The following is a 56,314-nucleotide window of genomic DNA, read 5'->3' as shown; positions in this document are numbered from 1 at the left end:
ATGATGCCGTTCGAGATGTGCATCGCCAGGGTTTCCACGGGACCTCCAGTCGGCCGGCGGGACCAGACTATTTCCCGGCGCGGGTTGTTGCCAAGACACGGCAACAAGGCATGGCGTTGTTCACCGCCGCGCCACCGCCACTCCCCCCACCGGCTGCCGTACCGCACGCTGCGGGAACGCCGGGACGGGCGCGCACCGCACGGGCAGGACGGTGCGGCGGGGAACGTCCCGGGTGTCCCGGCGGGGATCGGCCGGGACGGCGCAGCCCGGCGGTAGGGTCGTCGCCATGACCGCGCCCGACCGGCTCACCCCCGGCGACCCCGCACCCGACTTCACCCTCCCCACCGACACCGGGGAGACGCTCTCCCTCGCCGCGCTGCGCGGCCGCCGGGTCATCCTGTACGCCTACCCGGCCGCGATGACCCCCGGCTGCACCAAGCAGGCCTGCGACTTCCGCGACTCGCTCGCCTCGCTGCAGGCCGCCGGTTACGAGGTGGTCGGCATCTCCCCCGACCAGCCCGCCAAGCTGGCGAAGTTCCGCGAGCGCGACGCCATCACCTTCCCGCTGGTCGCCGACGTCGACAAGGCGGTGCTCACCGCGTACGGCGCCTTCGGCGAGAAGCAGTCCTACGGCCGTACGGTGACCGGGGTGATCCGGTCCACCTTCGTCATCGACCCGGACGGGAAGATCGAGCACGCGTTCTACAACGTCAAGGCCACCGGCCACGTCGCCAAGCTGCGCCGCGACCTCGGCCTCGACTGAACGCGTCACACCCTGCCACTACTCTGCGCGCATGGCCCGATACAAGTACACGCCGGAGATGCTCGCCCAGGCGGCAGCGGAGTCCCGCAGCATCGCCGACGTCCTGCGCATTCTCGGGGTCCGGTTCAGCGGTGGTTCACACGCGCACATCAGTCGTCAGCTCAAGCGGTTGGGCATCGAAACGTCACACTTCACCCGCCGGCCGGGCGGGGGCGGCAGACCGTCCGGGCGGCGCATCCCGTCGGTCCAGGTTCTGCGTCCGCTGCCGGCGGGTTCCCGACGGGTGCCGGGAGCCCGCCTGAAGGCCGCGCTGCGTGACATCGGCGTCCCCGACGGGTGCGAGGGGTGCGGCACCGGCCCGTTCTGGCAGGGGCGACCGCTGACCCTGCACGTCGACCACCTCAGCGGCGACTTCCTCGACAACCGGCCGCCGAACCTGCGGCTGCTCTGCCCGAACTGCCACAGCCAGACCCCGACCTACGCCGGCCGTCACCGGTCCGGTGTCGGGGCCCGCCCGTCCGGCGCGGTGCCCGGCGTCGCCGTCCCGCCGCCGGCCGCGTCCCGTCCGCCGACCCCGGCACCTGTCGACGCGGAGCGGGTCGCGGAGGTGATCCGAGAGGTCGAGGCGGGTGCCATCGGGCCGGGCGAGGCGGCCCGGCGGATCGGCTGCCACCGCAACCACGTCGCCCGGCTCCGCCGACGGCTCGCCACCACCGGCACCGCAGCCGTCCCGCCCCGACCGCGCAGCGGCTCACCGCACCAGGAAACCGTCCTCCGGTGCGCACTGGACCGTCCCGATCTGGGGCCACGGAAACTCGCCGCGTTCATCCGCGAGGCGACCGGCGACGCCTGCGTCGTCAGTCACGGGACGGTATCGAACATCCTGCGTCGGGCCGGGCTCTCCACCGTGTCCGCGCGACGCTCTAAACTCTGACGCGAGCGGGAGTGGCGGAATGGCAGACGCGGTAGGTTTAGGTCCTATTGTCCGAAAGGACGTGGGGGTTCAAGTCCCCCCTCCCGCACCACACGGCCCTGTAGGGAGGGTCACGATCGCGGGCGCACGCGGCGTCGGCGCAGCAGGATCGGCAGGGTGAGCCTGCGTTTCGTCCTCGACCCCGACCTCACCCCCGCACTGCGCGAGCAGATCGTCGACCTCTGGGTCGAGGTCACCAACGCCGGTGGCGCGGTCGGCTTCGTCGCCCCGGTCAGCACCGCCGACGTACGTCCCGTCGCCGAGGCGACCTTCGCCGCCGTCACCGACGGTCCGGACCGGATGCTGGTCGGCTACGAGGCTGACCGACCGGTCGCGGTGCTGTTCCTCACCGACAACCGGTTCGCGTTGAAGGCGCACTGGGGCATCCTCAAGCGGGTGATGGTGCACCCGGCCACCCAGGGGCGCGGCCACGGGCAGGCCCTGATGCGGGAGGCCGCCCGGCGCGCGCCCGAGTTGGGTTGGCGGGCGCTGCACGTGACGGTGCGCGGTGGGCTGGGCCTGGAGAGGTTCTACGACCGGCTCGGTTACCGCGAGGTGGGCCGGCTGCCGGGCGCGCTGCGGGTGGCAGCCGACGACGACCGCGACGAGATCCTCATGTGGCGGGCCCTCGACACCCCGGACTGACCAACCGACGGACCGCGCTCGACCGACACCCGGTCGACCCTGCGGCGTCCGGCCGGTCATCGCACCCGCCGAGCCGACGGTCAGGCGGCACCTGCGGCGGACCCTCCCGCGCGGGCCGGGTCGAGGCAGGCAGCGCCTGTGGAAGACCGGTGAGGTCAGCCCCGCGAGGTGCAGTCGACCGGCCGGCCGGCGCCCGGCTCCGCCTTCGACGCGGCGAGCGCGGGTGGGTCGCTGACCTGCGGTGCACCGGGCGAACTGGCGGAGGTGACCGCCGACGGGCTGGCGGCGGCCCGGCTCGGGCTGGCGCTGGCGCTGGGACTCGGGGAGGACGGCCGGCTGGTCGGGTTCTTCCGAACGGCGGGGGCGCTGCCGCCGTACATCTTCACGGTGCTGCGCTGGACCCGGCCGGGGGTCATGGTGATACCGCTGGCGGTGACGCGGTGGCCGTACACGTCGGTGACCCGGACGGCGTACGGGCCGGGACCGGCTCCGGAGTCGATCTGCCAGTAGTTGTAGTCCTGCCGGGCGGCGGTACGCCAGGCGCCTGCGCCCTGCCGTACCTCGACGGCGCGCAGCGGGTTGCCGTGCCCGGCGACCAGGACGGCGAACCAGTACTGCGACGCGCCCTCCTTGATCCGGAAGGTGAGTGGGCCGGACAGTGGCGGGTCGACCGCCGCACGGTACCTGACGTCGACGATGCCCTGCACGGGGTCGGCGATCCGGGCGAACGCCTCGCGGGAGAGGTCGACGTGCCCGGGGGCGCACTCCGGGCACTGGTCCATGATCAGGACCCGGACGGTGCCCCGGGGGCCGGTGACGTCGAGGTGGCCGCCGCAGGCCGCACCGGCGCTGTACTCGGTGGGGCCGAGCGCCACGTACATCCGGTCGGCCGGGGCGGACGAGTAGGAGCAGTTCCCGCCGGCCCCCTTGGAGTCGTAGAAGGTGGCTTTTCCCTTGTGGACCGTACTCCCGGTGGGTGGGGCCGCCAGCGGCAGCCGCCCGGCGGCGACCGGCCCGGCACCGGCCAGCCCGGCCGGCGGGGCGGCGCAGGCGGGGGCGGCTCCGGAGCGCAGCGCGAGGCTCAGCCCGAGCACGGTGGCGAGCGCGGCGACGCCACCGGCGGCCAGCCAGCGGCGACGTCCGCCACCCCGGGCGCGGCGACGCCCCGGCCCGGGACGCCCGGCGGGGGCGCGGCCGTCCGGCCCGTGGTCGGGTTCCTGGGACAGGCTGCCGTCGGTCACGCCGACCGATGCTGCCGCAGTGGACGACCCGGGGACAAGCGGGCTAAGCGAAAGCTAAGCCGGTCAGCCGATCCGGTCGCGGTGGAGCCCCGACGCGATCACGGTGAGCGACCGTAGTGGCTCGGCGATCTCCGGCCGGGTGCGCAGCAGGTCCTCCAGCCGGACCCGCCAGCGGCCGGCTTCGACGGCGGCGGCCTCGGGCGTCGTGCGGGCCCAGGGGCGCAGCCGCCGTCGGGTGTCCTGGAGGTACCGCTCGTGCTCGGGGCCGAGCAGCGCGCCGACTTCGGTGCACAGCCAGTCGAAGAGTCGGTCGTCGGGGACGGCCGAGACGATCAGGCGGGCCATGTCCCAGGCCACGCGGGGGTGGTGGATAACCTGCATGCCGGCTCCTCCGTCGAGGGTGGTGGTTCGGCAATCATCGATCCGCGACGGGCCCGCAGGCAACACCCGGCCGGCGGAGTACGGCTCGACCGGCCGGCGCCGCTGTCGTGGCGGGTTCCGGCCGGGACCGGGTCACCACCGGTCGGGCCTCACCAGGCGACGCCGATGCCGTCGCCGGGGTACCAGTGGTCGAGCGGGGTTTCCCGGTAGGCGAGGAACCGCCGACCGGTGCGTTCGGCGTGTTCGGCGAGCACCCCGGTGGTGGTGACGTTGTCGGTCAGCAGGATCGCGCCGGGGGCCAGCTTCGGCTCGACGGCGTCGAACTCGCGGCGTTCGTGGTCGTGGCTGTGGTCGCTGTCGTGCAGGAACAGGTCGACCGGCCGGTCCAGCGCGGCGATCGCCGCCACCGAGTCGCCGACCACCAGGTCGGTCACGTCGGCCCAGGGCGCGCTGCGAGCCAGGTAGCCGGCCTCGGGGTTGACGTCCAGCGAGGTGAGTCGGCCGGGATGCCCCTCGGCGGCGTTGCGCAGCAGGGCGGCGGCGAGGACGCAGCTACCCAGCCCCTTGTCGGTGCCGGTTTCGACGACGTGGGCGGGTCGGGTGGCCCGGACGATCGCGTACCAGCCGACCCGGCGCGCGTAGCGGACCCGGCGGTCGGCCAGGCCGCGTCGGGCGGACCGGGCGGTGGCCTGTTCGATGTGCAGGCGCAGCGCCGCGTCGCCGGTGATCTCGGCGAGGTGACCCCGGACCCGGGCCACCGGGACGTCGCAGACCACGCTGACGAACCAGGTGAGGTGTTCCCGGCTGAGCCGGGTCAGTTCGTAGGTGTAGTTGTGGTGTTCCCGGGAGGTGGCCAGCCACCGGGCCGAGGTGCGCAGCACCTTCGCGTCGTACCGGGCGACCCGGGCGAGCCGCCCGGGGAAGGCGGCCACCGGTGCCAGCGGGGTGCGGGCGATGGCCCGGCGCAGTCTCGTCGCGTCCACTGCGCGGTTCTACCAGCCGCAGGTGACGGGCGGCTGAACGTCCAGCGTACGGCGGCTTTTCGGGTCCCGGGCCGTCGGGCGAACGCGGGCTGCCGTACTGGGTGACGGCTCAGTAACATGCGGCCGTGCCAGCAAGTGAGAAGGTCTCGGAATCCGCTCCGACCCCGTCCGTCGACACCTCGGGGCCGGCACCGAGGCGTCGGCGGGGCTGGCGGATCGCGCTGATCGCGCTGCTGGCGCTGGCCCTGCTGGGAGCGGGTGGCGTCGGCGCGGGCGCGCTCTATCTGCGCTCGGTCGACAAGGACGTCGAGCGGGTGGACGCCTTCACCGGCGTGCCGCCGCAGGACCGGCCGCCGGTGGTGGCCCGGGACGCCATGAACATCATGATCCTGGGCAGCGACTCGCGGGACCCGGAGCGGACCGAGGGGTCCCGCACCGACACCATCATCCTGGCCCACCTGCCGAAGGACCGGAAGAGCGCCCAGCTCGTCTCGATCCCCCGGGACACCTGGGTCCGTGTACCCCGGTCGGCGGACGGCCGGCACGGCGGCCGGACCGCGAAGATCAACGCGGCGTACGCCTGGGGTGGGATTCCGCTGATGGTGCAGACCGTCGAGCAGTTCACCCGGGTCCACGTCGACCACGTGGCGGTGGTCGACTTCGCCGGTTTCCAGGAGATCATCGACGCCCTGGGCGGGGTGGACATCACCGTCGACCACCGGTTCACCTCGATCCACCCGCCGCTGCGCACCTTCCCCGCCGGCCGGCAGACGATGGACGGCGCGACGGCGCTCGACTACTCCCGCCAGCGCAAGCAGTTCCCGGACGGCGACTTCGCCCGGATCCGGCACCAGCAGCAGGTGATCCGGGCGATCCTCGACAAGGCCGCCACCGGTGGCATCCTCACCAGCCCGGGGAAGCTCAACGACTTCGTCCGGGCCGCCTCGTCGTCGGTCTCCGTCGACCGGGAGATGTCGCTGCTGGATCTGGCGACCGAGCTGCGCGGCCTGCGCGGCGGCAACCTCACCTTCGTCACCAGCCCGTCGCGGGGCACCGGCCGGGTCGGCACCGAGAGCGTGGTCTTCGCCGACGAGCGGAAATCCGAGGCGTTCTACGACGCGGTCCGCCGGGACGCCACCGCCGAGATCGTCCGCGCCGCCCGCTGAGCCCGGCGTCGTCGCCGGGCGGGAAGCCGTGCTTGCCCCCGGACGGGGAGGCCGTGCTTGCCTCTGAAATTTTTCATGCATAGAGTCGCGGCATGAATGAAGGAGCCGTCGCCGCGCCGCCGGACCGGCTACTCGACCTGTTCCACGGGGTCCGGCTCACCCCCACCCAGCGGCGCATCGCACACTGCCTGGTGCAGCACGCCGCCACCGTGGCCTACCTGTCGGCGGCCGAGGTGGCGGAGCTGGCCGGGGTCAGCCAGCCGTCGGTGACCCGGTTCGCCGTGGCGCTCGGTCACGACGGCTACCCGGCGCTGCGCCGCCGGCTGCGCGAGCTGACCACCGGCCCCGACGGCCGCGCCGACGACGGCAACGAACTGCAACTCGCGGTACGCGCCGAGATGGCGAACCTGGACCGGCTGGCCGGCGAACTGGCCGACCGCGACCGGATCGCCACCGCCGGCCGGCTGCTCGCGGCGAGCCGTCCGCTGCCGGTGCTCGGGCTACGGGCCGCCGCGCCGCTGGCCGCCTACTTCGCCTACTTCGCCGCCAAGGTGCTGCCCGACGTCCGGGTCCTCGACGACGGCGGCAGCCTGCTCACCGACCGGCTCGAACAGGCCGCCTCGGCCGGGGCGGACGCGCTGCTCGCCTTCGTGCTGCCCCGCTACCCCCGGGAGACCCTCGACGCGCTGCGCGCGGCCCGCGACGCCGGCCTCACCGTCGTCGCGATCACCGACTCCCCCGTCAGCCCCGCCACCGAGTACGCCGAACTGGTGCTCCCCGCCGCCGTCGGCACCGACCTCGTCTTCGACCTGCACACCGCCCCGATGACCCTGGCCATGGTGGTGCTCCAGGCGATCTGTGACGCCGCCCCGATCCAGACCCAGCGCCGCCTGGAGGCGTTCGAGTCGTCCGCCGCCCGTCGTCAGTTGTTCCTCGGCTGAGAGGAGTACGCCATGCACCAGCCCGTCCGTGCCGCCCGTGGCACCACCCGTACCGCGCAGGGGTGGCCGCAGGAGGCCGCCCTGCGGATGCTGATGAACAACCTCGACCCGGAGGTGGCCGAACGCCCCGACGACCTGGTGGTCTACGGCGGCACCGGGAAGGCGGCCCGGGACTGGCCGTCGTACCACGCGTTGGTGCGCACCCTCACCGGGCTGCGCGACGACGAGACGATGCTGGTGCAGTCGGGCCGACCGGTCGGGGTCATGCGAACCCACGAGTGGGCCCCCCGGGTGCTGCTGGCCAACTCCAACCTGGTCGGCGACTGGGCCACCTGGCCCGAGTTCCGTCGCCTGGAATCCCTCGGCCTGACCATGTACGGGCAGATGACCGCCGGCTCGTGGATCTACATCGGCACCCAGGGCATCCTGCAGGGCACCTACGAGACGTTCGCCGCCGTCGCCGCGAAGTGCTTCGGCGGCAGCCTCGCCGGGACGCTGACCCTCACCGCCGGCTGCGGCGGGATGGGCGGGGCGCAGCCCCTCGCGGTCACCATGAACGACGGCGTCTGCCTGATCGTGGACGTCGACCGGACCCGGCTCGACCGGCGGGTGCACGACCGCTACCTCGACGAGGTCGCCGACTCGCTCGACGACGCCGTCGCCCGGGTGCTGGCGGCGAAGCGGGACCGGCGGGCGCTGAGCGTCGGCGTGGTCGGCAACGCCGCCACCGTCTTCCCCGAGTTGAGACGCCGTGGCGTCGCCGTCGACGTGGTCACCGACCAGACCAGCGCGCACGACCCGCTGTCGTACCTGCCGGAGGGGGTGGAGCTGGCCGACGCCCGGGACTACGCGGCGGCCAAGCCGGCCGAGTTCACCGACCGGGCGCGGGCGTCGATGGCGAAGCACGTCGAGGCGATGGTCGGCTTCCTCGACGCCGGCGCGGAGGTGTTCGACTACGGCAACTCGATCCGGGGCGAGGCGCAGCTCGGCGGGTACGCGCGGGCGTTCGACTTCCCCGGTTTCGTGCCGGCGTACATCAGGCCGCTGTTCTGCGAGGGCAAGGGGCCGTTCCGCTGGGCGGCGCTCTCCGGCGACCCGGCCGACATCGCCGCCACCGACCGGGCCATCCTCGACCTGTTCCCCGAGAACGAGTCGCTGGCCCGGTGGATGCGGCTGGCCGGCGAACGGGTCGCCTTCCAGGGGCTGCCGGCCCGGATCTGCTGGCTGGGCTACGGCGAGCGGGACGTCGCCGGGGTGCGGTTCAACGACATGGTCGCCGCCGGTGAGCTGTCCGCGCCGGTCGTGATCGGCCGGGACCACCTGGACTGCGGCAGCGTCGCAAGCCCCTACCGGGAAACCGAGGCGATGGCCGACGGCTCCGACGCGATCGCCGACTGGCCGCTGCTCAACGCGCTGGTCAACACGGCGAGCGGGGCGTCCTGGGTGTCGATCCACCACGGCGGTGGGGTGGGCATCGGCCGGTCGCTGCACGCCGGTCAGGTCTGCGTGGCCGACGGCACCGCGCTGGCCGGGCAGAAGATCGAACGGGTGCTCACCAACGATCCGGCGATGGGTGTCATCCGGCACGTCGACGCCGGCTACGACACCGCCCGCGACGTCGCCGAGCGCACCGACGTCCGCATCCCCATGGCGGAGGGGACCGCGTGAGTGCGAGGAGCGCAGCGGAGCACCACGGTCACGAACAACGGGGGCACGCCGTGACCGGGCGGTTCCGGGAGTCGTGGGACGGGATCGCGCCGATCGGCCGGGACGCCGGCAGTGGCGGCTATCTGCGGTACGCGCTGACCGCGCCGGAGCTGCGGTTGCGGGAGTGGTTCCGGACGCAGGCCGACCTGCGGGGCATGCCGGTCAGCGAGGACGGCAACGGCAACCTGTTCGCCTGGTGGGGTGACCCGGACGCGGGCGGACCGTCCACCGGCGGGCCGGCCACCGCAGGGCCGAACACCGACGCCCAGACCACCGGCGATCGGGCCGGCACCGGGGCGGTGCTGACCGGCAGCCACTTCGACTCGGTGCCGCACGGCGGGGCGTACGACGGGCCGCTCGGCATCGTCAGCGCGTTCCTCGCGGTGGACGAACTGCGGGCCGCGGGCGTCACCCCGGTCCGGCCGGTGGTGGTGGCCGCGTTCGTCGAGGAGGAGGGGGCCCGGTTCGGCGTACCGTGCCTGGGGTCGAGGCTGCTCACCGGCGAGATCGACGCCGACCGCGCGGCCGGGCTGCGCGACGCGGCCGGGGTGAGCTTCGCCGAGGCGCTGGGCCACCGGCCGGCGGGGGCCGACCCGGCGCTGCTCGGCCGGTTCGCCGCGTTCGTGGAGCTGCACGTCGAGCAGGGACGGGCGCTGGTCGACGCCGACGCGCCGGTCGCGGTGGGCAGCGCCATCTGGCCGCACGGGCGGTGGCGCTTCGAGCTGCGCGGCGAGGGCAACCACGCCGGTACGACCCGGATGGCCGACCGCCGCGACCCGATGCTCACCTTCGCGTTCACCGTGCTCGCCGCGAACAAGGAGGCCCGGCTGCGCGACGCGCACGCCACCGTCGGCCGGGTGGCGGTGGAACCCAACGCCACGAACGCGGTCCCGTCGCGGGTGACCGGCTGGCTGGACGCCCGCGCCGCCGCGCCGGAGACCCTGGACGGCCTGGTCGAGGCGGTCCGGGCCAAGGCCGCCGAGCGGGCCCGCCGCGACGGCACCGAGCTGACCGTGACCCGGGAGTCGGCCACCCCGCTGGTCACCTTCGACGGCGGGCTGGCCGACCGGCTGGCGGGGCTGCTGGCCGCGCCGGTGCTGCCCACCGGGGCCGGTCACGACGCCGGGGTGCTCGCCGCGCACCTGCCCACCGCGATGCTGTTCGTGCGCAACCCGACCGGGGTGTCGCACTCCCCCGCCGAGTCGGCCACCGACGCCGACTGTGCGGCCGGGGTGGTCGCGCTGGCCCGGGTGCTGGAGGAGCTGGCATGCCACTGACCCGTTGGCTGGCCGAGCAGGCGTGGCTGCCCGACCACGCCGCGCCGACGCCGGACGTGTTGATCGAGGCCGAGGACGGCCGGTTCACCGCCGTCACCCCGCTGGCCTCCGGCGACGCGCCGCACACCGGGGTGGAGGTGCTCGCCGAGGCGGTACGGCTACCCGGCCTCACCCTGCCCGGCCTGGCCAACGCCCACTCGCACGCCTTCCACCGGGCGCTGCGCGGGCGTACCCACGGCGGGCGGGGTGACTTCTGGAGCTGGCGGGAGGAGATGTACGACGTCGCCGGCCGGCTCGACCCCGACGCGTACCTGGCACTGGCCCGCGCCGCGTACGCGGAGATGGCGCTGGCCGGGGTGACCTGCGTGGGCGAGTTCCACTACCTGCACCACGGCCCCGACGGCCGACCGTACGACGACCCGAACGCGATGGGCGCGGCGCTGGTCGAGGCGGCGGCGCAGGCCGGCATCCGGATCACCCTGCTGGACGCCTGCTACCTGACCGCCTCGGTGGCCGGGGAGCCGTTGGCCGGGGTGCAGCGGCGCTTCGGCGACGGGGACGCGCGCCGCTGGGCGGACCGGGTCGACGGCTTCCACCCGGCCGGGCCGCACGCGCTGCGCGGGGCGGCGATCCACTCGGTACGCGCGGTGCCGGCGGAACAGCTCGCCACCGTCGCCGGCTGGGCCTACCGGCAGGGTGCCCCGCTGCACGTGCACCTGTCGGAGCAGCCGGCCGAGAACGACGCCTGCCGGGCGGTGCACGGGCGTACCCCGACCGGGCTGCTCGCCGAACGCGGCGTGCTCGGCCCGGACGTCACCGCCGTGCACGCCACCCACCCGACCAGCGCCGACCTGGCCCTGCTGGCCGAGCACCGGACCGGGGTGTGCCTGTGCCCCACCACCGAACGGGACCTGGCCGACGGGATCGGGCCGGCCCGGCTGATGGCCGACGCCGGCATCCCGCTGAGCCTGGGCAGCGACAGTCACGCCGTGGTCGACCTGTTCGAGGAGGCCCGCGCGGTGGAGCTGGACGAGCGGCTGCGCACCCGGCGGCGCGGGCACTTCACCGCCGCCGCGCTGCGCGACGCGGCCACCGTCACCGGGCACGCCGCGCTGGGCTGGGCCGACGCCGGCCGGATCGCCGTCGGGGAACGGGCCGACCTGGTGACCGTACGGCTGGACAGCCCACGTACCGCCGGCGTGCCGCCGGTGGGGGTGTTCTTCGCGGCCACCGCCGCCGACGTCGACCAGGTGGTGGTCGACGGGCGGCAGGTGGTACGCGACGGCCGGCACCTGACCGTGGACGTGCCGGCGGAGCTGCGCGCGGCGGTCGCGGCGGTGACCGGTGGCTAGCCGCACCGGACCGGCGGTCGGGACGCGGCGGTCGACGGCGGGCGGTGCGTCGTGAGCAGTCTGCTGGTCGACGGCATCGGCGAGCTGGTCACCAACGTGCCGACCCCCGGCGGCGGGCCGCTGGGTCTGCGGCGCGACGTCGCCCTGCTGGTGGAGGCGGGCCGGGTCGTCTGGATCGGGCCGGCCCGCTACGCCCCGGCCGCCGACCGGCGGATCGACGCCGGGGGCGGTGCGGTGCTGCCCGGGTTCGTGGACAGCCACGCGCACCTGGTGTTCGCCGGGGACCGGGCGGCCGAGTTCGCGGCCCGGATGGCAGGTGAGCCGTACACCGGGGGTGGCATCCGGACCACGGTCGGCGCGACCCGCGCGGCCTCCGACGACGACCTGCGGGACACCGTGCGCCGGCTGCGCGACGAGGCGATGCGGCAGGGCACCACCACCATGGAGATCAAGAGCGGGTACGGCCTGACCGTCGCCGACGAGGCCCGCTCGCTGCGGATCGCCGCCGAGGTGACCGCCGAGACCACCTTCCTCGGCGCGCACGTCGTCCCCGCCGAGTACGCGGGCCGGCCCGACGACTACGTGGGGCTGGTCTGCGGACCGATGCTCACCGCCGCCACGCCGTACGCCCGCTGGGTGGACGTGTTCTGCGAGCGGGGCGCGTTCGACGCCGACCACGCGCGGGCGATCCTCACCGTCGGGCAGGCCGCCGGTCTGGGGTTGCGGTTGCACGCCAACCAGCTCGGCCCGGGGCCGGGGGTGCGGCTGGGGGTGGAGCTGGGCGCGGCCAGCGTCGACCACTGCACCCACCTGTCCGACGCCGACGTCGACGCGCTGGCCGGTTCGGCCACCACCGACGATCCGACCGTGGCGACCCTGCTACCGGGGGCGGAGTTCTCCACCCGGTCGCCGTATCCGGACGCCCGGCGGCTGCTCGACGCGGGGGTGACCGTGGCGCTGGCCACGGACTGCAACCCCGGGTCGTCGTACACCTCGTCGATGCCGTTCTGCGTCGCGCTGGCCGTCCGCGAGATGCGGATGACCCCGGCGGAGGCGGTGTGGGCCGCGACGGCGGGCGGCGCGCGGGCGCTGCGCCGCACCGACGTCGGGGTGCTGCGCCCCGGGGCGCGGGCCGACCTGATGATCCTCGACGCCCCGTCCCACCTGCACCTGGCCTACCGGCCGGGTGTTCCCCTGATCCGCCAGGTTCTGCACAACGGAGTGCCGCAATGTCGACTGTGACCGTCCAGCCCACCGGAATCACCCCCGCCGACGTGCTCGCCGTGGCGCGCGGCGACGCCCGGGTCGTCCTCGCCCCGGCCGCCGTCGACGCGATGGCCGCCAGCCGCCGCATCGTGGACGGCATCGAGGCCGCCGGACGCCCGGTGTACGGCGTCTCCACCGGCTTCGGGGCGCTGGCGAACACGTTCGTCGCCCCGCAGCGGCGGGCCGAGTTGCAGCACGCGCTGATCCGCTCGCACGCCGCCGGGATCGGCGCGCCGATGCCCCGCGAGGTGGTCCGGGCGATGATGCTGCTGCGGGTCCGTTCGCTGGCGCTGGGCCGCTCCGGGGTACGGCCGCTGGTCGCCCAGGCGCTCGTCGACCTGCTCAACGCCGACGTCACCCCGTGGGTGCCGGAGCACGGGTCGCTCGGCGCATCCGGTGACCTGGCCCCGCTGGCGCACTGCGCGCTGGTGCTGCTGGGCGAGGGGTGGGTGCTCGGCCCGGCCGGCGAACGGGTCGACGCCGCCGAGGCGCTGCGGGCGGCCGGGTTGACTCCGATCGCGTTGGCCGCCAAGGAGGGGCTGGCGCTGATCAACGGCACCGACGGCATGCTCGGCATGCTGCTGCTGGCCGTCGCGGACGCCCGGCACCTGTTCGCCATGGCCGACGTGACCGCCGCGCTGGCCATCGAGGCGATGCTCGGCTCGGAACGGCCGTTCCTGCCGGAGCTGCACGCCATCCGGCCGCACCCGGGGCAGGCCGCGTCGGCGGCGAACATCCACCGGCTGCTGCAGGACTCCCGGGTGATGGACTCGCACCGCGACGACCTGGCGCACGCCGTGCAGGACGCGTACTCGATGCGGTGCGCGCCGCAGGTGGCCGGGGCGGCCCGGGACACCCTCGACTTCGTCGCGACGGTGGCCGACCGGGAGCTGGTCTCGGTGGTGGACAACCCGGTGGTGCTGCCGGACGGCCGGGTCGAGTCGACGGGCAACTTCCACGGCGCTCCGCTCGGCTTCGCCGCCGACTACCTGGCGATCGCCGCCGCCGAGGTGGGGGCGATCGCCGAACGGCGGGTGGACCGGCTGCTCGACGTGACCCGCAACCGGGAGCTGCCGGCGTTCCTGTCCCCGGACGCCGGGGTGAACTCCGGGCTGATGATCGCCCAGTACACGGCCGCCGGGATCGTCGCGGAGAACCGTCGGCTGGCCGCGCCCGCCTCGGTCGACTCGCTGCCCACCAGCGGCATGCAGGAGGACCACGTCTCGATGGGCTGGGCGGGGGCCAAGAAGCTGCGCACCGTGCTGGACAACCTGACCAGCCTGCTCGCCGTGGAGCTGCTGGCAGCCGTCCGGGGGCTGCAACTGCGCGCGCCGCTGGAGCCGTCACCGGCCGGCCGGGCCGCGCTGGAGGCCCTCGGCCCGGCGGCCGGCGCGCCCGGCCCGGACGTCTTCCTCGCCCCGGTGCTGGCGGCGGCCCGGTCGGTGCTCGCCGGACCGGACCTGCGGGCCGCCATCGAACGCCAGGTCGGCCCGCTGCGCTGACCGCCGGGACAGGTGGCGGCGTTCCGCATCGTCGGGCCGCAGCGCCCGCGGGCAGTCCACAGCGGACACCACCGCCCGTTCCCCGCCGGGGAACGGGCGGCCGGTCGCCGGGCGGCGGCGTCGAGCGGTGTCGACGGTCAGGTGGCGGGAAGCACTTTGGCGGCGAGCTTCGCCAACTCGCGCAACGCCTTGCCCCGGTGGCTGATCGCGTCCTTCTCCTGCGGGGTCAGCTCCGCGTTGGTCCGCTCCTGGCCGTCGCCCACGAAGATCGGGTCGTACCCGAAGCCGCCCTCGCCGCGCGGGGCGCGCAGCAGCCGGCCGGGCTGGCGGCCGTCGACCAGGTGCTCCTTGCCGCCGGGCAGCACCAGCGCCACGGTGCAGACGAACGACGCCCCCCGGTGCTCGTCGGGCAGGTCGGCGATCTGGTCCAGCACCAGTTGCAGGTTGGCCCGGTCGTCGCCGTGCCGACCCGCCCAACGGGCGCTGAACACCCCGGGCATGCCGTTGAGCGCGTCGACGGCGATGCCGGAGTCGTCGGCGATGGTGGGCAGGCCGGTGCGCCGGCAGCCCTCCCGCGCCTTGATCAGGGCGTTCTCGCCGAAGGTGAGGCCGGTCTCGGGCAACTCCGGGTACTCCTCGACGTCGTCGAGGCCGAGCAGGGCGATCCGGTGCGCGCCGAGCGCGCCGTCGAGGATGCGCTGCAACTCCACCAGCTTCTTACGGTTGCGGGTGGCGAGCAGGACCTTGTTCATGATGCGAGAGCCTTCCGCTGCGCCTCGGCCAGTTCCAGACAACCCAACGACGCGACGTCCAGCAACGCGTCGAGCTGCGCCCGGGAGAAGACGCCGTCCTCACCCGTGCCCTGCACCTCGACGAAGTCGCCCTCGCCGGTGCAGACGACGTTCATGTCCACCTCGGCGGCCACGTCCTCGACGTAGCAGAGGTCGAGCAGCGGCTCGCCCGCGACGATCCCGACGCTGACCGCGGCCACCGACCGGTGCATCACCTTCTCCGGCTTACCGGCCAACGACTTGCGGCCGGCGAGCCAGCGCACCGCGTCGTAGAGGGCCACGTACGCGCCGGTGATGGAGGCGGTACGGGTGCCGCCGTCGGCTTGGAGCACGTCGCAGTCGAGCACGATCGAGTTCTCGCCGAGCGCCTTGAGGTCGACGCAGGCGCGCAGGCTGCGGCCGATCAGCCGGGAGATCTCGTGGGTCCGCCCACCGATCTTGCCGCGCACGCTCTCCCGGTCGGAGCGGGTGTTGGTGGCCCGGGGCAGCATCGCGTACTCGGCGGTCACCCAGCCGAGCCCGGAGCCCTTGCGCCAGCGGGGCACGCCCTCGGTGACGCTCGCCGTGCAGAGCACCCGGGTGCCGCCGAACTCGACGAGCACCGAGCCCTCCGGGTGGGTGCTCCAGCCCCTGGTCAACGTCACCGGTCGGAGTTGGTCGGGCCGCCGCCCGTCAGGTCGTGCCATCCCTGCACCCTATGCGGTCGCATGATCGGCGCATGCCCGGGTGGGCTCAGACGTCGTAGCTGGCGCCGGCCCGCACCACTTCCAGCGGCCCGGTGAACGCCCCGGCCGCCGAGGCGATGGTGTGCGACTCGCTGCCCCAGGCCGCCACCAGGTGGGTCAGCAGCAGCCGGCCCACCCCCGCCTTGGTGGCCGTCTCGCCCGCCTCCCGGCCGGTGAGGTGCAGATCCGGGGGGTTGTCCACCCCGTCGAGGTAGCTGGCCTCGCAGAGGAAGACGTCGGCGTCCTGGGCGAGCCGCAGCAGCGCGTCACAGGGTGCGGTGTCCGAGGAGTAGCAGAGCACCCGGCCCTCGTGCTCCAGCCGCACCCCGTACGTCTCGATGGGATGGTTGACCCGGTCGACGGTGACGGTGAACGGGCCGATCGGGAAGGTGCCCGGCTGGAGGCCGTAGAACTGGTAGACGTCCTCGACGGTGCTGTCGTCCTGGCCGTAGGCGGTGGCGAGCCGGTCCGGGGCGCCCGGCGGCGCGTAGACCGGCAGCGGCGGGTAGGGGCCGTCCGGGGCGTACCGGCGGACCACGACGTACGACGCGGCGTCGAGGATGTGGTCGCAGTGCAGGTGGGTCAGGAGGATGGCGTCCGGGGCGTGCAGGCCGGCGTACCGCTGGAGGGTGGACAGCGAGCCCGGCCCGAAGTCGACGAGCAGCCGGAAACCGTGCGCCTCGACGAGGTAGGCGGAGCAGGGGGATTCGGGGCCGGGGAAGCTTCCCGCACAGCCCAGGACGGTCAGCCGCATCCGGTCGCCCCACAATTACGGTACGTAGTCGACACGCCGGAGTCAGCACCGATTATGATCTCTACCGACGCGTACGCCACGCTGCGCAGCCTACGCGCAGCGACCGCAGGGCAAGAATCATCTTCTGGAAGTTGTCATCAACGTGACACCCGCGGGGGCCGGCCGACGCCTCCGCCGACCGACCCCACGACGGGTCAGGCCCAGAGCTGCCCCTCCAGGGCGCTCTCCGCGTCGGCGAGGGTGCCGCCGTACGCGCCTGTGGAGAGGTACTTCCAGCCACCGTCACAGACCACGAAGGCGACGTCGGCCCGCCGGCCGTCCCGGACCGCCTCGTGCGCCACCGACAGGGCGGCGTGCAGGATCGCCCCGGTGGAGAAACCGGCGAAGATCCCCTCCACCTCCACCAGCTGCCGGGTACGCAGCACCGCGTCCCGGGTGCCGACGGAGAAGCGCCTGGTGAGCACCGACGCGTCGTACAACTCGGGGACGTAACCCTCGTCGATGTTGCGCAGGCCGTAGACGAGTTCGCCGTAGCGTGGCTCGGCGGCCACCACCTGGATGCCCTCGACCTTCTCCCGCAGGAACCGCCCGGTGCCCATCAGGGTGCCGGTGGTGCCCAGGCCCGCCACGAAGTGCGTGATGGTGGGCAGGTCGTGCAGCAGCTCCGGGCCGGTGGTCTCGTAGTGGGCGCGGGCGTTGGCCTCGTTGCCGTACTGGTAGAGCATCACCCAGTCCGGGTGGTCGACCGCGATCTGCTTGGCGGTGGCGACCGCCTGGTTCGAGCCGCCCGCCGCCGGCGAGAAGATGATCTCCGCGCCGTACATCCGGAGCAGTTGGACCCGCTCGGTGGAGACGTTCTCCGGCATCACGCAGACCAGCCGGTAGCCGCGCAGCTTGGCCACCATGGCCAGCGAGATGCCGGTGTTGCCGCTGGTCGGCTCCAGGATGGTGTCCCCGGGCCGGAGCCGGCCGGACTGCTCCGCCGCGCGGACCATGAACAGGGCCGCGCGGTCCTTGATGCTGCCGGTCGGGTTCCGGTCCTCCAGCTTGGCCCACAGCCGCACCGGCGGTGCCCCGTCGGGCACCGTCGGCGAGAGCCGGGGCAACCCCACCAGGGGGGTGCCGCCGCAGGCGTCGAGTAGGCTGTCGTACCGCGCCATGACGCCCGCCCTCAGCGGAGGGCGACGGCCGCGCGCCGTGCCGCCACCGCCGCGGTGGCCGCACGGTGCTGGCTGATCGCCGCCGCGGCGGCGAAGCCGAACGCCCCACCGGCGACGGCCGGCAGGACGGTGACGCTGTCGCCGTCGTTGAGCTTGGCGTCCAGCGCGCCCAGGAAACGGACGTCCTCGTCGTTGACGTAGACGTTGACGAAGCGGTGCAGCGCGCCGGCGTCGGTGACCAGCCGGGCCTTCAGACCGGCGTGCCGGGTGTCCAGGTCGGTGAGCAGGTCGCCCAGGGTGTCCCCGGCGCCCTCGACGACCTTCTCGCCGCCGGTGTAGCTGCGCAGGATGGTGGGGATGCGAACCTCGATGGCCATGACGTACTCCTTGGTCGGGTGTGCCTCGGTGCCGGACGGAACAGGGTGAGCGGAGCTGGGGTCAGCTGCCGGAACACTCGTAGTCGACCGTCGCCGGGCTCTGCCCGAACATGTAGGACTGGACCGCGTGCGGATCCACCCCGGCGTCCACGATCCGCACCGGCTCCTCGGTCACCACGCCGTCGACAATCCGGAAGGAGCGGATCTCCTCGGTGTCCGGATCGCGGGTCGAGACCAGCAGGTAGTGCGCGCCCGGCTCACCGGCGAAGGCGACGTCCGTGCGGGACGGGTACGCCTCGGTGGCGGTGTGCGAGTGGTAGATGACGACGGGTTCCTCGTCGCGGTCGTCCATCTCCCGCCACACCCGCAGGTGCTCCATCGAGTCGAACTCGTAGAAGGTCATCGAGCGGGCCGCGTTGTCCATCGGGATGTGCCGGGTCGGGGTGTCGCCGCCGACGGGTCCGGCGACCACCCCACACGCCTCGTCCGGGTGGTCCCGGCGCGCGTGGGCGACGATCGCGTCGACGATCGACCGGTCGATGCTCAGCACGTCGACCAGCCTAGCGCCCACCCGCCGCGCCCGGCGAGGCGGTGACCGTCACAGTTCAGTCGATCATGGCGTTGAGCAGGGATTCCTGCAGATAACCCAGATAGGCGTAGACCGACAGTTGGAACACCCTTGACGACGTGGGGTCGTCGGCGACCGCGTCGTCGAGCTCCTCGCCCAGGTCGGTGCCGTCCTTGATCTCCAGCCGGACGCCCATCGCCAGCCGGGCGTCGTTGAGCGCCCGCAGCCACGCCTCGGCCGCCTCGGCGTCCAGCCGCACCTCGCCACCGGCCGACTCGGGCAGCGCGGCCAGCACCGCGCCCGCCTGGTCGATCTTGGCGGTCTTCAGGTCGCCCTCGGTGTACCGGCGGAACTCCGCCGTGCCGGCCGGATCGTCCGGGTAGGCGTCGGGGAAGAGCCGCCCGACGACCGGGTCGGTGTGGTCGAACCCGTCGGTGAGCAGGCCGACCACCTCGGTGGCGACCTTGCGCAGCACCCGGACCTCGTCGACGGCGAAGGTCGCCACGTAACAGCCGCCCTGGCGGCGGAACATGCTCACCCCGTCAACCTCCATCGCCACCGCCGGAACCGCGGACCTGGCTCACTCCTCGCGCTCACGACCACCCCGGTTCGCGACTGCGGGGCTCGCAAACCCGGCTCACTCCTCGCGCTCACGACCACCCCGCTTCGCGACTGCGGGGCTCGCAAACCCGGCTCACTCCTCGCGCTCACGACCACCCCGCTTCGCGACTGCGGGGCTCGCAAACCCGGCTCACTCCTCGCGCTCACGACCACCCCGCTTCGCGACTGCGGGGCTCGCAAACCCGGCTCACTCCTCGCGCTCACGAACGGTCCACCGTCGCCCAGAGGCCGTAGGCGTGCAACTGCGACGCGTCGTGCTCCATCCGCTCCCGGGCGCCGCTGGAGACCACCGCCCGGCCCTTGTGGTGCACGTCCAGCATCAGCTTCTCGGCCTTCTCCCGGCTGTACCCGAACAACTTCTGGAAGACCCAGGTCACGTACGTCATGAGGTTGACCGGGTCGTCCCAGACGATCGTCACCCACTGCCGGTCCTCGACCGGCACCTCGTCGGTGTCCGGCGTCTCGACCGGGGCAACCTGTGGAGCGGCCATGCCCCCCATCGTGCCACCGGAAGTGGCGATCCGATGAACCGGAACGCCGGGGCGGCCCCGATCACCCTCCCGAGCTGCGCAAATCGGGAGGGCTGCGGACACGGCGGGGACAGGCACCGGGACGCTCGGTTCAGGCGAGCAGGATGCCGTGGTCGACGGCGTCGGTGAGCACCGCGTCGAGCGCGAGCCGGAACGCCTCGAACCGCCGGGACACCTCGCGGGACAGCTCCAACTCGACCTCACGCAGCGCCCGTTGCGCCCAGGAGCGGGCCGCGTTCGGATCGTCGTTGCCGGGGCTGCGCCAGTGCTGCCAGCACCCGCCGGACAGGGCGACCCCGATCCGGGGCAGCACCTCGGTGCGGGGCGCGCCGGGATGACCGAGCAGGGCGTCCAGGGCGCCGGCCCCGGGCAGCACCGCCACCCCGGCGGTGCCGGTGACCAGGAGCACCCGGTCCAGTTCCTGACCGGACGGATGGTCGGCCAGCCCCCACCGGACGGCCGCGCCGATGCGCTGGCGTACCCCCTCGGCCAGCGGTGCGCCGAAGATCCGGACGGTGGCCCCGTCGAGGATGTCCCGCACGGCGCGGTCCTGCTGCTCGGTCGCGAGCAGGGAGAGCGCCTCCAACTCCCGGTCGAGCAGTTGCGGCAGACCCGCGCAGCCCACCCCGAAGACGATCTCCTGGACGGTCCGCAGATGGATGTTGGCCAGTTCGAGCGCGAGCTGCTGGCGGATGCGGCGGGCGCGGAGCCGGCTCTGCCGCTCCAACCCGTCGGCCCAGTCGTCGCCGGGCGCATCGGGGGCCACCGGCACCCGCCCGTGCGCCCCGGGCGGCACGGGTGGCCGGGAACTCGCCCGGCGCAGCCCTTCGATGGCCGACCAGCCGACCAGCGCCCGGCGCAGGGCCGGGTGCTCGGCCCGGTGCACGGGATACCAGTTGGCCTCGGCTAGCCCCGGCACGGCGGCCAGCAGCGTGGCCCGGTGCGCCGCGACGGTCACCGCCACCGGGTCGACCGGGCCGCCGGCCGGGGGCCCGCCGGGCGACGTCGGGAGCGCCACCCCGGTGTCGTCGGTCGCGGCCGGCTCCGCCGCCGCCCAACCGCCCGCGCCGGGGGTCACCACGAAGAAGACCCGTACCCGGGTACGCGCGACCTCGGTGAGCAGGTGCAGGTCGGCGGCGGTGAAGGCCTGGTCGGCGCCGATCACGAACAGCAGCGCGCCGGACCTGACGACCGCGTCGAGCAGGACCCGGCCGCCGGCCACGCCGAGGGTGTCGGTGTCCGGGGTGTCGAGCACGGCGAAGTGCCGCAGCAGCTGTTCCGGCAGGCTCAACTCGACCCGGCGTGGCGCGCGGGCCAGCGCCGGGCCGGCGGCGGCCTGGTCCGCGCTGTAGGAGTGCGGCTGCCGGTAGCCGGGCACGTACGCCGCCCGGGTGGCCACCCGGGCGTGCCGGACCAGCAGGTGGCTGCCCGCCGGGGTGACGAGCATCCCGGCGGGGACCCCGAGCAGCGCGGCGAGCACCTCCCGGCGGGCCGCCCCGGCGGGGCCGGCGGCCACCACGGCGAGCGGCTCGTCGGGATCCGCCTCGGCGGCCGGCGGCTCGGCCGGGATCGGGCCCCGGGCCGGCAGCCCGACGGCGTCGGGATGGTCGGACGGGTCGTCGGTCATGTCGACCCCGGGGAGTGGACCGGGCTGCATTCGGCCTCCGCTCGACGCGGGCGACTGGCTGCGCCCGCGGTAGGACGTCCGATAGGTGACGATGGGCTGCGGGAAGGTTACGGGCAGCACCCGGCTTCGCCGGAACATCTCGGGTACTCAGCAGTAACTGCGACATTACTCAACTTCACAGCGTCACCGGGTATCTCCGGACCGATTTACATCGATATGCTGCTCGGATGAGTCGGTGGAGTTTCGTCGGCCGAACGGATGAACTCAACCGTCTGTTGGCAGCGGTGCGTGAGGGGCGGGGGCACGGGCTCTTCTTCAGCGGCAGCGCGGGCATCGGCAAGAGCCGGTTGCTCCGCGAGGCGGTGGCCGCACTGCCTCCCGAGCGGTACGCGCTGTCGTTCGTCGCGGCCAGCACGGCCACCGCGGCGCTGCCGTTCGGCGGGCTCGCCCCGGTGCTGCCGGCCGAGCAGCCACCCGGGCTCTCCCCCGCCGGGGTACTGCGCTGGGGCGTCGACGTGCTCCAGGAGCAGGCGGCGGGGCGGCGCATCGTGCTCGCCATCGACGACGCCCATCTGCTCGACCCGCCCTCGGCGGCGCTGGTCCACCTGCTCGCCCGCGCCGAGAACTCCACCGTGCTGGGCACGCTGCGCAGCGGCGAGCAGATCCCGCTGCCGATCCGGGCACTGTGGACCGACGACATGGTCGCGCACGCCGAGCTGGCCCCGCTCGGCCCGGGCGAGACCACCGGCCTGCTCGCCGCCCTGCTGGACGGCCCGGTCGACGCCAGCACCGCCGAGCGGCTGTTCCGGCTCTCCGCCGGCAACCCGCTGCTGCTACGGGAGCTGGTGCTGGCCGCCACCACCGGAGGTGAACTGGTCCGCCCCTACGGGGTGTGGCGGTGGACCGGCCGGCTGGAGCTGGCCCCCAGCCTCACCGACCTGATCGACACCCGGATCGGCCGGTTGGACCCGGAGGTCCGGGCGGTGGTGGAGCTGGTCGCCTTCGGCGAGCCGCTCGGCCTGCGCCTGCTCGACCGGGCCGCCGACCCGGCGGCCGTGGAGGTCGCCGAGGAACGCGGGCTGATCACCGTCGTACCCGACGACCGGCGGATCGACGTCCGGCTCGCCCACCCGCTGTACGGCGAGGTGATCCGCCGTCGCTGCCCGGTCAGCCGGACCCGCCGCCTGAAGGCCCAGCTCGCCGAGCGGGTGGAGTCGGCCGGTGCCCGCCGCCGGGGCGACCTGCTCCGGGTGGCGGTGTGGCGGCTCGACTCCGGCACCGCCCAGGACCCGGCCCTGCTGCTGCACGCGGCCGTCCAGGCGTTCACCCGGTACGACGTGCCGTTGGCCACCCGGCTGGCCCGGGGCGCGCTCGTCGCCGACGGCGGCTACGACGCCGCCGAACTGCTCGCCACCATCCTGATGTTCGGCGACCGGCCGGACGAGGCGATCGCGGTGCTCGACGCGGTGGCCGACGACATCGTCTGCGAACACCGACGCAGTCGCTGGCTCACCGTGCGTGGGATGGTCAGCTACTGGGGGCTCAGCGACCGGTCCACCGTGGACACCATCGCGGCGGCCGGGCACGCCCTGACCGACCCCGGGCACCAGGCCCGGGTGCGCGCCTTCGAGGCGATCATGCGGCTGCACGGCCTGGAGGTCGACACCGCACTGCGGCTCGGCCGGTCGGTGCTGGACCGGCCCGCCGCCAGCGTCGCCGCCCGCGAGCTGGCCCGGTGCACCATCGCCCACGCCGACGCGGTGCGCGGCCGGTTCCGGGCCAGCGCCACGGCTGTCGACCGGGTGCAGGCGGAGGCGGCGAACTGGCGGGCCGACATGCCGTACCTGCAACTGGCCATGGAACTGGCCCGGGGCACCCGGCTGGCGCTCTCCGGTGACGTGGCCGGCATCGACGCCATCGTGGCCGACGAGTTCGCCGACCAGGCCGGCGCCGGGGACTTCCGGCTCGGCACCGGCTACCTGTCCATCCTCCAGGCGTACGCGGCGCGGCTGCGCGGTCGTGGCGACGACGCGCTCAAGGCCAGCCTCGGCGCGTGCGCGGTGCTCGCCACCAGCCGGGTCTTCGCGGGACTGGCGCACGCCGAGCGGGCGCAGGCGGCGGTGCTGCGCGGTGACCCGGCCACCGCCGTGGAGGCGATGGCGGAGGCCGACCGGACCCAGGCCCCGGGCATGGCGGTGCTCCAGCCGTGGCTGGAGCAGGCGCGGGCCGCGGTGCTGGCCGCCGGGGGTGACCTGGCCGGGGCGGTGCGGCACCTCGGCACGCTGGTCGACCGGTTGCGCGCCGACGGGTTCGCCGGCCACGAGGTGCTGGTGCTGCACGACCTGGTCCGGCTCGGCCGGGCCACCGCCCCGGTCGGGCCGACCTGCACCGACGGCAGCCGGCGTACGGTGGCACAGCGGTTGACCGAACTCTCCGAGACCGTCGACGGGGCGCTGACCCCGTTGCTCGCCCGGTACGCGCGGGCCGCCGCCGCCCGGGACGGCGAGGCCCTGCTGGAGGTGGCGGACGGCCTCACGAAGCTGGACCTGACGGTCTGGGCGGTCGACGCCACGGCGACGGCGCTGCACGGCTGGCGACGGGAGCGCTCGACGTCGGCCGCCGCCGCGCACGAACGGCTCGCCGCCCTGCTCACCCGCTGCGACCAGATCCGTACCCCGGCGCTTACCGCGTTACGGCCCACGCTCAGCGGCCGGGAGCTGGAGGTAGCCGCACTCGCCGCCGCCGGGGTGACCAGCCGGGCCATCGCGGGCCGGCTGTTCCTGTCGCCCCGGACGGTGGAGAACCATCTCCAGCGGGTCTACAGCAAGCTCGGCATCACCGGCCGGGCCGAGTTGGGTGCGGCGCTGCGGGCGATCCCGGGCCACGGCGACGCCCCGACCGGCTGAACTCTAGGCTGGGCTGGTGAGCCACCTTCGCCCCGCGCTGCTGACCGACCACTACGAGCTGACCATGGTCAGTGCCGCCCTGCGCGACGGCACCGCCGACCGCCGGTGCACCTTCGAGGTGTTCAGCCGACGCCTGCCCACCGGACGCCGGTACGGGGTGGTCGCGGGGACCGGCCGCCTGATCGACATGGTGAGGGAGTTCCGGTTCGCCCCCGAGGAGGTCGAGTTCCTGCTCCGCACCGGGGTGGTCGACGAGCCGGCCGCCCGCTGGCTGGCCGACTACCGGTTCACCGGCGACATCGACGGGTACGCCGAGGGCGAACTGTTCTTCCCCGGCTCACCGATCCTCACCATCTCCGGCGGCTTCGCCGAGTGCGTGGTGCTGGAGACGCTGGTGCTGTCGGTGCTCAACCACGACTGCGCGGTGGCCGCGGCGGCGGCCCGGATGGTCACCGCGGCCCGGGGCCGGGCCCTGATCGAGATGGGTTCCCGGCGGGCCCACGAGGAGGCGGCGGTGGCCGCCGCGCGGGCGGCGTACCTGGCCGGGTTCCGGTTCACCTCCAACCTCGCCGCCGGCCAGCGGTACGGCATCCCCACCGCCGGGACGGCCGCGCACGCGTTCACCCTGCTGCACGACGACGAGCGGACGGCGTTCGCCTCGCAGGTTGCCACGTTGGGCCGGGACACCACGCTGCTGGTCGACACGTACGACATCAGCCAGGGCATCCGGACCGCCATCGAGGTGGCCGGGCCACAGCTACGGGCAGTCCGGATCGACTCCGGCGACCTCGCGGTCATCGCCCAGCAGTCCCGGGAGCTGCTCGACTCGCTCGGCGCCACCGAGACGAAGATCATCGTTTCGGGGGATCTCGACGAGTACGCCATCGCCGCGCTCGCCGCCGAACCGGTCGACATGTACGGCGCGGGCACCGCCGTGGTCACCGGCTCCGGCGCGCCCACCGCCAGCCTGGTCTACAAGCTGGTCGAGGTGGACGGCCGGCCGGTGGTCAAGCGTTCCGAGAACAAGGGCACGATCGGGGGCCGGAAGGTCGCGGTTCGCCGGCACAAGCCCACCGGCACCGCCACCGAGGAGGTCGTCGTCTCGCAGGGCGTACCGGACCGGCAGGCCAACGACCGGCTGCTGCAGCACTCGTACGTGGTCGACGGCGAACCGGTCGACCTGCCGGGCATCGAGCAGTCCCGCGAGCACCTGCGCCAGTGCCTGATCTCCATCCCGTGGGAGGGGTTGAAGCTCTCCGCAGGTGATCCGGCGATCCCGGTCACGGTCGTGCCGGCCGGTTGAGCCGCCGGGGCAGACTGGGTCGTGCCGCAGGTGGATCACCGGCGGCGAACGGAGAGGAAGGGCACCGATGGCCAACGCTCTGATCATCGTGGACGTGCAGAACGACTTCTGTGAGGGCGGTTCCCTCGCCGTCACCGGGGGCGCGGGCGTCGCCGCCGGCATCTCGGGCCTGCTGGCCGGGGAGCCGCGACGGTGGGACCACGTGGTCGCCACCAAGGACTACCACGTCGACCCGGGGGCGCACTTCGGCGACCCGCCGGACTATGTCGAGTCGTGGCCCCGGCACTGTGTGGTCGGCACCCCGGGCAGCGAGTTCCACCCCGACCTGGTGACCGACCGGGTCGAGGCGATCTTTCACAAGGGCGAGCACGCCGCCGCGTACTCCGGGTTCGAGGGGCACGCCGACGACGGCGAGTGCCTGGCCGACTGGCTGCGCCGGCACGACGTGGACCGGGTCGACGTGGTCGGCATCGCCACCGACCACTGCGTGCGGGCCACCGCCCTGGACGCCGCCCGGGAGGGCTTCGCCACCACCGTGCTGCTCGACCTGACGGCGGCGGTCGCGCCGGCGACGCTGGACGTGGCGCTGCGCGCGATGGACGGCGCCGGGGTGACCCTGCGCGGGGAGCCGGTGATCAGCGCCGCATGAGCCGGTAATCGCTTGCCGATGTCGTACCCCCGGTCCAGGATGACCGCCGGAGGTACGGAGCATCATGACGTTGACGCCTTACCGGCAGGCCCTGGCCCAGCCCGGCCTGCGGGCCCTGCTGCTGGTCGCGGTGCTGGCCCGCATCCCGCTCACCGCGACGGGGGTGACGCTCACCTTCTACGTGGTGCTGGAGCTGGGCCGGGGTTACGGTGCCGCCGGCCTGGTCGGTGCCGCGTCGGTCGCCGGCACCGCCATCGGCTCGCCCCTGCTGGGCCGGTTGGTCGACAGGCGTGGTCTGCGTCCGGTGGTCGCGGTGACCACCGTCGTCGAGGCGGCCTTCTGGGCGAGCGCCCCGACGTTGAGCCTGCCACTGCTGCTGCCCGCCGCGTTCGTGGCCGGGCTGTTCGCGCTGCCGGTCTTCTCGGTGGTCCGGCAGTCGATCGCCGCGCTGGTGCCGGCCCAGCGCCGCCGCCCCGCGTACGCGCTGGACTCGATGTCGATGGAGCTGTCCTTCATGATCGGGCCGGCGCTGGCCGTGGCGCTGGCCACCGCCGTCTCGCCCCGGGTCACGCTCTGGGCGGTGGGCGCGGGCATCGTCGGCGCGGGGATCGTCATCTGGCTGCTCGATCCGCCCATCCGCAGCGCGGACGAACCGGTCGGTCCGCAGCCCCGGGTGCCCCGGCGGCAGTGGCTGACCAGCCGCCTGCTGGCGGTGTTCGCGGTGAGCACCGCCGCGACCCTGGTGCTCGGCGGCACCGACGTGGCGGTGGTGGCGGTGCTGCGGGCCGGCGGCGAGGTCGGCTGGACGGGCGCGGTGCTCACCGCCTGGGCGATCGCCTCGCTGGTCGGCGGCTTCGCGTACGGTGCCGTCCGCCGCTCCTTCTCCCCGCTGGCCCTGGCCGCCCTGCTCAGCCTCTGCACCATCCCGGTCGGGTTGGGCGGCGGCCACTGGTGGCTGCTCTGCCTGACCCTGCTGCCGGCCGGCGCGCTCTGCGCTCCCACCATCGCCGCCACCGCCGACGCGGTCAGCCGGCTCGCCCCCGCCGGGGTACGCGGTGAGGCGATGGGCCTGCACGGCTCCGCCACCACGGTCGGCATCGCGCTCGGTGCTCCGCTGGCCGGCGCGGTGATCGACGCCTCGGTGCCGCTCTGGGGCTTCGTGGTCACCGGGGCGGTGGGGCTGCTGGTGACCCTGGTGGTCCTGCCGACCGAGCTGCGTCACCGCCGCCCGCCCGTCGCCCCGGCATCCACCCTGTCCGCGCCGGCACCAGAACCGGCACCGGCCGCCTGAGCCACCGCCCACCGCCTGTACCCGCGTCACGGCCGGCGGTGCAACGGGTAGCCGGCTTTGGCGGCGCGCTGCCGGTCGCGTCCGACACCGTCCGTTCCCCGTGGTCCGGAGTCGCCGTCAACCGCGACGCCCGCCGCCCGGAAACATGACCTGCGCGCGAGCGGTATGCCTCAGCGTCATAATTATGCAGCTCAGGCATAGCGCCCCGTGGAGAGTGGTCCCCCGCAGGTCCGCACCAGGGGAGGCACGACCGGGCCGTGATCCCCGCCGGCCCTCAACCCCGGTCATCCCGAGGAAGAGCCGAAGGGCACCACGCAAGCGAAGGGCACCGCGAAAAGCGAAGGGCACCGCGCCCCGGTGGGGTGCGGTGCCCTTCGGTGGTTCGTGCCGGGCGGTCAGCGCTGGTCGAGGTTCCCGGCGGTGTCCTCCTGGTAGCTGGCGCCGCCGTTGACCTCGCTGGTCAGCGGCTTGGCACCACCCTCCGGCGGGCCGGCGAGGCTCTGCCCGGCGGCCAGCTCGGGGAACTTCGCGTCGAACGCCGGGCGCTCGGAACGGATCCGGGGCATCCGGTCGAAGTTCCGCAGCGGCGGCGGGGAGCTGGTCGCCCACTCCAGCGAGTTGCCGTGGCCCCACGGGTCGTCCACCTCGACGACCGGCCCGGTCTTGTACGACTTCCAGCAGTTCCAGATGAACGGCAGGGTCGAGATACCGGTGATGAACGCGCCGATCGTGGAGATCATGTTGAGCGTGGTGAAGCCGTCGCCGGGCAGGTAGTCGGCGTACCGGCGGGGCATGCCCTCGGCGCCGAGCCAGTGCTGCACCAGGAAGGTGGTGTGGAAGCCGATCATCGTGAGCCAGAAGTGGATCTTGCCCAGGCGCTCGTCGAGCATCCGGCCGAACATCTTCGGGAACCAGAAGTAGATGCCGCCGAAGACGGCGAACACGATGGTGCCGAAGAGCACGTAGTGGAAGTGCGCCACGACGAAGTAGTTGTCGTGCAGGTGGAAGTCGAGCGGCGGGCTGGCCAGCAGCACCCCGGTCAGACCACCGAAGAGGAAGGTCACCAGGAAGCCGATGGCGAACAGCATCGGCGTCTCGAAGGTGATCTGGCCCCGCCACATGGTGCCGATCCAGTTGAAGAACTTCATGCCGGTCGGCACGGCGATCAGGTAGCTGAGGAAGCTGAAGAACGGCAGCAGCACCTGGCCGGTGGCGAACATGTGGTGCGCCCAGACGCTCATCGACAGGGCGGCGATGGCGATGGTGGCGGCGACGAGGCCCTTGTAGCCGAAGATCGGCTTGCGGGAGAAGACCGGGATGATCTCGGTGATGATGCCGAAGAACGGCAGCGCGATGATGTACACCTCGGGGTGGCCGAAGAACCAGAAGAGGTGCTGCCACAGCATCGGGCCGCCGGTGGCCGGGTCGTAGACGTGCGCGCCGAGCAGCCGGTCCGCGGCCAGCGCGAAGAGCGCGGCGGCCAGCAGCGGGAAGACCAGGATCGCCAGCAGGCTGGTGACCAGCATGTTCCACGTGAAGATCGGCATCCGGAACATGGTCATGCCGGGGGCGCGCAGGGTCAGGATCGTGGTGATCAGGTTGACCGCGCCGAGGATGGTGCCCAGACCGGAGATGGCCAGGCCGACGACCCACATGTTCGCGCCGACGCCGGGCGAGTGCTCGATGCTGCTCAGCGGGGTGTAGGCGGTCCAGCCGAAGTCGGCGGCGCCACCCGGGCTGAGGAAGCCGGCGGTCGCCATCGTGCCGCCGAACAGGTACAGCCAGTAGGCGAAGGCGTTCAGCCGGGGGAACGAGACGTCGGGGGCGCCGATCTGCAACGGCACGACGTAGTTGGCGAACGCGAACACGATAGGCGTCGCGAAGAACAGCAGCATGATCGTGCCGTGCATGGTGAACAGCTGGTTGTACTGCTCCGGCGACAGGAACTGCATGCCCGGCCGCGCCAGCTCGGCTCGCATGATCAGGGCCATCAGGCCACCGATCATGAAGAACACGAACGCGGTGACCATGTACATGATCCCGATCTGCTTCGCGTCCGTGGTGCGCAGCAGCCGCGCGATGGCCGACCCCTTGACCGGCTCTCGGACCGGCCAGGGCCGGGTCACGACCGGCTTGGGTGCGACGGTGGTCACGAATGGCCTCCGGTTCTCGGTTGTCCCGCTCGGCACGCCTCGTCAACTGCGGGCCGTCATCCGAAAGGATGTTAGTCCCCGGCAGGTGGCAGCACCGCTCGGGGTGCTCTGGCACCATGTCCGGTCACCCGGCACACCTACAGCGGGTCGACCAGGAGCCGGTAGTGCTCGCCGAAGATCCGCCCGCCCCGCCCGCGCAGCAACGGGTCGCGCAGCGCCGGCGGCACGTCCCGGGTGCGGTTGCGGTCGCGGGTCCGGTCCCGCACCCATCGGGTACGCGGACGACGCCGGCTCTCGTACGCGACCAGGGCCGCCTCGACGCTGCCGGCGGCGCGCAGCGACTCGGCGAGGACCACCGCGTCCTCCAGCGCCATCGCGATCCCCTGGGACAGGGTGGGCGCGGTGGCGTGCGCCGCGTCGCCGACCAGCAGCACCCGGCCCCGGTGCCAGCGGCCCAGCTCGACCTCGTCGGTGAGCCCGACCTGCACGTCGCGCCAGGCGGCCAGCACCGCCGGGACCGGCCCGCCGTAGCCGCCGAAGAGTTCGTGCAGCCGGGCCACCGGATCGGCCGGGGCGACGGTGCCGGCCTCGTCGGCGTAGCAGTAGAGCCGGCCGGCGCCGAGCGGCACCACGAGGAAGCCGGCCCGCCGGCCGAGCAGCGCCGTCCAGTCGGGCACGTCCGGGCCGTCGCGCACCACGCCCCGGTAGACCACCTGACCGGCGGGGCGGGGCGGACCGCCGAGCGCGGCCAGGGAGCGGACCGCCGAGCGGGGCCCGTCGGCACCGATCACCAGGTCGTACTCGCCGCCGGTGCCGTCGGTGAAGGTGACCGCGACCCCGGCGGGCAGCAGTTCGACGGTGCTCACCTCGGCGCCGTGCCGCACGGCGCCCCCGGCACCGCTGAGCAGCACCTGGTAGAGGTCACGGCGGGGCAGCGCCCGGCACTCCCCCACCTCGGCCCAGAGCGTGTCGAGGTCCACCTCGCAGAGCGGGTCGCCGGCGGCGTCGAGGAAGCGCTGGCGGTGGATCACCTGCCCGAGCGGGCGGACCGGGCCGTCGAGGTCGAGCCGGCGCAGCGCGCGGGCGGCGTTGCCGGGCAGGTAGAGGCCGGTGTCGGCCAGTTCGTTCGGGGGGAGTTTCTCGGTGACGTCCGGCCGGAAGCCGGCCAACCGCAGGGCCCGGGCGACGGCCAGACCGGCGATGCCCGCGCCGACGACGAGGATGCGCAGGGGGGAGCCACGCATGGTGGTGAACGCCTCCGGAGGGGATCGGTACGCGGTGAAGGCAAGACACTACTCCGCGCGATCGACGCACACCAGAGCCGATGATCCCCCCGTCCGGCACCCTCCGAACCGGACAGAAAGTTGTCCAGCCCACTGAACGGGGTTCGATCGAAGAATACCCATCGGCCGGATGCCGTTCGTCTCACTACAGTGACGGCGTGACAACGGACGAGTCATACCGCTCGGTCAAGTCGGCGGGTCGGGCACTGGACGTGCTGGAGGCGCTCGCCACCCCGGACGGCCCCCGCTCACCGGTGGAGCTGAGCCGGGCGCTGGGCATTCCCAAGAGCAGCCTGCACGCCATCCTGCGGACCCTGCTCGACCGCGAGTGGGTGGCCGCCGATCCGACCGGCACCCGATTCTCGGTGGGGTTGCGGGCGCTGGAGGTCGGCGCGACGTTCCTGGCCGGCGCGGACGTCGCCGCCCTGCACGAGGTGACCCTGGACCGGCTGGCCGAGTTCTCCGGCGAGACGGTGCAGCTCTACCGGCTCGACCGGGGCGCGGTGGTGCTGCTGGCCCGGCGGGACTCGGCGCACGTCGTCCGGCCGGTCTGCGCGGTGGGCCGACGGCTGCCCGCGCACGCCACCGCGGCCGGCAAGGCGCTGCTCGCCGCGCGGTCCGACGAGGAGGTGGACCGGCTGTTGCAGTGGCCGCTGCCGGCGGTGACCGGGCGGACGGTCACCACGCCGGAGGCGCTGCGCGCCGAGTTGGCCGCGGTGCGGCGGCGGGGCTGGGCCGAGGAGTGGGAGGAGTACGGTCCGGGGCTGGCGGCGGTGGCGGTGGCCGTACCGCTGCGGGAACCGGCGGTGGACGCGATCTCGGTGGCCGCGCCGGTGGACCGGCTGGGGCCGGAGGTACGGACGCGGTTGGCGGCGGTGCTGCGGGAGGCGGTGGCGCAGGTTCGGACGGCACGCACGCTGCTCGCGCCCAACCTGTAGAACACGGTTCACGTACGGGGACGAGATCGGCTGTCCACTTAACCGGTTCAGTTGCACAGCAGTTTCAAGTATGTAAATGTGTTCGAGACCGTGGGAGCGCTCCCGGTCATGTCCGACACACCTCCGGCGCCCCCGCGCCGCAGCCAAGGAGCATCATGAAGCGTCCATTGCGGGCCCTCGCCGCCGCCGGCCTCCTGGCCGTCGGCACGATCGTGGCCGTCGCCGTCGGCGGCACCGCCTCCGCCGACACCCAGATCTGTGAGCAGTACGGCTCCACCGTCATCGGCGGCCGGTACGTGGTCCAGAACAACCGCTGGGGCACCACCGCCCAGCAGTGCATCAACGTCACCGGCAGCGGCTTCAGCATCACCAGCCAGCAGGGTTCCGCCCCGACCAACGGGGCCCCGGTGTCGTACCCGTCGATCTTCGTCGGCTGCCACTACACCAACTGCTCGCCGGGCACCAACCTGCCGGCCCAGGTGAAGTCGATCAGCAGCGCGCCGGGCAGCATCTCCTTCAACTACGTCGGCGGGGCGATCTACGACGCCGCCTACGACATCTGGCTCGACCCGTCGCCCAAGCGGGACGGGGTCAACGCCATGGAGATCATGATCTGGTTCAACCGGCAGGGCAGCATCCAGCCGATCGGCTCGCCGGTGGGCAACACGAACATCGCGGGCCGCAGCTGGGAGGTGTGGCGCGGCAACAACGGCGGCAACAACGTCATCTCGTACGTCGCCCCGTCGGCGATCCAGAGCATGAGCTTCAACGTGCTGGACTTCATCGCCGACACCCGCAACCGGGGGGCGATCACCAACGACTGGTACCTGACCAGCATCCAGGCCGGTTTCGAGCCCTGGCAGGGCGGTGCGGGGCTGGCCGTCACCAACTTCTCCCAGACCGTCAACACCGGCGGCAACCCGCCGCCCACCACCGCCCCGCCGACCACGCCCCCGCCCACCGGTGGCGGCTGCGCGGTGAAGTACACCTCCAACTCGTGGAACAACGGCTTCACCGCCGACGTGACCATCACCAACCGGGGCGCAAGCGCCATCAACGGCTGGACGCTGACCTACAACCTGCCCAGCGGGCAGCAGGTCACCAGCTCCTGGAACGCCACCGTCAGCCAGAGCGGGTCGACGGTGACCGCACGCAACGCCGCGCACAACGGCAGCATCTCCCCCGGTGGCACCGCCAGCTTCGGCTACCAGGGCTCGCTGAACGGGACGTACTCGGCGCCGACCAGCTTCTCGCTCAACGGCGTCGCCTGCTCCCGCGCCTGACCCCACACCACCCACCACCACGCGGGGGCGTGACCGGCAGGTCACGCCCCCGCACCCCGTCCGGGCTCAGCCGCCCAGGGCGTCGATGTCGCGCATCTCCTCGGCGGTCAGCGAGAAGTTCCAGATGTCGACGTTGGCGCGGATGCGTTCCGGGGTGACCGACTTGGGGATCACCACGATCTCGTGGTCGACGTGCCAGCGCAGCACCACCTGCGCCGGGGAGACGTCGTGCGCGGCGGCGATCCGGGTCAGCACCGGATCGGCCAGGTCGCTGGCCTTGAACGGGCTGTAGCCCTCCAGCACGATCCCCCGGTCCCGGTGCTCGGCGTGCCGCTGCCGGTCGTACAGCGACGGGCTCCACCGGATCTGGTTGACCGCCGGGTTCTCCTCGGTCGCCTGGATCAGCTCGTCGAGCTGGGCGGTGGCGTAGTTGCTCACCCCCACCGCCCGGGTGAGGCCCGCGTCCCGGGCGGCCAGCAGCTCCCGCCAGACCGGGATGCTGTCCGCCGGTGACGACGGCGGCCAGTGGATCAACCAGAGGTCGACGTGGTCGGTGCCCAGCGCCCGCAGGCTCGCCTCGATCGTCTCCCGTTCCCGGCCGACCCGGTCCGGCGGCAGCTTGGTGGTGATGAAGACGTCCTCGCGGCGCAGCCCGCTCTCCCGCACCGCCCGGCCCACCTCCTCCTCGTTGCCGTACATCGTGGCGGTGTCGATGTGCCGGTAGCCGGCGTCCAACGCGGCCAGCACGGCGTCGTAGCCGGCCCGGCCGGTCGCCTGCCAGGTGCCGAACCCGAGCAGCGGCATCCGGACGTCACCGGGGAGCAGGGCGGTGGGTTGGTCGAGATCCATGCCGACGGTTCTACCCGTGATCGGCGCGGGCATGCCGGGCGAGCGGCGAACCCGGGCCGATTGCCGGAGAATGCCGGTGTGCCGAGCACCGACCGGGCCGACGGCGAGGAGCACCGTGTACCTGACCCATCTGGAGTGTCCCCGCTGCGGCCGGGAGCACGACGCCCACCGGCTCACCAACCTGTGCGACTGCGGGTCACCGCTGCTGGCCCGCTACGACCTGGCGGCGGTGGCCGCCGCCGTGACGCCCGAGCGGTTCGGGCTGCGCCCGGCCGACCTGTGGCGTTACCGGGAGCTGCTGCCGGTGGCCGACGAGCGGCACGTCACCACGTTGGGTGAGGGCTGGACGCCGCTGTGGCGCGCGCCTGCGTACGGCCACGAGATCGGCGTGGCCGACCTGATCGTCAAGGACGAGGGGCTCACCCCGACCGGGTCGTTCAAGGCCCGGGGTGCCGCCGTCGGCGTGAGCCGGGCCCGCGAGCTGGGCGTACGACGGTTCGCCATGCCCACCAACGGCAACGCCGGAGCGGCCTGGGCGACGTACGCGGCGCGGGCCCAGATGGCGGCGACCATCGTGATGCCGCTGGACGCCCCGACCATCTGCCGGCGCGAGTGCGTGGCCGCCGGTGCCGACCTGATCCTGGTGGACGGGTTGATCAGCGACGCCGGAAGACGGGTGGCCGAGCTGGTGGCCGGCGCGGACGGGGCGGTCTTCGACGCCGGGACGCTGCGCGAGCCCTACCGGCTGGAGGGCAAGAAGACGATGGGGTACGAGATCGTCGAGCAGCTCGGCTGGCAGGTGCCCGACGTGATCATCTATCCGACCGGTGGCGGGGTGGGCCTGATCGGCATCCACAAGGCCCTGCACGAGCTGCGGGAACTCGGCTGGGTGAGCGACCGGCTGCCCCGGCTGGTGGCGGTGCAGTCGACGGGCTGCGCGCCGATCGTCAGGGCCTTCGCCGCCGGTGAGGAGCGGGCCCGCCCCTGGGCCGGCGCGCACACCGTGGCGTTCGGGATCACCGTGCCGGCACCGCTCGGCGACGAGCTGATCCTGACCGCGCTACGGGAGAGCGGCGGGACGGCGGTCGCCGTCGACGACGCGGAGATCCTCACCGACCTGCGGGAGTTCGCCGCCCGGGAGGGGCTGCTGCTCTGCCCGGAGGGGGCGGCCTGCCTGACCGCCGCCCGGCACCTGCGGGCCGGGGGCTGGATCCGCCCCGACGAGCGGGTGGTGGTGCTGAACACGGGGTCGGGGCTGAAGTATCCGGAGACGGTGGACGTCTCCGCCGTACCCGTGGGCTGACCGCCGCCGGCCGGCGTCCCGGTGCGCGGGAGGCCGGCCGGCGGCGGATGCGGGTCAGAGGGCGGGGTCAGGACGTCGGCGGTTCGTCCTCGCCGGCGGCCTCCGCCGCGTCGGCCTCCTCCTTGGTGTGGTGCACCACCTGGTCGGCGTGCTCCGGCGGGCCGTAGACCGTGTAGAGCACCAGCGGGTTCGGCCCGGTGTTGACGAAGTTGTGCTTCGTCCCGGCCGGCACCACCACCAGGTCGCCCTGGGCGACCTCCCGGGTCTCGCCGCCGACCCGGGCCTCCCCGGTGCCGCTGACGAAGGTCAGGATCTGGTCGATCCCGTCGTGGACCTCCGCACCGATCTCCCCGCCCGGCGGAATGGTCATGATCACCAACTGGGTCTTCTCGCCGGTCCACAGCACCCGGCGGAAGTCCGGGCTCTTCTCGGCGACCGTCGCGATCGTGAAATGCTCCATGTTCCGCTCATACCCGCAACGGCGACGGATCACGCCGGGTCGTGCAGATGAGGCAATTCCCGGCCCCGGGCAGGTTTGACCGCCGTCAGATCGGGCAACGAGCACCCCAGACCGGAGCGGGGGACCGCACCGGTCGCACCAGGTCCCCGCTGGCGTACCGCCGGAATGGCTGCGGTGGTGGGAGACGGTCGGAGCGCGGCGACGGACGGCCGGTGTGCCGTACGGCGCCGTGCGCCCGTATCCGCCGGCCTCAGGCCAGGACCGCCAGGTGGAACGGACGGTCCGAGACACTGCCGTCGGTGGCGAACGTCTTGACGAACACCCCGTTCGGGATTCCCGTCCGACCGACCACGCTGATCCCACCGGGTGGCGCGAGCCCGGCGCTGCCCGCCAACCCGATCGTGCCCACGTAGCCGGCGGTGCTGACGTCCTGGTCGAAGACGACCTGGTACATGCCGGGGGCGAGCCGGGTGGCCGACGCCGCGCCGAGCCCCCGGGCCAGGGTGCCGTTGGCGTGCACCACGGCGTAGAGCATCCGGGCCGAGGCGGGCAGCCCCACCCGCCGGTCGCCGGCCAGTTGGGAATCGGCCAGGGCCAGGTCGGTGCGGCAGGGAACGGGCTGGCTGACCGGGCGACGCCGGGAACCGGTGCTGGACATCGTGGTGCTCCTGCCTGCCGGCCACCTGCTGGGCCGGGAGCGATGGGGGATGGTGATCCGCACCGACCGAGCGGATCCGTACTTCGAAAATATGTCGGTTACACCTTTTGCGACCACTCGTCCAACTGTCTACTACCTGACACCCAACCACTGTGAGCTGCGAAAACGCGCCCGACGCGGGTCGTCGCCCACCGACGGCGGCGGCACAGGACAGCCCGGCCGGCCCCGGACCCGCTACCCCGTCCCACCGCCCCCGCCCGGACGACGGCCGGGGGCCGACGCCCCGGGGCTAGCCTGCTGGGGTGGCCCGCCTGCTGCTCGTCGAGGACGACCTGACCATCCGCACCCCGCTGGTCCGGGCGCTGCGCGACCGGGGGCACGCGGTGGCCGCCGCGTCGACCGCGATGGAGGGGCTACGGCACACCCTCGACGACCGGCCCGACCTCGTCGTGCTCGACCTCGGCCTGCCCGACCTCGACGGCGGCGAGCTGCTGCGGATGCTGCGCGCGGTCAGCGCCGTGCCGGTGATCGTGGCCACCGCCCGGGACGACGAACGGGAGATCGTCCGGCTGCTCGACGCCGGGGCGGACGACTACCTGGTCAAGCCGTTCACCGCCGCCCAGCTCGACGCCCGGGTCCGGGCGGTGCTGCGCCGGGGCGGGGCCGAGCGGCCCGACGGCGATCCGGTGCTGGTGGTCGGCGGGCTGCGCATCGATCCGCGCGCCCGCCAGGTCACCCTGGACGGCACGCCGGTGGAGCTGACCCCGCGCGAGTTCGACCTGTTGCACCACCTCGCCGCCCGCCCCGGCGCGGTGGTGACCAAACGGGAACTGCTCACCGAGGTCTGGCAGATCCCCTACGGCGGCGCGGACAAGACCGTCGACGTGCACCTGTCCTGGCTGCGCCGCAAGCTCGGGGAGAGCGCCCAGCAACCGCGCTACCTGCACACCGTACGCGGGGTCGGGGTACGGCTCACCGCGCCCGGGGCGTAGCGCGCGGGTGGCCGCGCCCGGACGCAGCGCCCGGGTCGTGGTGCCCCGGGGCCGGTCGACCGGCCCGCCGCCACGGGCGGACCGGTCACCGGTGGTTCACCGCACGGCGCAGGTGGCCACCGTCGGGGGCCGGTCGTCGCCGGTGACCACCATGCCCCAACCGGTGGTCGCGCCGGGGCTCAGGTTCCCGTTGTAGGGGGCGTTGGTCGCGGTGACCTGCCGGCCGGACTGGCTGACCGTGGCGCTCCACGACGAGGCGACCTGCTGGGTTCCGGCGAAGGTCAGCGCGGTGGTCCAGCCGGTGATGGCGCTGACGCCGTTGTTGCGCACGGTCACCTCCGCCTGGAAGCCGCCCGACCACGAGCCGGTCACCCGGTAGGTGGCCGAGCAACCGGCCATCGGGGCCGGCGTGGGGGTCGCGGTGGGGGTAACCGGCGGCGTCACGGTGGGGGTGACCGGCGGCGTCACGGTGGGGGTCGCCGTGGGGGTGCCGGTCGGGGTCGGGGTCGGCCCGTCGGAGGTGGTGTAGTCGACCCGGGTGTACGCCGCCGAGCACGTCCCGCCACAGGAGGCGGGCAGGGCGAACCGGTAGACCCGACCGTTGTTGATCAACGCGCCGGCCGCGTCACGGACCCGGATCTGGAAGTCGGTGCCCCCGGCGGCGGTCGCCCCGATCACGTACGACTGTCCCATGTCGCTGTTCATCGTGGCGGCCGTCCACACCCCACCGGCCAGGTACTCCACCCCGTGGATGCCGTTGGCCAGGTGCGAGACGGCGATCGCCGGCCAGTACCGCTGGGCGCCCTTCATGAAGCCGATCCGGATGTCGCCCGTGTAGTCCGGGGCGGGCACGAACGACCAGGAGACGTGCCGGTTGTTCCAGTGGGTGGGGTTCATGTCCCCCACCGGCGTGCCGTTGCGCACGAAGCGGTTGAGCGAGGCGGTGGAGATGTCCAGGTGGTAGGGGTCGTCCCGGCACCAGGCGTTGCCGTCGCCGCAACTGTCCGCCACCACCATGGTCAGGGTCGCCCCGCTGTACGCGTCGGCGGTCCACGAGCCGTTGCGGCAGAACGGCTGGCCGGGTGCGCCGTCGTTGACGCCGGTGCAGTAGTCGCCGACGGTGACCCGGACGAACCGGCCACAGTTGAGGCCGTTGTTCCACAGCCCGATCGTCGCCGCCTGGCTGGCCGGGATCGGCCGCATTGGGTACGACGAGTAGTCGCCGGGCAGGTCGTAGGCGTTGAGCGCGACGAAGTCCGGCGCGTCCAGCTCCGCCTGGGGCAGGCCGCAGCCGCCGTACGGTGCGCCGAGGGCGTCGAAGTGGGTGGCGTTGCCGGTGACGGGGGTGGTCGGCTCGGGTACCGCGAGCGCCCCGGCGGGCAGCGGGACGACCAGCAGCAGTACGGCGGCGGCGGTCAGCGCCGCGAGCAGGCCGGCACGGTGACGCGAGGAAGTCATGAGGGGGTACGCCTTCCGGGCAGCAGGAAGCGGGGACATAGGTCTTCGGATGCCCTTCCACGCCCGGCGTACCGCCCACCCATGCCACCACCGGCACCGACCACTGTCAACGTCCACGATGGACGTGGCCCGGTCCGTGGCCGTGGCCGTGGCCCGGTCCGTGGCCCGGCCCGTGGCCGTCGACGGGAACGGGGTGGTCGGTGACGCGACCGCCGTAACCCCTGTGGCCGGGGCGTCCGGCCCGGTAGATTGAGGTATGGTGCCCGCCCCCGGGGGTCGGGTGGCGGAGCCGGTCTACCGCCCCATCCTCACCAGCAGACGCGGTGAGCTGGATGCGCTGGGTCATCTGGACAGCGCCCACGCTCCCCTGGTCGTCCCGGTCCTCGACGTGTCCCCGGCCGACACCGGCCTGCCCCAGGTGCTGCGCCGGCTGCCCGTCGGGCTGGTGCCGGCCGTCGACGTGTGCGCACTGCCCGACGGGCCGGGCGGCGAGCTGGCCCGCTGGGGCGTACCCGTGCAACCGGTGATCGGGTTGACGTGTGGCGACGGGCGGCTGGCCGCACACGGCGCGGCGTGCCGGGCGTACGCCCGGGGGGCGGTGGTCCGGCTGCGGCCCGGCCGGGACCGCACCGGCCCGGACGCCACGACGGCGGCGGTGGAGCGGGTGTGGCGGCGCACCGGGCTGGTCCCGGAGCAGTGCGACCTGCTGGTCGACACCGCTGACGTCTGCTGCCCGGCCGACCTGCGCGTCGCCGAGCCCCGGGTGCGCCGGGTGGTGGACTGGGCCCGACGGCACGCCTGGCGCACGGTGACCGTGGCGGCCGGCGGGATGCCGCCGTCGCTGTCCCGGCTGCCCACCGACGAACCGGTCCGGGTGGACCGCTGGGACTGGCTGTTCTGGCGTCGGCTGGCCGACCTGGGCGTCGGATACGGCGACTACGGGGTGTCGCCCGCGCCGCCGGGCGGTGTGGAGCCGGGCGGCGTGGAACCGGGCGACCGGCTGCCCACCGTGCGGTACACCACCGAGGACGGCTGGTGGATCTACCGCTGGTCGCGGCGGGGTGGCCGGGGCGACGAACGGTTCGCCGACCTGTGCCGCACGCTGGTCACCGCCCCGCACTGGCCGGCCGGCGGGGCGGGCTTCTCCTGGGGCGACCACGAGCTGCTGCGCCGGGCCCGCCGGGTCACCGGCGCGGGCTCACCGGCGAACTGGACGGCGTGGAGCACGTCGCACCACCTGGCGCACGTGCTGGCGGCGCTGACCGGCCCGACCGACGGGCGTCGCGGCCCGCCGACGCCCGTCGAGGACCGTACCGGGTTCACCCGCCCGCACCGGGGCGCAGAGCACCGGCGGGGCCGGTGACCGGATCACTCCTGCTCGGTGAACCCGAACTGCACCACGCCCTCGTCGTCGACGGAGGCGTCCACCGAGCTGTCGTTGAGCAGTTCGGCGGCCTCGGCGTCGAGGAAGATGCGCGCCCCCTGCGTGTCGACCACCTGGTCGCCCTGCGCCGGCACCGGCACCAGCTCGATGGTGAGCGCGCCGGCCTCGGTGTCGGCGGCGATCCGCAGCCCACCGTCCTGGGCGACGTCCTGCTGGGCCGCGAGGTCACGGATCACGAGCACGGCGTTGTCGGTCATGGTGAGCATGATGGGACTCCTCGGGAGTTGTCGGGCGGAACGTGGCGCGACGACAGATGCGCGCCCCCTGCGGCGGGCCGGTGCCCGCCTGGCGGTTCCGGGAGCGCCGCCGCGCGGCCCTCTCCCCCACCGTGCCCCCTGACCAGGGGTTCGTCAAATAGAGCGGGGTCTGTCGGAGATCCCCGTTTCCGCTCCGTGCGGCCCCGCGGCTTTCTACCCTGAGCCCATGGACGCTGCCCGACGGTACGCCGCCGAGTTGATCGGCACCCTGCTGCTGGTCTTCGTCGGGGTGGGCACCGCCGTCTTCGCCCAACTCCAGGGCGGGGTGGTGAGCGTGGCGCTGGCCTTCGGGTTCGTCCTGGTGGGACTGGTGTACGCGATCGGCCCGCTCTCCGGCGCACACCTCAATCCCGCGGTGACGTTGGGGGTGCTGCTCTCCGGCAAGATCTCCGTGGTCGGCGCGGTGGCGTACTGGCTGGCGCAGTTCGTGGGGGCCACCGTGGCCGGCTTCGCCATCTGGGGGCTGGTCCGCTGGGGCGGCGTGGCGGACCAGACCGGGGTGTTGGGCACCAACGGTTACGGGGTGCACATCAACCAGGGCGGTACGGCGGTGCTGGAGGTCGTCCTGACGTTCCTGTTCGTGCTGGTGGTGCTGGTGGTGACGAGCCGGGTCGAGCACGCCGGCTTCGCCGGCCTGGCGATCGGCCTGGCGTTGGTGGCGGTGCTCCTGGTGGGGATCACCCTGGACGGCACCTCGATCAACCCGGCCCGGTCGTTCGGCCCGGCCGTGTTCGAGGGGGGCGCGGCGCTGCGCCAACTGTGGGTGTTCATCGTCTTCCCGCTGCTCGGCGGGGCGCTGGCCGCGCTGGCCGCACCGCTGCTGGTGAAGCCGAGCCGGCACTTCCGCGCCGAACCCGACGCGCCCGACCCGGCCGCGCCGGACCCGACCTGACCTCCGCCGGCCCGGGGCCACCCGCTGTGGAAGAAAATCTACGGCATCGAGGCTTGCCCGACGGAAATCTTCGTGACAGCGTCGTCGCATGCATCGTCGTCTCTTCCCCAGGACGCTGGCGCTGGTGGCGCTGGTCGCCACCGTGGCCGCCGCCGGTGCGCTGCCGGCGACCGCCGAGTCACCCACCCCGGCGGCCACCCGGCTGCACGCCACCATCGACGCCGTCCTCGCCGACCCCCGGCTCGCCGGGGCGCAGGCCGGGGTGGTCGTGGTGGACACCGCCACCGGCCGGACCCTCTACGACCGCAACGGCGACCGCCGCCTGGTGCCCGCCTCCAACACCAAGCTGTTGACCTCGACGGCGGCCCTGGCGCTGCTCGGCCCCGGGCACCGGTTCGGCACCGACGTGCTCACCGACGGCCGCCGCCGGGCCGGCCTGGTCTCCGGCAACCTCTACCTGCGCGGCGGCGGCGACCCGACGATGCTGGCCGCCGACTACGACGCGCTGGCCGCCCAGGTCGCCGGAAGCGGGGTACGGATGGTGACCGGCAACCTGGTCGCCGACGACACCCGCTACGACGCCACCCGGCTCGGCCCGGAGTGGGCCTGGGACGACGAGTCGTACTACTACGCGGCGCAGGTCTCCGCGCTGACCCTCGCCCCGGACACCGACTACGACGCGGGCACGGTGATCGTGCGGGCCGCCCCGGCGGGGAGGGCCGGGGCGCCGCCGGTGGTCACCATGACCCCACCCAACGGCTACCTGCGGATCGACAACCGGGCCGAGACGGTGGCCGACGGCGAGACGACGCTGTCGTTCGAGCGGACGCACGGCGGCAACACCATCGTGGTCACCGGTCGGATCGCGGCCGGCGCGGCGGCGGTCAGCGACTGGATGACCGTCGGGGAGCCCACCGGCTACGCCGCCGACGTCTTCCGGGACGCGCTGCGCCGCCACGGGGTACGGGTGCTCGGGCGCACGGTGCCCGGCCGGGCCACCCCGGCCGACGCCACCCCGGTGGCCCGGCACGACTCGATGACCCTGGCCGAGCTGCTGGTGCCCTTCCTGAAGCTGTCCAACAACGGGCACGCCGAGGTGCTGACCAAGGAGATCGGCCGGGTCGTCTCCGGGTCGGGAAGCTGGCCGGTCGGGCTGGCCGCGATCAGCGAGTACGTCGCCGACACCGGGGTGGACACCGGGGTCCTGCGGCAACTCGACGGCTCGGGGCTGTCCCGACGCAACCTGATCCCGGCCGGCGAGTTCGTCGCGCTGCTCGCCGCCGTCCGCCGGGAACCCTGGTTCGACACCTGGTACGCGGCCCTGCCGATCGCCGGCAACCCGGACCGCCTCGTCGGTGGCACCCTGCGCAGCCGGATGCGCGACACCCCGGCGGCGGACAACGTGCACGCCAAGACCGGCAGCCTGACCGGGGTGTCCGGCCTCTCCGGCTACGCCACCGACGCCGACGGGCGACTGCTCGCCTTCTCGGTGGTGTTCAACAACCACCTGACCTCGTCGGTCAAGGGGTTGGAGGACCAGATCGCCATCGCCCTGGCCAGCTACCGCGAGAGCGACGGCGGGTCGGCGCGGGCCACCCCGCCGGCGGCCCCGGAGGCTCCCCGGGTGCCCGAGGGGCGGGAGTGTTCCTGGGTCAAGCCGATCGTCTGCTGAGCGGCCCGGCCCGGCTCAGCGCCGCTGCAGCACCACCACCGGGATCTCCCGCTCGGTCTTGCTCTGGTACTCCTCGTAGGCGGGCCAGATGGCGGTCATCGTCGGCCACATCCGGGCCCGCTCGGCCGGCTCGGCGGTGCGCGCCCGCACCCCGAACGTCTCCGGGCCAACCTGCACCCGGGCCTCGGGGTCGGCGAGCAGGTTGAGGTACCAGGAGGGGTGTTGGGGCGCACCGCCCTGGGAGGCGACGACCAGGTAGTCGTCGCCGTCCCGGCCGTAGATCAGGGCGGTGCGGCGCAGTTTGCCGCTGCGTCGTCCCCGGGTGGTCAGCAGCAGGGTGAACACGCCCGGCTGCCACTCGTGCCCCTCCGCGCCGCCGGTGGCGACATACCGGCGGATGTGGTCGGCGACCCAGCCCTCGGGGCTGTCCAGCACCTGTTCGTCGGTCGGCATCGGCATCTCCGGTGGCTCGTGGGCATCGACCCGGACACGCTAACCCGACACGACGCCCGGGACCGGGTGAACGACTCAGCGCACCGCCGCCGCCTGGAGGTTCACGTTGCCGCAGCTGTTGCGGAAGGTGCCCTCGACGGTCCAGCGGATCAGCAGCTTCTCGCCGCGGGGCACCCGGAACTTGATCACGAACTGGGCGGTGTGCGTGGTGTGCGGGTCCTCCAGCCGCAGCGTGCGGGTCGACCCGCCGGTGGACAGCCGCACGTCCAGCCGCCCCTGGGCCATCCAGATGCCGGCGAACAGGTGCACCGTACGCGGTTCGCCGTCGCCGGCCACGGACAGCGCGAACCCGTTGCCCGCGCCGCAGACGAACACCCCGGTGGCGGTGGCGGGGACGGCCGGCACCGGGGCCCCGTCACGCCACCCGAACAGCTCGGGGTTCGTGTCGTACCGGTCGCGGGCACCCCGGCCGCCCTCGTCCCGGATCTCGCCGGTGCCGCCGCCCTTACGGACCACGGTCTCCGGCCGGTTGAGCCCCCAGTGCACCCAGTCCCGGGTGCCCAGCGCGGTCAGGTCCACCTCGGCCGGCACATCGGCCCGGGAGACGCTCAGCGTCGGTGCGGCCGGCGACGAGGACGCCACCGGGGTGACCGTCGGTGTCGGCGGCGCGCTCGGCGGCGGCGGGGTGCGTTCCCGGGGCTGCAGGCCGGGTGCGACGACGCCGGCCTCGGCCGACACGCCCACCCCCGTCGCCCCGGTCGGATAACCGGCCGGGGTGGGGGCACCGGCCGGCAGCACCAGGTCGGGCTCCGACGGGTCCGGGTCCGGACCCAGATAGGTCACCAGCACCGCCAGGCAGGCCAGGCCGGCCACCGAACCGATCGCCCAGCGGCGGCGTTGCCGACGACGGGCCTCCCGCCGCTGCGCGCTGCGCGTCGTCGGGCCCGGCCCGATCCGCCAGGTCTCTTGGTCGTTCACGCGTGTCCCACTCCCCAGCCCGACGCCCGCGACCGGTCGGGGAGGGGGTTCGGTCGCGGCGTGAGCGTTCTCACGTTTTCATTTCAAGGCCGTGATGCGCCATATGCCAGCGGGAGGGCGTTTCCAGTTTGTTACCAAGTGATCCCGATGGAAAGTTTCCTACTCATTGGAAAACCGCAGCTCAGGGCCGAAATGACGAAGAGATCGACAGATGGCGCTCCGGTCAGCGGATCTCGAAACCCAACGCCTGCGCCAGCACCATCGCCTGCTGCGGGTCGATCACCGCCCCGACCCGCTCGACCGCCGTCGGATCGAGCGCGGTCAGGTCACTGCCCCGCAGGTCGGCCCGGGTGAACCGCGCCCCGCGCAGCTGGGCGGCCGAAAGGTCCACCCGGGCCAGGGTCGCGCCGGTCAGGTCCGCCCCGGACAGGTCGGCCTCCCGCATCCGTACGTCGCTGAACTGCGCGCCGCGCAGGTCGGCGCCGGGCAACCCGACGAACGACCAGTCCCCGCCCGAGACCCGCAGCGGACGCAGCGCGCATTCCTCGAACGTGCTGCCGACCAGCTTGCAACCGGTGAACTCGGCCTCGAACAGGTTGCACCGGCGAAACCCGCAGCGGACGAAGGCCGAGTCGGTGTGCCGGGAGGCGTTGAACGACACCCCGCCGAAGTCGCACCCGGTGAACGAGGCGCCCCGGCTGACCGCCTCGGTCAGGTCGACGTCGGTGAAGACGCAACGCACGAAGTGCCTGTCGGTCAGCTCCTCGGCGTACCAGTCGGTGTGGCGGAACGTCTCGTCCTCGATGGTCTGCGGCACCGCCCCACCCTAGGTGCGAGCACCGACACCGCCGCCGCACCTTCCGTCCGGCGCGTACCGGCTAGTAGGTTCGGCGGGTGAGCGTGGCACCCAGCAGCGACCCGGCCCGTACCGGCTTCGACCCGGCCCGACTGGCCCGCATCGACGAACACTTCGGCCGGTACGTCGACGACGGCCGGCTGGCCGGCTGGCAGGTCGTGGTCACCCGCCGCGGCGAGATCGCGCACTCCTCGGTGTACGGGCTGCGCGACGTGGAGGCCGGCACCCCGGTCGAGCCGGACACCATCTGGCGGATCTACTCGATGACGAAGCCGATCACCTCGGTCGCGGCGATGATGCTGTGGGAGCAGGGCCGCTTCGAGCTGACCGACCCGATCAGCCGCTGGCTGCCCGAGTTCGCCGACGTCCGGGTCTTCGACAAGGGGTCGGCGCTCAAGCCGTACACGGTGCCGGCGGTCGAGCCGATCCGGGTGTGGCACCTGCTCACCCACACCGCCGGGCTGACCTACGGGTTCGCGCAGACCTCGGTGGTCGACGCGCTCTACCGGGCGGCCGGCTACGATCTCGGCGTCCCGCCGGGGCTCGACCTGGCCGGGGCCAGCGCCGGGATGGCGAAGCTGCCGCTGCTGTTCCAGCCCGGCACCGGCTGGAACTACGGGGTCTCCACCGACGTGCTGGGCCGGCTGATCGAGGTGGTCTCCGGGCAGAGCCTGGACGACTTCCTCACCGAACGGATCCTCAGCCCACTGGGCATGACCGACACCCGGTTCTGGGTCGACCCGGCCGACGCCAAACGGCTCGCCGCCCTCTACACCCCGCACCCGGGCACCGGCCGGGCCGTCCGCGCCGACCAGCTCGGTGCTGCCGCGCTGACCCGCCCGCGGTGCTTCTCCGGCGGGGGCGGGCTGGTCTCCACCGCCGCCGACTACCACCGGTTCACCCAACTGCTGCTGCGCGGCGGCGAACTGGACGGCGTACGACTGCTCGGGCCCCGTACGGTGCGCTACATGACCCGTAACCACCTGCCCGGCGGCGGCGACCTGGCGTCGCTGCAGCCACAGGGGTTCGCCGAGACGGTGCTGGACGGCATCGGCTTCGGCCTGGGCTTCGCCGTGGTGCAGGACCCGGTGCCGGCCAAGGTGCCGAGCAGCGTCGGCGAGTACTACTGGGGCGGGCTGGCCAGCACCGCGTTCTGGGTCGACCCGGCCGAGGAGATCACCGCCCTGCTGTTCACCCAGCTGATGCCGTCGAGCACCTACCCGCTGCGCTCCCAGCTCCGCCAGCTCGTCTACGCCGCCCTCGTCGGCTGAGCCGCATCCGGGGCAGGGCCGTTCCCGGGACGCGCGGTGCCCCGCTGCCTAGCCTGGACGGCATGGGCAACGTGGTGGTGTACGGCGCCGGGGGCACCGCAGGCTCACGGATCGTCGCGGAGGCGGCCGGCCGGGGACACCGGGTCACCGCGGCGGTCCGCCGTCCGGAGGCGGTCACCTGGCTGCCGGCCGGGGTACGCGTGGTGACCGGGGACGTGACCTCGGCGCGCAGCGTCGCCGAGTTGGCCCCGGAGGCCGACGTGGTCGTGGTGGCGGTCGGCGGCGGTGAGCGGGCGCTGTGGCGTACCGCGGCGGAGAACCTGGTCACCGTCCTGCGGGACCTGCCCGTCCCGCCCCGGGTGATCCATGTCGGCGGCGGGGCGACCCTGCTGACGGCGCGGGACACCCCGTTCCTCGACGAGCCGGACTTCCCCGACGGATACCGGGACGCGGCGCTCGGGCAGGCCGACGCCCTGGCCCTGTACCGTTCCTCGGCCGACGGGGTGACCTGGACGTACGTTTCGCCGCCGCCGGTGGAGTTCCACCCGGGCGAGCGGACCGGCCGGTACCGCACCGGCACCGAGCACCCGGTCACCGACGGGCAGGGCCGCTCGGTGCTCAGCTACGAGGACCTGGCGGTGGCGATCGTGGACGAGATCGAGGAGCCCCGCTTCGAGAACATGCGCTTCACGGCGGCGTACTGACCCGTACGACGACGGCCGGCGCGGCGGCCTGCGTCGTACCGGAGAGCGTCAGTCGGCGAGGCGGGCCGGGAAGCCGCCGGTGGCGATCGGGCCCCAGCCCTCGACGGTGATCCGGATCAGCGACTTGCCCTGCGCCACCATGGCCGCCCGGTACTCGTCCCAGTCCGGATGCTCGCCGGCGATGCTGCGGAAGTACTCCACCAGCGGGTCCAGCGCCTCGGGCAGGTCGAGCACCTCGGCCACGCCGTCGACCTGCACCCACGGGCCGTCCCAGTCGTCGGAGAGCACGCAGGCGGAGACCCGGGGGTCACGGCGGATGTTGGCGACCTTGGCCCGTTGCGGGTAGGTGGAGATCACCAGGCGTCCGGCGGCGTCCACGCCGCAGGCGACCGGGGAGGACTGCGGCCGGCCGTCGGCGCGGGTGGTCATCAGCAGGACCCGGTGCCGGGGCCGGACGAAGTCGAGCAGGGCGTCCCGGTCGACCCGGGTGTTGGTTGCGACGCTGCGTGCCATCCCCCGGTTCTACCAGGCCCGGCGGGCGTCAGCCGGACCGGCCGCCGACCCGGCCCGGCTGGGCGGGGACCCGGGGCCGGGCGGTGGGCCGCCAGGCGCGGCCGTTGGCGTAGATCACCCGGAAGCCGAGGTACGCCGCGAGCGGCGCCCAGTGCGCCGAACCCATCCGCAGCTCGGCGGCGTTGTGCCGCTGGCCGTTGGCGAGCACGTCGAGCAGCACCGTCTCGAAGGCGGCCGACTCGACCCAGTCGACCTCACGGGTGAAGCCGCAGATCAGGGCCGCGCCGGTGACGTCGAGGAAGTCGCGCAGGGTGGCGTCGGAGGCGCGCAGGACGGAGCAGCTGCCGAAGTAGAGCCGCCGGCCCTCGCCCCGGCCGGCCATCCGCTCGGCGACGTCGGACAGCTCGACGGAGTCCCAGTCGGTGAGGCAGAGCCGGCTGGGCTCACCGTGCATGGCGAAGAAGCCGACCCGGTGGTCGGCGTACTGCTTGAGCAGCCACCGGTCGAGGAAGTAGAACAGCTCGTCACGGGTGGCGGCGTCCTTGTGGATGTAGCGGATGCGGCCGAGCCGTTCGAGCAGGTCGAGGGTGGGCAGCACGGACCCGCGCTCGTTGAGGTCGCGGTGCCACTGCCCCTCGACACAGAAGACCCCGCCCCGCGCCACCGCGTCACCTCCCCGTCCCCGCCGGGCCACGTTACCGGGTCCGGGTGACGGACCGACGTCACCCTCGGTGCCCCACTGATCCGTTTCGGGGCACTTCACCGGTGTCGGAATTCCCGTCCCTCCCGTCACCCGCTGACACCCTGTGCCCGAATTGCCATTCACCCCCATTCACAGGCAATACCCAGCTATCACCGACTACGAGGACGATTCCCCTTTATTGCCGCGAATCGGCCAGGTAGCTGTCAGGGTGGAAGTTGCAGGACGTCCCGCGCGATGGCCTGTTCACCACCCCATTCACTTCCAATCGGGAGGACTTCTGTGCGCCAGAAAACTCTGAAGCGGGCACTCGTCGCGTTCGCCCTGGCTCTGCCGGGAGCCGCGATCGCCACGGTGGCCGCCGCGCCAGCGGCCCACGCCGACGGCTGCTACACCTGGAAACGCGACCTCTACCAGGGGCGCTCCGGAGACGACGTCCGCCAGTTGCAGATCCGGGTCGCCGGCTGGGCGGCCCGAGGGGCAATCGTCCGGATCGACGGCGACTTCGGTCCCGAGACCGCCGCCGCGGTCAAGCGCTTCCAGACCGCGTACGGGCTGCGCAGCGACGGCATCGCCGGCAAGCAGACCTTCAGCAAGCTCTACCAGTTGCAGGACAACGACTGCACGCCGGCGCACTTCAGCTACCGGGAGCTGGACGGCGGCTGCGGCAAGGGCGGCTGGAGCGGCGGTCCGCTCTCCGCCACCGAGACCAAGGCCAACGCGGTACACACCATGTGGAAACTGGAGGCGCTGCGGCGTGGCCTGGGTGACAAGCCGCTCTACGTCACCAGCGGCTTCCGCGACGAAAGCTGCAACAAGCAGGTCGGTGGGGCGTCGAACAGCCAACACCTCTACGGCAACGCCGCCGACGTGACCTCGCAGAGCAGGTCGCTCTGCGAGATCTCCCGCGCCTCCCGCGACCACGGGTTCAGCGGCATCTACGGCCCCGGCTACCCGGGGCACGACGACCACGTCCACGTGGACTCCCGACGGGAGAACAACCGGGACAACCTGACGAACCGCACCAGCTGGGCGGCCCCGGACTGCGGCGTCAGCCGCTGACCGACGCCACGGCCGACGCCGGCCCGGCCCCACGGGATCACCAGGGCCGGGCCGGCGTCGGGGCACCGGGGCCGGGCGCTCAGCTCGCCCGGGGCCAGCGCGGCGCGGCAGCCGGGGGCGTCCCCGGCCGGCCGGGGACGCCGGAGCGCACGCCCGGCCGCATCCCCGCCGCAGCGGGCCGCGCCGCAGGCACACCGGGCCGACCGACCTGGCCACGGGCCGGGTAGCCGGCCGCCGGGGCGGTCCGCGCCGGGGCCGCGCCCGGCCGGGGTGTGGTGTAGGTGAACGGGAAGGGCACGTGCACGAACGGGTTGCCGTGCCGGATCAGCGCGTCGATCTGACGCTCGTTCAACCCGTGGTTCTCCAGCACCCGCCGCCCCCAACGGTGCAGCCGGCACGGGTACGACGCCCCGTCGTTGCGGCACAGCGGGCCGTTGGGCCACTCCTCGGCGGCGTGCACCACGACCGCTCGCACCGCGAGCCGGACGTCCTCGGGTGTCAACGAGGCGGGCACCGGCACCTCGCCCAGAACCTGATCGATGGGGTCCGTCGACTGCTCACCAACTCGCACGGCAGGCCTCCCGCAACTCGGCAGCGACTGCGGCTGAATCGCCACAACGCATCCTCGCGCAGTGGTACGGGCGGTGACCGGCGGCGGTTCAATCCCCCCACGCGGTGAGCAGATCCTCCGGCGTCGAAGCCGAATGCTGCAGATCGTCAGACCAGGCCCGCGTCGTGGACCAGCAGCGCCACCTGGACCCGGTTGTTCAACGCCAGCTTGGTCAACAGCCGGGACACGTACGCCTTCACCGTCGCCACGCTCATGAACAGCTCCGCCGAGATCTCCGCGTTGGTCCGGCCGTGACCGAGGGCCACCGCGACCTCGTGCTCCCGCTCGGTGAGCCCGGCCAGCAGTCGCAGCGCCCGGTCCCGACGCTGGTCCGGACCCGGCGTGGGCCCCACGGTCAGGTGGCTGATCAACTGCCTGGTCACCGTCGGCGACAGGGTGGCCTCACCGGCGGCCACCCGCAGCACCGCCCGGACGATCTCGGCGGGCGGGGTGTCCTTGAGCAGGAACCCACCTGCCCCGGCCCGCAACGCCCGCAGCACCTGCTCGTCGGCGTCGAAGGTGGTCAGCACCAGCACCTCCGGCGGGTCCGGCAGCGCCCGTAGCGCCTCGGTGGCGGCCAACCCGTCGACCCGGGGCATCCGGATGTCCATGAGCACCACGTCGGGCGTGCACCGGGCGACGGCGGCGGGCACCTCGTCGCCGTCGGCGGCCTCGCCCACCACCCGCACCTGCGGCACACCCCCGAGGATCATCGACAGCCCGGCGCGGACCAGCGGGTCGTCGTCGACGATCAACACCCGCACCGGGGCGGTATCGCCGTCCGTCGTCACCGCGCACCGCCTCGCCGCCGGACGGGCCGGCTACTCATGCCGGCCGGGCGGCTCGCACCAGCCGGACTGCTCATGCCGGCCACGGCAGCCGGGCCGCCAGCCGGAAGTCGCCGGTCGCCCCGTCCCGGCCGTGGGTCAGCCGGCCACCGGCCAGGGTGACCCGCTCGGCGATGCCGACCAGCCCGGTGCCGGCGCCCGGCAGGGCCGGCACGGAGGTGCCCACCGGCCAGGGGTTGCGGATCTCCACCGCCAGCTCCCGTCCCGGGCCGCCGGCCAGCCGGACGCCGACCGTCGTGTCGGGCGCGTGCTTGCGCGCGTTGGTCAGCCCCTCCTGCACGATCCGGTACGCGCTGCGTCCCACCGCCGTCGGCACCCGCGTCGGGTCGGCGACCTCGTCGACCAGGGTGACCCGGACCCCGGCGGCCCGGGACTCGGCGACCAGCGCCGGCACGTCGGCGAGGGTGGGCTGGGGGCGTTCCGGTGCGGCGTCGCCGTCGGCGGTGTCGGCCCGGAGCACCCCGATCACCTCGCGCAGGTCCTGCAGGGCGGCGTGCGCGCTGCCCCGGATCACCCCGGCCGCCCGCGCCACCTCATGAGGCGGCGCGTCCGGGCGGAACTCCAACGCCCCGGCATGCAGGCTGAGCAGCGAGATCCGGTGCGCCAGCACGTCGTGCATCTCCCGGGCGATCCGGGTGCGTTCCAACTGGCGGGCCTGTTCGACGCGGAGCTGCTGCTCGGACTCGGCCCGGTGGGCCCGGTCCCGCAGCGACAGCACCAGCTGCCGGCGGGCCCGGACGAACAACGCCCAGGCCACCACGATCCCGACGAACATCATCGTCCAGGCCACCGTCGCCCAGTAGGGCAGGGACGGGTCGGGGCGCACGACGGTGTAGAGCGGGATGACCGCCAGGTGGAAGCCGACCAGCGCCGCGCCGATCGGCAGCGGCCGGTGGACCAGCACGGTGAAGACCACGACCAGCATCGCCACCCCGGCGGTCACCGAGAACAGCGCCAGCGGCAGCCCGGCCACGGCCAGCCCGACCGGCCAGCGCCGGCGCAGCCACAGCGCCGAGCAGTAGGCCAGGCCCGCCGCGAGGTCCACCCCGATCAGCCAGGACGGGCCGGCGTTGTGGGAGAACTGCGGCTTGCTCGACATCGCGTCGGCGAACGCCAGCAGCGCCCAGCCGACGGCGAGCAGGAAGGCCACCGTGTCGACCAGCCAGTCCCGGGGCGTCCGTCGGGGCGTCCTGGCCTCGGGCGTCAGCGCCCCCGGCAGCAGCCAGGGGTGATCGGGTACGACGGCAGCACTCACCCACCCATGCTAGAAAGCCGAACGGCGCCCCGGACACCAACCAAAGTCGAGGTCTGCGGGTAGACCGAGGTAGGGGCGGCTCTCGACGGTCGGCCGCAGCGCCCGGCCGGGTGGCTCAGACAGGCTCGACGGCATGATCGCAGTCGACCACCTCACCAAACGGTACGGCCCGCACCCGGCCGTCGACGACGTCTCGTTCCGCTGCGAAGCGGGCACGGTGACCGGTTTCCTCGGCCCGAACGGGGCGGGCAAGTCCACCACCATGCGGATGCTGTGCGGGCTGACCCGCCCGACCTCCGGCACCGCCACCGTCAACGGTCAGCCCTACCGCGAGCTGCCCAACCCGGGCCGCGAGGTGGGCGTGCTGCTGGACGCCTCCGCGCAGCACGTCGGGCGCAGCGGGCGGGAGACGTTGTACCTGGCCGCCCGGACCATGGGCGTGGACGCCGACCGGGTGCCCGCCGTGCTCGACCGGGTGGGCCTGAACCCGGTGGCGGCGAAGCGGCGGGTCGGGGCGTACTCGCTGGGGATGCGGCAGCGGCTCGGCCTGGCGCTGGCGCTGCTGGGCGAGCCCCGGGTGCTGGTCCTCGACGAACCGGCCAACGGCCTGGACCCGGAGGGGATCTTCTGGATGCGCGGCCTGCTGCGCGACTTCGCCGACCGGGGCGGCACCGTGCTGCTCTCCTCCCATCTGCTGCGGGAGGTGGAGGCGGTCGCCGACCGGCTGGTGGTGATCGGCGGCGGTCGGGTCGTCGCCCAGGGCGGCAAGGACGAACTGCTGGCCGGGGCCGGCACCCTGGTCCGGGCCCGCGACCCGCACGCCCTGCGGCTCACCCTCGACCGGGCCGGGCTGGACGCCACCGCCGGCGCCGACGGCGGGTGCGTGGTCCGCGCCGAACCCGACGCCGTCGGGCAGGCCGCCGCCGACGCCGGACTGGTCCTGACCGAGCTGCGGCCGGCCGGCGGCGGTGGCCTGGAACAGCTCTTCCTCACCCTGACCGCCGGCGCGAGCACCAAGGAGGCCGTGCAGTGACCACCATGACGACCACTCCCCCCGCCACCGTCCGCAGGGCGGTCCCCGGGCCGTCCCTGGCCCGGCTGGTCGGGGTGGAGCTGCGCAAGCTCGGTGACACCCGGGCCGGCCGTTGGCTGCTGGCCTCGATCGGGCTGATCGCCGCCGCTATCGTCGCGCTGCAACTGCGCTTCGTCGACGACGCCGCGCAGACCTTCACCAACTTCTTCACGGCGTCGCTCGCGCCGGTGGCGCTGCTGCTGCCGGTGCTGGGCATCCTGTCGATCACCGCCGAGTGGTCCCAGCGCACCGCACTGACCACGTTCGCCCTGGTGCCGCGCCGGGAACGGGTGATCGTCGCCAAGCTCGCCGCCGTACTGCTCGCCGCGTTGGCGTCGGTGCTGGTGAGTCTGGCCGTCGCCGCCGTCGGCACCCTGCTCGCGGGGATCACCGGCGGGGCGGGGAGCTGGGACTTCGACCCGACGGTGGCCGGGCACGCCGCCGTGTTCCAGTCGATCAACGTGCTGATCGGCGCGGGGTTCGGGTTGCTGCTGCTCAACACCCCGCTGGCGATCGTCACCTCGCTGCTGCTGCCGACCGTGTGGGGCATCCTGTCCGCGATGATCGCGGCGCTGCACGGCCCGGCCCGTTGGCTGGACACCTCGATCACCATGGAGCCGCTGCTCGGCCCGGACATGACCGCCGGGCAGTGGGGTCGGCTCGGGGTGTCCCTGCTGGTCTGGGTGGTCGCACCGCTCGCCGTCGGAATGGTGCGCACACTGCGGCGCGAGGTGCACTGACGATGCGGGCGCAGGAGCCGGGCGGCGCGACCAGGGTCGGCGGCGACGTCGGGGAGCTGCTGGTGATGTGGGTCGGCTTCCCGCTGCTGGGCGGTGCCCTGGGCGGGCGGCTGCCCACGGTCGCCGACTGGGTGGCGGGGCTGCCCTGGGCTCCGGTGCAGGGCTGGTTCGAGCTGGTCGCCGGGTTGCCGTACCGGCGGGCACTGGCCGGGGGCCTGTTGCTCGGGATGCTGGCCGGGTTGCTCCTCGCCTACGTCGGCACCCGGGAACGGTTGATCGTCACGGTGGACCGGGGCGGTGTCCGGCTACGCCGCGACGGCGTCGACCGCGAACTGGCCCGCCGCGCCGTCACCGCCGTCTTCGTCGACGGCAGGGAGCTGGTGCTGCTCGGTCCGGCCGGTACGGAGCTGGCCCGGGAACGCTCCGACCTGAGCCGGCAGCGGCTGCGGGACGCCTTCGAGGGGCACGGGTGGCCGTGGCGGGACGCCGACCCGCACCGGGACGCGTACCGGCGGTGGGTGGAGGGGTTGCCCGACCTGCCGCCGGGGGCGGACCCGCTGCTGCGCGCCCGCCAGCGGGCCGTCGACGCCCACCGGGCGCGCGACGCCCGGGAGCTGGGTGGGGAACTGGCCCGGATCGGGGTGGTCGTCCGGGACGAGGGTGGCCGGCAGTACTGGCGGGCGGCTCCGCGCCCGGGTGGGCAGGCCCCGCCGCAGCCATAGCCAGGTGTCCCCGGTCCGGCCACCCGGCACCTCGTTCGAGCGTGACCGGATCGTCGCCGATTGTGCATCCGCCGCCCAGGGAGTATCAACCTAGGTGGATGCATTCCCGGCGGAAGGGGACGACGATGGCCTCCACAGTCGACCGCGGCGGGATCTTCCGCCGCAAGCCGGTCGAGGAGATCGCCGACGAGACCGACCAGGGGTTGTCCCGTTCGCTGGGGTTGTGGCAACTCACCGCGATCGGCGTCGGCGGCATCATCGGCGCCGGCATCTTCGCCCTGGCCGGGGCGGTCGCCAACGAGACCGCCGGTCCCGCCGTGCTGGTGTCGTTCCTGATCGCCGGGCTGGCCAGTGCGGCGGCGGCGCTGTCGTACGCCGAGTTCGCCGGCATGATCCCCAAGGCCGGCTCGGCCTACACCTACGGCTACGCGGTGCTCGGCGAGGCGGTCGGCTGGTTCATCGGCTGGGACCTGCTGCTGGAGTACACCGCCATCGTGGCGGTGGTGGCGATCGGCATCTCCGGCTACTTCGGCTTCCTCGTCGGGCAGCTCGGCGTCGACCTGCCGGCCTGGATGCTGGGCGCCCCGGGCACCGGCGACGGGCACGTGGTGGACCTGTTCGCCGTGCTGCTCTGCCTGCTGATCGCCTTCCTGCTGACGTTGGGCATCCGCACCGCCGCCCGGTTCGAGACGGTCGTGGTCGGGGTGAAGGTGGCCGTGGTGCTGCTGGTGATCGTGGTCGGTTTCTTCCACGTCCGCACCGCCAACTACTCGCCGTTCTTCCCGTTCGGGCTCGGCGGGGCGTTCACCGGCGCGGCCACGGTCTTCTTCGCCGTCTTCGGGTACGACGCGATGAGCACCGCCGCCGAGGAGTCCCGCGACGCCCGCCGCCACATGCCGAAGGCGATCGTCTGGTCGCTGGTCATCTCGATGGTGCTGTACGTGCTGGCCACGCTGGTGCTCACCGGGATGCAGAACTACCGGGACATCGACCCGGAGAGCGGCTTCTCCTCCGCGTTCGCCTCGGTGGGGCTCTCGGGCCTGGCCAGCGTCATCGCCGTCGGGGCGATCGTCGGCATCCTGACGGTGATGTTCACCTTCATGCTCGGGGTGACCCGGGTGTGGTTCTCGATGAGCCGCGACGGCCTGCTGCCGGCCTGGTTCGCCAAGGTGCACCCGGTGCGCCGGGTGCCCACCCGGGTCACCTGGATCGTCGGGGCGGCCTCGGCGGTGATCGCCGGCTTCCTGCCGATCCGGCAGGCCGCCGAGCTGACCAACATCGGCATCCTGCTCGCCTTCGTGGTGGTCTGCGTGGCGGTGATCGTGCTGCGCTACCGCAGCCCGGACGCCCCGCGCACGTTCCGGTTGCCCGGGATGCCTGTGGTGCCGG

The 56,314-nt window shown here is 73.6% G+C and carries 55 protein-coding genes, 1 tRNA gene and 1 pseudogene (2 of these 57 only partly in view); 29 read left to right on the top strand and 28 right to left on the bottom strand.

Annotation, left to right across the window (positions count from 1 at the left end):
- Positions 1-38 carry the start of an energy-coupling factor ABC transporter permease gene (locus tag ACN268_RS27775; RefSeq protein ID WP_145918134.1) on the bottom strand. Its footprint begins 682 nt before the window's first position, so only the first 38 of its 720 coding nucleotides appear in the window; its start codon is at positions 36-38; its stop codon lies off the left edge, out of view.
- Between the two features lie 248 nt (positions 39-286).
- Here ACN268_RS27775 and bcp point away from each other — a divergent pair, with 248 nt between their 5' ends.
- From bcp to ACN268_RS27755, 4 genes are all read left to right on the top strand, one after another.
- Positions 287-763 (top strand): thioredoxin-dependent thiol peroxidase, encoded by a 477-nt coding sequence (gene bcp / locus ACN268_RS27770; RefSeq protein ID WP_204927199.1) that lies wholly within the window; start codon positions 287-289, stop codon positions 761-763.
- A 31-nt stretch (positions 764-794) separates the two neighbouring features.
- Complete coding sequence (locus ACN268_RS27765; protein WP_421485911.1) at positions 795-1,697, top strand: hypothetical protein; 903 nt, start codon at positions 795-797, stop codon at positions 1,695-1,697.
- 5 nt (positions 1,698-1,702) lie between these two features.
- Positions 1,703-1,788, top strand: a tRNA-Leu gene (locus tag ACN268_RS27760).
- 65 nt (positions 1,789-1,853) lie between these two features.
- Positions 1,854-2,381 (top strand): GNAT family N-acetyltransferase, encoded by a 528-nt coding sequence (locus ACN268_RS27755; protein ID WP_421485909.1) that lies wholly within the window; start codon positions 1,854-1,856, stop codon positions 2,379-2,381.
- Positions 2,382-2,536: 155 nt separating this feature from the next.
- Here the strand turns inward: ACN268_RS27755 and ACN268_RS27750 are convergent, their stop codons facing one another.
- The 3 genes from ACN268_RS27750 to ACN268_RS27740 form a co-directional block, all read right to left on the bottom strand.
- On the bottom strand, positions 2,537-3,622 hold the full coding sequence (locus tag ACN268_RS27750) for an expansin EXLX1 family cellulose-binding protein (RefSeq protein ID WP_421485907.1): 1,086 nt from the start codon (positions 3,620-3,622) through the stop codon (positions 2,537-2,539).
- Positions 3,623-3,685: 63 nt separating this feature from the next.
- On the bottom strand, positions 3,686-4,003 hold the full coding sequence (locus ACN268_RS27745) for a hypothetical protein (RefSeq protein ID WP_421485905.1): 318 nt from the start codon (positions 4,001-4,003) through the stop codon (positions 3,686-3,688).
- Between the two features lie 149 nt (positions 4,004-4,152).
- Positions 4,153-4,986, bottom strand: a complete 834-nt coding sequence (locus ACN268_RS27740; protein ID WP_421485904.1) for an O-methyltransferase — start codon at positions 4,984-4,986, stop codon at positions 4,153-4,155.
- Positions 4,987-5,207: 221 nt separating this feature from the next.
- Between ACN268_RS27740 and ACN268_RS27735 the strand changes: the two genes are divergently transcribed.
- The 7 genes from ACN268_RS27735 to hutH all read left to right on the top strand — a co-directional run bounded on the left by ACN268_RS27735 (position 5,208) and on the right by hutH (position 14,197).
- Complete coding sequence (locus ACN268_RS27735) at positions 5,208-6,152, top strand: LCP family protein (RefSeq protein ID WP_421487012.1); 945 nt, start codon at positions 5,208-5,210, stop codon at positions 6,150-6,152.
- Positions 6,153-6,244: 92 nt separating this feature from the next.
- A complete protein-coding gene (locus ACN268_RS27730) occupies positions 6,245-7,093 on the top strand; it encodes a MurR/RpiR family transcriptional regulator (RefSeq protein ID WP_421485903.1) in 849 nt (282 codons plus the stop codon).
- A gap of 12 nt (positions 7,094-7,105) precedes the next feature.
- On the top strand, positions 7,106-8,761 hold the full coding sequence (gene hutU, locus ACN268_RS27725; protein WP_421485902.1) for a urocanate hydratase: 1,656 nt from the start codon (positions 7,106-7,108) through the stop codon (positions 8,759-8,761).
- Between the two features lie 50 nt (positions 8,762-8,811).
- Complete coding sequence (locus ACN268_RS27720) at positions 8,812-10,077, top strand: allantoate amidohydrolase (RefSeq protein ID WP_421487011.1); 1,266 nt, start codon at positions 8,812-8,814, stop codon at positions 10,075-10,077.
- Positions 10,074-11,429 (top strand): formimidoylglutamate deiminase, encoded by a 1,356-nt coding sequence (locus tag ACN268_RS27715; protein ID WP_421487010.1) that lies wholly within the window; start codon positions 10,074-10,076, stop codon positions 11,427-11,429. The genes ACN268_RS27720 and ACN268_RS27715 overlap by 4 nt, the downstream gene beginning before the upstream one ends.
- Before the next feature lie 51 nt (positions 11,430-11,480).
- Positions 11,481-12,671, top strand: coding sequence for an imidazolonepropionase (hutI, locus tag ACN268_RS27710; protein WP_421485900.1), 1,191 nt, complete (start codon positions 11,481-11,483; stop codon positions 12,669-12,671).
- A complete protein-coding gene (gene hutH, locus ACN268_RS27705; protein ID WP_421485898.1) occupies positions 12,659-14,197 on the top strand; it encodes a histidine ammonia-lyase in 1,539 nt (512 codons plus the stop codon). Before hutI ends, hutH begins: the two co-directional genes overlap by 13 nt.
- 137 nt (positions 14,198-14,334) lie before the next feature.
- On the opposite strand, the gene rdgB is transcribed toward hutH, so the two are convergent.
- From rdgB to ACN268_RS27660, 9 genes are all read right to left on the bottom strand, one after another.
- Positions 14,335-14,949, bottom strand: a complete 615-nt coding sequence (gene rdgB / locus ACN268_RS27700; RefSeq protein WP_088641776.1) for an RdgB/HAM1 family non-canonical purine NTP pyrophosphatase — start codon at positions 14,947-14,949, stop codon at positions 14,335-14,337.
- Positions 14,946-15,674, bottom strand: a complete 729-nt coding sequence (gene rph / locus ACN268_RS27695) for a ribonuclease PH (RefSeq protein WP_421485896.1) — start codon at positions 15,672-15,674, stop codon at positions 14,946-14,948. Before rph ends, rdgB begins: the two co-directional genes overlap by 4 nt.
- Before the next feature lie 46 nt (positions 15,675-15,720).
- Entirely contained in the window at positions 15,721-16,467 is a 747-nt protein-coding gene (locus tag ACN268_RS27690) for an MBL fold metallo-hydrolase (RefSeq protein WP_421485895.1), read from the bottom strand.
- A 194-nt stretch (positions 16,468-16,661) separates the two neighbouring features.
- Positions 16,662-17,627, bottom strand: a complete 966-nt coding sequence (locus ACN268_RS27685; protein ID WP_204927212.1) for a PLP-dependent cysteine synthase family protein — start codon at positions 17,625-17,627, stop codon at positions 16,662-16,664.
- A gap of 11 nt (positions 17,628-17,638) precedes the next feature.
- Complete coding sequence (locus ACN268_RS27680; RefSeq protein WP_377682195.1) at positions 17,639-18,004, bottom strand: MoaD/ThiS family protein; 366 nt, start codon at positions 18,002-18,004, stop codon at positions 17,639-17,641.
- 61 nt (positions 18,005-18,065) lie between these two features.
- On the bottom strand, positions 18,066-18,554 hold the full coding sequence (locus tag ACN268_RS27675; RefSeq protein ID WP_421485893.1) for a Mov34/MPN/PAD-1 family protein: 489 nt from the start codon (positions 18,552-18,554) through the stop codon (positions 18,066-18,068).
- Between the two features lie 55 nt (positions 18,555-18,609).
- Positions 18,610-19,110, bottom strand: coding sequence for a DUF2017 domain-containing protein (locus tag ACN268_RS27670; protein ID WP_372444630.1), 501 nt, complete (start codon positions 19,108-19,110; stop codon positions 18,610-18,612).
- 283 nt (positions 19,111-19,393) lie between these two features.
- Positions 19,394-19,684, bottom strand: a complete 291-nt coding sequence (gene clpS, locus ACN268_RS27665; protein WP_088641781.1) for an ATP-dependent Clp protease adapter ClpS — start codon at positions 19,682-19,684, stop codon at positions 19,394-19,396.
- Between the two features lie 130 nt (positions 19,685-19,814).
- The gene (locus tag ACN268_RS27660; RefSeq protein WP_421485892.1) at positions 19,815-21,380 is read right to left on the bottom strand and encodes a hypothetical protein; all 1,566 of its coding nucleotides are present in this window, start codon (positions 21,378-21,380) and stop codon (positions 19,815-19,817) included.
- A gap of 197 nt (positions 21,381-21,577) precedes the next feature.
- On the opposite strand from ACN268_RS27660, the gene ACN268_RS27655 reads away from it, so the two are divergent.
- The 4 genes from ACN268_RS27655 to ACN268_RS27640 all read left to right on the top strand — a co-directional run bounded on the left by ACN268_RS27655 (position 21,578) and on the right by ACN268_RS27640 (position 27,499).
- Positions 21,578-24,256 (top strand): LuxR C-terminal-related transcriptional regulator, encoded by a 2,679-nt coding sequence (locus tag ACN268_RS27655; RefSeq protein ID WP_421485891.1) that lies wholly within the window; start codon positions 21,578-21,580, stop codon positions 24,254-24,256.
- A gap of 16 nt (positions 24,257-24,272) precedes the next feature.
- Entirely contained in the window at positions 24,273-25,559 is a 1,287-nt protein-coding gene (locus ACN268_RS27650; protein ID WP_421485889.1) for a nicotinate phosphoribosyltransferase, read from the top strand.
- A gap of 67 nt (positions 25,560-25,626) precedes the next feature.
- On the top strand, positions 25,627-26,208 hold the full coding sequence (locus tag ACN268_RS27645) for an isochorismatase family protein (RefSeq protein WP_421485887.1): 582 nt from the start codon (positions 25,627-25,629) through the stop codon (positions 26,206-26,208).
- Positions 26,209-26,272: 64 nt separating this feature from the next.
- On the top strand, positions 26,273-27,499 hold the full coding sequence (locus ACN268_RS27640) for an MFS transporter (RefSeq protein WP_421485886.1): 1,227 nt from the start codon (positions 26,273-26,275) through the stop codon (positions 27,497-27,499).
- 395 nt (positions 27,500-27,894) lie between these two features.
- On the opposite strand, the gene ctaD is transcribed toward ACN268_RS27640, so the two are convergent.
- Together ctaD and ACN268_RS27630 are read right to left on the bottom strand one after the other, a co-directional pair.
- Entirely contained in the window at positions 27,895-29,652 is a 1,758-nt protein-coding gene (gene ctaD / locus ACN268_RS27635; protein ID WP_421485884.1) for a cytochrome c oxidase subunit I, read from the bottom strand.
- A gap of 137 nt (positions 29,653-29,789) precedes the next feature.
- On the bottom strand, positions 29,790-30,896 hold the full coding sequence (locus ACN268_RS27630; RefSeq protein WP_204927221.1) for an FAD-dependent monooxygenase: 1,107 nt from the start codon (positions 30,894-30,896) through the stop codon (positions 29,790-29,792).
- A gap of 197 nt (positions 30,897-31,093) precedes the next feature.
- Here ACN268_RS27630 and ACN268_RS27625 point away from each other — a divergent pair, with 197 nt between their 5' ends.
- Entirely contained in the window at positions 31,094-31,873 is a 780-nt protein-coding gene (locus ACN268_RS27625; RefSeq protein WP_421485883.1) for an IclR family transcriptional regulator, read from the top strand.
- Positions 31,874-32,028: 155 nt separating this feature from the next.
- Positions 32,029-33,156, top strand: coding sequence for a GH12 family glycosyl hydrolase domain-containing protein (locus tag ACN268_RS27620; protein ID WP_421485881.1), 1,128 nt, complete (start codon positions 32,029-32,031; stop codon positions 33,154-33,156).
- 66 nt (positions 33,157-33,222) lie between these two features.
- Here ACN268_RS27620 and ACN268_RS27615 read toward each other — a convergent pair whose 3' ends face one another.
- Positions 33,223-34,005, bottom strand: a complete 783-nt coding sequence (locus ACN268_RS27615; RefSeq protein ID WP_421485880.1) for an aldo/keto reductase — start codon at positions 34,003-34,005, stop codon at positions 33,223-33,225.
- A 115-nt stretch (positions 34,006-34,120) separates the two neighbouring features.
- Between ACN268_RS27615 and ACN268_RS27610 the strand changes: the two genes are divergently transcribed.
- Complete coding sequence (locus ACN268_RS27610; protein ID WP_421485878.1) at positions 34,121-35,308, top strand: threonine synthase; 1,188 nt, start codon at positions 34,121-34,123, stop codon at positions 35,306-35,308.
- 67 nt (positions 35,309-35,375) lie between these two features.
- Here ACN268_RS27610 and ACN268_RS27605 read toward each other — a convergent pair whose 3' ends face one another.
- Positions 35,376-35,768 (bottom strand): cupin domain-containing protein, encoded by a 393-nt coding sequence (locus tag ACN268_RS27605; protein ID WP_204927226.1) that lies wholly within the window; start codon positions 35,766-35,768, stop codon positions 35,376-35,378.
- Positions 35,769-36,018: 250 nt separating this feature from the next.
- Positions 36,019-36,426 carry a hypothetical protein gene (locus ACN268_RS27600; protein WP_421485876.1) on the bottom strand — a complete coding sequence of 136 codons (408 nt, stop codon included), beginning with the start codon at positions 36,424-36,426 and terminating at the stop codon, positions 36,019-36,021.
- A gap of 302 nt (positions 36,427-36,728) precedes the next feature.
- On the opposite strand from ACN268_RS27600, the gene ACN268_RS27595 reads away from it, so the two are divergent.
- Positions 36,729-37,418 carry a response regulator transcription factor gene (locus ACN268_RS27595; RefSeq protein ID WP_421485874.1) on the top strand — a complete coding sequence of 230 codons (690 nt, stop codon included), beginning with the start codon at positions 36,729-36,731 and terminating at the stop codon, positions 37,416-37,418.
- A 96-nt stretch (positions 37,419-37,514) separates the two neighbouring features.
- Here the strand turns inward: ACN268_RS27595 and ACN268_RS27590 are convergent, their stop codons facing one another.
- A complete protein-coding gene (locus ACN268_RS27590; protein ID WP_421485872.1) occupies positions 37,515-38,876 on the bottom strand; it encodes a cellulose binding domain-containing protein in 1,362 nt (453 codons plus the stop codon).
- A 256-nt stretch (positions 38,877-39,132) separates the two neighbouring features.
- On the opposite strand from ACN268_RS27590, the gene ACN268_RS27585 reads away from it, so the two are divergent.
- Positions 39,133-40,239 (top strand): beta family protein, encoded by a 1,107-nt coding sequence (locus ACN268_RS27585; RefSeq protein ID WP_421485871.1) that lies wholly within the window; start codon positions 39,133-39,135, stop codon positions 40,237-40,239.
- Positions 40,240-40,244: 5 nt separating this feature from the next.
- On the opposite strand, the gene ACN268_RS27580 is transcribed toward ACN268_RS27585, so the two are convergent.
- Positions 40,245-40,526, bottom strand: coding sequence for an adhesin (locus ACN268_RS27580; RefSeq protein WP_363792238.1), 282 nt, complete (start codon positions 40,524-40,526; stop codon positions 40,245-40,247).
- Between the two features lie 217 nt (positions 40,527-40,743).
- Between ACN268_RS27580 and ACN268_RS27575 the strand changes: the two genes are divergently transcribed.
- Complete coding sequence (locus ACN268_RS27575; RefSeq protein ID WP_363652846.1) at positions 40,744-41,469, top strand: MIP/aquaporin family protein; 726 nt, start codon at positions 40,744-40,746, stop codon at positions 41,467-41,469.
- A gap of 88 nt (positions 41,470-41,557) precedes the next feature.
- Positions 41,558-43,141 (top strand): D-alanyl-D-alanine carboxypeptidase/D-alanyl-D-alanine endopeptidase, encoded by a 1,584-nt coding sequence (gene dacB / locus ACN268_RS27570; RefSeq protein ID WP_421485869.1) that lies wholly within the window; start codon positions 41,558-41,560, stop codon positions 43,139-43,141.
- A 15-nt stretch (positions 43,142-43,156) separates the two neighbouring features.
- Here dacB and ACN268_RS27565 read toward each other — a convergent pair whose 3' ends face one another.
- The 3 genes from ACN268_RS27565 to ACN268_RS27555 form a co-directional block, all read right to left on the bottom strand.
- Entirely contained in the window at positions 43,157-43,594 is a 438-nt protein-coding gene (locus ACN268_RS27565) for a nitroreductase family deazaflavin-dependent oxidoreductase (RefSeq protein WP_363652842.1), read from the bottom strand.
- Between the two features lie 75 nt (positions 43,595-43,669).
- Positions 43,670-44,572, bottom strand: a complete 903-nt coding sequence (locus ACN268_RS27560; protein WP_421485867.1) for a hypothetical protein — start codon at positions 44,570-44,572, stop codon at positions 43,670-43,672.
- Between the two features lie 223 nt (positions 44,573-44,795).
- On the bottom strand, positions 44,796-45,389 hold the full coding sequence (locus ACN268_RS27555; protein WP_421485865.1) for a pentapeptide repeat-containing protein: 594 nt from the start codon (positions 45,387-45,389) through the stop codon (positions 44,796-44,798).
- A 77-nt stretch (positions 45,390-45,466) separates the two neighbouring features.
- Between ACN268_RS27555 and ACN268_RS27550 the strand changes: the two genes are divergently transcribed.
- On the top strand, positions 45,467-46,699 hold the full coding sequence (locus ACN268_RS27550; RefSeq protein WP_421485863.1) for a serine hydrolase domain-containing protein: 1,233 nt from the start codon (positions 45,467-45,469) through the stop codon (positions 46,697-46,699).
- 62 nt (positions 46,700-46,761) lie between these two features.
- On the top strand, positions 46,762-47,403 hold the full coding sequence (locus ACN268_RS27545) for an NAD(P)-dependent oxidoreductase (protein WP_421485861.1): 642 nt from the start codon (positions 46,762-46,764) through the stop codon (positions 47,401-47,403).
- A gap of 48 nt (positions 47,404-47,451) precedes the next feature.
- Here the strand turns inward: ACN268_RS27545 and ACN268_RS27540 are convergent, their stop codons facing one another.
- Both ACN268_RS27540 and ACN268_RS27535 read right to left on the bottom strand, forming a co-directional pair.
- Entirely contained in the window at positions 47,452-47,916 is a 465-nt protein-coding gene (locus ACN268_RS27540; protein WP_377681928.1) for a PPOX class F420-dependent oxidoreductase, read from the bottom strand.
- A 28-nt stretch (positions 47,917-47,944) separates the two neighbouring features.
- Positions 47,945-48,580: a DUF6642 family protein gene (locus ACN268_RS27535; RefSeq protein WP_421485859.1), complete on the bottom strand. Its 636-nt coding sequence runs from the start codon at positions 48,578-48,580 to the stop codon at positions 47,945-47,947.
- 318 nt (positions 48,581-48,898) lie between these two features.
- On the opposite strand from ACN268_RS27535, the gene ACN268_RS27530 reads away from it, so the two are divergent.
- Positions 48,899-49,678 carry a D-Ala-D-Ala carboxypeptidase family metallohydrolase gene (locus tag ACN268_RS27530; protein WP_204927241.1) on the top strand — a complete coding sequence of 260 codons (780 nt, stop codon included), beginning with the start codon at positions 48,899-48,901 and terminating at the stop codon, positions 49,676-49,678.
- Between the two features lie 79 nt (positions 49,679-49,757).
- On the opposite strand, the gene ACN268_RS27525 is transcribed toward ACN268_RS27530, so the two are convergent.
- From ACN268_RS27525 to ACN268_RS27515, 3 genes and pseudogenes are all read right to left on the bottom strand, one after another.
- Positions 49,758-50,249, bottom strand: a complete 492-nt coding sequence (locus ACN268_RS27525; protein ID WP_421410091.1) for a hypothetical protein — start codon at positions 50,247-50,249, stop codon at positions 49,758-49,760.
- Positions 50,250-50,395: 146 nt separating this feature from the next.
- Positions 50,396-51,117 (bottom strand): annotated as a pseudogene (locus ACN268_RS27520) (response regulator).
- 32 nt (positions 51,118-51,149) lie between these two features.
- A complete protein-coding gene (locus tag ACN268_RS27515; protein WP_421485857.1) occupies positions 51,150-52,391 on the bottom strand; it encodes a sensor histidine kinase in 1,242 nt (413 codons plus the stop codon).
- Between the two features lie 133 nt (positions 52,392-52,524).
- Between ACN268_RS27515 and ACN268_RS27510 the strand changes: the two genes are divergently transcribed.
- The 4 genes from ACN268_RS27510 to ACN268_RS27495 form a co-directional block, all read left to right on the top strand.
- Complete coding sequence (locus ACN268_RS27510; protein WP_421485855.1) at positions 52,525-53,424, top strand: ABC transporter ATP-binding protein; 900 nt, start codon at positions 52,525-52,527, stop codon at positions 53,422-53,424.
- A 5-nt stretch (positions 53,425-53,429) separates the two neighbouring features.
- Positions 53,430-54,203 carry an ABC transporter permease gene (locus tag ACN268_RS27505; protein WP_421487009.1) on the top strand — a complete coding sequence of 258 codons (774 nt, stop codon included), beginning with the start codon at positions 53,430-53,432 and terminating at the stop codon, positions 54,201-54,203.
- Between the two features lie 2 nt (positions 54,204-54,205).
- Positions 54,206-54,925 carry a YqeB family protein gene (locus tag ACN268_RS27500; protein ID WP_421485853.1) on the top strand — a complete coding sequence of 240 codons (720 nt, stop codon included), beginning with the start codon at positions 54,206-54,208 and terminating at the stop codon, positions 54,923-54,925.
- Between the two features lie 125 nt (positions 54,926-55,050).
- Positions 55,051-56,314, top strand: the 5' portion of a protein-coding gene (locus ACN268_RS27495; RefSeq protein WP_421485851.1) for an amino acid permease. 170 nt of this gene lie beyond the right edge of the window; 1,264 of the gene's 1,434 nt are visible here — the first part of the coding sequence; the start codon lies at positions 55,051-55,053; the stop codon falls past the right edge of the window.

The sequence above is a fragment of the Micromonospora sp. WMMD735 genome, from assembly GCF_049178995.1.
Taxonomy (GTDB): Bacteria; Actinomycetota; Actinomycetes; order Mycobacteriales; family Micromonosporaceae; genus Micromonospora; species Micromonospora wenchangensis.
This window is presented reverse-complemented; position numbering and strand designations above follow the sequence as displayed.

Bases quoted from the DNA above. Each gene is read 5' to 3' on its own strand.
- ACN268_RS27505 (WP_421487009.1), top strand. From the start codon at position 53,430: ATGACGACCACTCCCCCCGCCACCGTCCGCAGGGCGGTCCCCGGGCCG.
- ACN268_RS27640 (WP_421485886.1), top strand. From the start codon at position 26,273: ATGACGTTGACGCCTTACCGGCAGGCCCTGGCCCAGCCCGGCCTGCGG.
- ACN268_RS27655 (WP_421485891.1), top strand. From the start codon at position 21,578: ATGAGTCGGTGGAGTTTCGTCGGCCGAACGGATGAACTCAACCGTCTG.
- hutU (WP_421485902.1), top strand. From the start codon at position 7,106: ATGCACCAGCCCGTCCGTGCCGCCCGTGGCACCACCCGTACCGCGCAG.
- ACN268_RS27615 (WP_421485880.1), bottom strand. From the start codon at position 34,005: ATGGATCTCGACCAACCCACCGCCCTGCTCCCCGGTGACGTCCGGATG.
- rdgB (WP_088641776.1), bottom strand. From the start codon at position 14,949: ATGAACAAGGTCCTGCTCGCCACCCGCAACCGTAAGAAGCTGGTGGAG.
- clpS (WP_088641781.1), bottom strand. From the start codon at position 19,684: ATGGCCGCTCCACAGGTTGCCCCGGTCGAGACGCCGGACACCGACGAG.
- ACN268_RS27600 (WP_421485876.1), bottom strand. From the start codon at position 36,426: ATGTCCAGCACCGGTTCCCGGCGTCGCCCGGTCAGCCAGCCCGTTCCC.
- ACN268_RS27630 (WP_204927221.1), bottom strand. From the start codon at position 30,896: ATGCGTGGCTCCCCCCTGCGCATCCTCGTCGTCGGCGCGGGCATCGCC.
- ACN268_RS27580 (WP_363792238.1), bottom strand. From the start codon at position 40,526: ATGCTCACCATGACCGACAACGCCGTGCTCGTGATCCGTGACCTCGCG.
- ACN268_RS27590 (WP_421485872.1), bottom strand. From the start codon at position 38,876: ATGACTTCCTCGCGTCACCGTGCCGGCCTGCTCGCGGCGCTGACCGCC.
- ACN268_RS27685 (WP_204927212.1), bottom strand. From the start codon at position 17,627: ATGGCGCGGTACGACAGCCTACTCGACGCCTGCGGCGGCACCCCCCTG.
- ACN268_RS27620 (WP_421485881.1), top strand. From the start codon at position 32,029: ATGAAGCGTCCATTGCGGGCCCTCGCCGCCGCCGGCCTCCTGGCCGTC.
- rph (WP_421485896.1), bottom strand. From the start codon at position 15,674: ATGGCACGACCTGACGGGCGGCGGCCCGACCAACTCCGACCGGTGACG.
- dacB (WP_421485869.1), top strand. From the start codon at position 41,558: ATGCATCGTCGTCTCTTCCCCAGGACGCTGGCGCTGGTGGCGCTGGTC.
- ACN268_RS27765 (WP_421485911.1), top strand. From the start codon at position 795: ATGGCCCGATACAAGTACACGCCGGAGATGCTCGCCCAGGCGGCAGCG.
- hutH (WP_421485898.1), top strand. From the start codon at position 12,659: ATGTCGACTGTGACCGTCCAGCCCACCGGAATCACCCCCGCCGACGTG.
- ACN268_RS27745 (WP_421485905.1), bottom strand. From the start codon at position 4,003: ATGCAGGTTATCCACCACCCCCGCGTGGCCTGGGACATGGCCCGCCTG.
- ACN268_RS27690 (WP_421485895.1), bottom strand. From the start codon at position 16,467: ATGCGGCTGACCGTCCTGGGCTGTGCGGGAAGCTTCCCCGGCCCCGAA.
- ACN268_RS27510 (WP_421485855.1), top strand. From the start codon at position 52,525: ATGATCGCAGTCGACCACCTCACCAAACGGTACGGCCCGCACCCGGCC.
- ACN268_RS27585 (WP_421485871.1), top strand. From the start codon at position 39,133: ATGGTGCCCGCCCCCGGGGGTCGGGTGGCGGAGCCGGTCTACCGCCCC.
- ACN268_RS27660 (WP_421485892.1), bottom strand. From the start codon at position 21,380: ATGCAGCCCGGTCCACTCCCCGGGGTCGACATGACCGACGACCCGTCC.
- ACN268_RS27500 (WP_421485853.1), top strand. From the start codon at position 54,206: ATGCGGGCGCAGGAGCCGGGCGGCGCGACCAGGGTCGGCGGCGACGTC.
- ACN268_RS27645 (WP_421485887.1), top strand. From the start codon at position 25,627: ATGGCCAACGCTCTGATCATCGTGGACGTGCAGAACGACTTCTGTGAG.
- ACN268_RS27575 (WP_363652846.1), top strand. From the start codon at position 40,744: ATGGACGCTGCCCGACGGTACGCCGCCGAGTTGATCGGCACCCTGCTG.
- bcp (WP_204927199.1), top strand. From the start codon at position 287: ATGACCGCGCCCGACCGGCTCACCCCCGGCGACCCCGCACCCGACTTC.
- ACN268_RS27680 (WP_377682195.1), bottom strand. From the start codon at position 18,004: ATGGCCATCGAGGTTCGCATCCCCACCATCCTGCGCAGCTACACCGGC.
- ACN268_RS27540 (WP_377681928.1), bottom strand. From the start codon at position 47,916: ATGGCACGCAGCGTCGCAACCAACACCCGGGTCGACCGGGACGCCCTG.
- ACN268_RS27730 (WP_421485903.1), top strand. From the start codon at position 6,245: ATGAATGAAGGAGCCGTCGCCGCGCCGCCGGACCGGCTACTCGACCTG.
- ACN268_RS27545 (WP_421485861.1), top strand. From the start codon at position 46,762: ATGGGCAACGTGGTGGTGTACGGCGCCGGGGGCACCGCAGGCTCACGG.
- ACN268_RS27605 (WP_204927226.1), bottom strand. From the start codon at position 35,768: ATGGAGCATTTCACGATCGCGACGGTCGCCGAGAAGAGCCCGGACTTC.
- ACN268_RS27565 (WP_363652842.1), bottom strand. From the start codon at position 43,594: ATGCCGACCGACGAACAGGTGCTGGACAGCCCCGAGGGCTGGGTCGCC.